Annotated in this window: 50 protein-coding genes, 4 tRNA genes and 1 pseudogene (1 of these 55 only partly in view); 34 read left to right on the forward strand and 21 right to left on the reverse strand. The window is 71.2% G+C overall.

Going from position 1 to position 56,004, the window contains the following annotated elements; translation table 11 throughout:
• Positions 1-91: 91 nt before the first annotated feature.
• Positions 92-2,074, reverse strand: coding sequence for a copper resistance protein CopC (locus ACIQFZ_RS27945; RefSeq protein WP_402692455.1), 1,983 nt, complete (start codon positions 2,072-2,074; stop codon positions 92-94).
• Between the two features lie 168 nt (positions 2,075-2,242).
• Here ACIQFZ_RS27945 and ACIQFZ_RS27950 point away from each other — a divergent pair, with 168 nt between their 5' ends.
• The 4 genes from ACIQFZ_RS27950 (at position 2,243) to ACIQFZ_RS27965 (ending at position 5,003) form a co-directional block, all read left to right on the forward strand.
• On the forward strand, positions 2,243-2,854 hold the full coding sequence (locus ACIQFZ_RS27950) for an HhH-GPD-type base excision DNA repair protein (protein ID WP_365431996.1): 612 nt from the start codon (positions 2,243-2,245) through the stop codon (positions 2,852-2,854).
• 99 nt (positions 2,855-2,953) lie between these two features.
• Positions 2,954-3,631: an HdeD family acid-resistance protein gene (locus ACIQFZ_RS27955; RefSeq protein ID WP_402692428.1), complete on the forward strand. Its 678-nt coding sequence runs from the start codon at positions 2,954-2,956 to the stop codon at positions 3,629-3,631.
• A 223-nt stretch (positions 3,632-3,854) separates the two neighbouring features.
• Positions 3,855-4,151 carry a type II toxin-antitoxin system VapB family antitoxin gene (locus ACIQFZ_RS27960; protein ID WP_004943146.1) on the forward strand — a complete coding sequence of 99 codons (297 nt, stop codon included), beginning with the start codon at positions 3,855-3,857 and terminating at the stop codon, positions 4,149-4,151.
• Positions 4,152-4,376: 225 nt separating this feature from the next.
• Positions 4,377-5,003, forward strand: coding sequence for a LytR C-terminal domain-containing protein (locus ACIQFZ_RS27965; protein WP_365432002.1), 627 nt, complete (start codon positions 4,377-4,379; stop codon positions 5,001-5,003).
• Between the two features lie 73 nt (positions 5,004-5,076).
• Here the strand turns inward: ACIQFZ_RS27965 and upp are convergent, their stop codons facing one another.
• Positions 5,077-5,712, reverse strand: a complete 636-nt coding sequence (gene upp, locus ACIQFZ_RS27970; protein ID WP_365431988.1) for a uracil phosphoribosyltransferase — start codon at positions 5,710-5,712, stop codon at positions 5,077-5,079.
• Between the two features lie 151 nt (positions 5,713-5,863).
• Between upp and ACIQFZ_RS27975 the strand changes: the two genes are divergently transcribed.
• The 8 genes from ACIQFZ_RS27975 (at position 5,864) to ACIQFZ_RS28010 (ending at position 10,687) form a co-directional block, all read left to right on the forward strand.
• The gene (locus tag ACIQFZ_RS27975; protein WP_365431985.1) at positions 5,864-6,100 is read left to right on the forward strand and encodes a hypothetical protein; all 237 of its coding nucleotides are present in this window, start codon (positions 5,864-5,866) and stop codon (positions 6,098-6,100) included.
• Between the two features lie 451 nt (positions 6,101-6,551).
• The gene (locus ACIQFZ_RS27980) at positions 6,552-7,088 is read left to right on the forward strand and encodes a hypothetical protein (RefSeq protein WP_365431999.1); all 537 of its coding nucleotides are present in this window, start codon (positions 6,552-6,554) and stop codon (positions 7,086-7,088) included.
• A gap of 47 nt (positions 7,089-7,135) precedes the next feature.
• Entirely contained in the window at positions 7,136-7,657 is a 522-nt protein-coding gene (gene tadA / locus ACIQFZ_RS27985; RefSeq protein ID WP_402692429.1) for a tRNA adenosine(34) deaminase TadA, read from the forward strand.
• A gap of 69 nt (positions 7,658-7,726) precedes the next feature.
• Positions 7,727-7,811, forward strand: a tRNA-Ser gene (locus ACIQFZ_RS27990).
• Between the two features lie 123 nt (positions 7,812-7,934).
• On the forward strand, positions 7,935-8,111 hold the full coding sequence (locus tag ACIQFZ_RS27995) for a hypothetical protein (protein ID WP_365433057.1): 177 nt from the start codon (positions 7,935-7,937) through the stop codon (positions 8,109-8,111).
• Positions 8,111-8,404, forward strand: coding sequence for a Dabb family protein (locus ACIQFZ_RS28000; protein ID WP_402692430.1), 294 nt, complete (start codon positions 8,111-8,113; stop codon positions 8,402-8,404). Before ACIQFZ_RS27995 ends, ACIQFZ_RS28000 begins: the two co-directional genes overlap by 1 nt.
• A gap of 201 nt (positions 8,405-8,605) precedes the next feature.
• Positions 8,606-9,520, forward strand: coding sequence for an RNA polymerase sigma factor SigF (locus ACIQFZ_RS28005; RefSeq protein WP_402692431.1), 915 nt, complete (start codon positions 8,606-8,608; stop codon positions 9,518-9,520).
• Positions 9,521-9,766: 246 nt separating this feature from the next.
• Positions 9,767-10,687, forward strand: a complete 921-nt coding sequence (locus ACIQFZ_RS28010; protein WP_365433049.1) for an RNA polymerase sigma factor SigF — start codon at positions 9,767-9,769, stop codon at positions 10,685-10,687.
• Between the two features lie 258 nt (positions 10,688-10,945).
• Here ACIQFZ_RS28010 and ACIQFZ_RS28015 read toward each other — a convergent pair whose 3' ends face one another.
• The gene (locus tag ACIQFZ_RS28015; RefSeq protein ID WP_365434238.1) at positions 10,946-11,140 is read right to left on the reverse strand and encodes a hypothetical protein; all 195 of its coding nucleotides are present in this window, start codon (positions 11,138-11,140) and stop codon (positions 10,946-10,948) included.
• A gap of 295 nt (positions 11,141-11,435) precedes the next feature.
• Here ACIQFZ_RS28015 and ACIQFZ_RS28020 point away from each other — a divergent pair, with 295 nt between their 5' ends.
• The 3 genes from ACIQFZ_RS28020 to ACIQFZ_RS28030 all read left to right on the forward strand — a co-directional run bounded on the left by ACIQFZ_RS28020 (position 11,436) and on the right by ACIQFZ_RS28030 (position 15,478).
• On the forward strand, positions 11,436-11,930 hold the full coding sequence (locus ACIQFZ_RS28020; protein ID WP_365434235.1) for a MarR family transcriptional regulator: 495 nt from the start codon (positions 11,436-11,438) through the stop codon (positions 11,928-11,930).
• Between the two features lie 14 nt (positions 11,931-11,944).
• Complete coding sequence (locus ACIQFZ_RS28025) at positions 11,945-14,509, forward strand: MFS transporter (protein WP_402692432.1); 2,565 nt, start codon at positions 11,945-11,947, stop codon at positions 14,507-14,509.
• Positions 14,510-14,656: 147 nt separating this feature from the next.
• Entirely contained in the window at positions 14,657-15,478 is an 822-nt protein-coding gene (locus ACIQFZ_RS28030) for a YceI family protein (protein ID WP_365434229.1), read from the forward strand.
• Positions 15,479-15,667: 189 nt separating this feature from the next.
• On the opposite strand, the pseudogene ACIQFZ_RS28035 reads toward ACIQFZ_RS28030, so the two are convergent.
• Positions 15,668-16,084 (reverse strand): annotated as a pseudogene (locus ACIQFZ_RS28035) (GAF and ANTAR domain-containing protein); the annotation flags it as partial.
• Between ACIQFZ_RS28035 and ACIQFZ_RS28040 the strand changes: the two are divergent.
• Together ACIQFZ_RS28040 and ACIQFZ_RS28045 are read left to right on the forward strand one after the other, a co-directional pair.
• Complete coding sequence (locus ACIQFZ_RS28040) at positions 16,032-16,364, forward strand: STAS domain-containing protein (protein ID WP_402692433.1); 333 nt, start codon at positions 16,032-16,034, stop codon at positions 16,362-16,364. The pseudogene ACIQFZ_RS28035 and the gene ACIQFZ_RS28040 overlap by 53 nt on opposite strands.
• 77 nt (positions 16,365-16,441) lie before the next feature.
• The gene (locus tag ACIQFZ_RS28045; protein WP_365779270.1) at positions 16,442-16,915 is read left to right on the forward strand and encodes a PPOX class F420-dependent oxidoreductase; all 474 of its coding nucleotides are present in this window, start codon (positions 16,442-16,444) and stop codon (positions 16,913-16,915) included.
• Here ACIQFZ_RS28045 and ACIQFZ_RS28050 read toward each other — a convergent pair whose 3' ends face one another.
• The 6 genes from ACIQFZ_RS28050 to ACIQFZ_RS28075 all read right to left on the reverse strand — a co-directional run bounded on the left by ACIQFZ_RS28050 (position 16,916) and on the right by ACIQFZ_RS28075 (position 24,030).
• The gene (locus ACIQFZ_RS28050; RefSeq protein WP_361424633.1) at positions 16,916-17,680 is read right to left on the reverse strand and encodes a TetR/AcrR family transcriptional regulator; all 765 of its coding nucleotides are present in this window, start codon (positions 17,678-17,680) and stop codon (positions 16,916-16,918) included.
• A 313-nt stretch (positions 17,681-17,993) separates the two neighbouring features.
• Positions 17,994-19,484, reverse strand: a complete 1,491-nt coding sequence (locus ACIQFZ_RS28055) for an MFS transporter (RefSeq protein ID WP_402692434.1) — start codon at positions 19,482-19,484, stop codon at positions 17,994-17,996.
• Between the two features lie 162 nt (positions 19,485-19,646).
• Positions 19,647-20,384 (reverse strand): response regulator transcription factor, encoded by a 738-nt coding sequence (locus ACIQFZ_RS28060; protein ID WP_402692435.1) that lies wholly within the window; start codon positions 20,382-20,384, stop codon positions 19,647-19,649.
• Positions 20,385-20,552: 168 nt separating this feature from the next.
• Complete coding sequence (locus tag ACIQFZ_RS28065; RefSeq protein ID WP_402692436.1) at positions 20,553-21,437, reverse strand: DUF2797 domain-containing protein; 885 nt, start codon at positions 21,435-21,437, stop codon at positions 20,553-20,555.
• Between the two features lie 101 nt (positions 21,438-21,538).
• Entirely contained in the window at positions 21,539-21,754 is a 216-nt protein-coding gene (locus ACIQFZ_RS28070; protein WP_365423445.1) for a hypothetical protein, read from the reverse strand.
• A 437-nt stretch (positions 21,755-22,191) separates the two neighbouring features.
• Positions 22,192-24,030, reverse strand: a complete 1,839-nt coding sequence (locus ACIQFZ_RS28075) for a bifunctional metallophosphatase/5'-nucleotidase (protein ID WP_402692437.1) — start codon at positions 24,028-24,030, stop codon at positions 22,192-22,194.
• 234 nt (positions 24,031-24,264) lie between these two features.
• Between ACIQFZ_RS28075 and ACIQFZ_RS28080 the strand changes: the two genes are divergently transcribed.
• The 3 genes from ACIQFZ_RS28080 (at position 24,265) to ACIQFZ_RS28090 (ending at position 27,421) form a co-directional block, all read left to right on the forward strand.
• The gene (locus ACIQFZ_RS28080; RefSeq protein WP_383056710.1) at positions 24,265-24,528 is read left to right on the forward strand and encodes a hypothetical protein; all 264 of its coding nucleotides are present in this window, start codon (positions 24,265-24,267) and stop codon (positions 24,526-24,528) included.
• A 332-nt stretch (positions 24,529-24,860) separates the two neighbouring features.
• The gene (locus ACIQFZ_RS28085; RefSeq protein ID WP_402692438.1) at positions 24,861-27,002 is read left to right on the forward strand and encodes a PQQ-binding-like beta-propeller repeat protein; all 2,142 of its coding nucleotides are present in this window, start codon (positions 24,861-24,863) and stop codon (positions 27,000-27,002) included.
• Between the two features lie 134 nt (positions 27,003-27,136).
• On the forward strand, positions 27,137-27,421 hold the full coding sequence (locus ACIQFZ_RS28090; RefSeq protein WP_402692456.1) for a tyrosine-type recombinase/integrase: 285 nt from the start codon (positions 27,137-27,139) through the stop codon (positions 27,419-27,421).
• On the opposite strand, the gene ACIQFZ_RS28095 is transcribed toward ACIQFZ_RS28090, so the two are convergent.
• Together ACIQFZ_RS28095 and ACIQFZ_RS28100 are read right to left on the reverse strand one after the other, a co-directional pair.
• Positions 27,387-27,459 (reverse strand) — tRNA-Arg (locus tag ACIQFZ_RS28095). The genes ACIQFZ_RS28090 and ACIQFZ_RS28095 overlap by 35 nt on opposite strands.
• A gap of 196 nt (positions 27,460-27,655) precedes the next feature.
• Positions 27,656-27,746 (reverse strand) — tRNA-Ser (locus ACIQFZ_RS28100).
• Positions 27,747-27,928: 182 nt separating this feature from the next.
• Between ACIQFZ_RS28100 and ACIQFZ_RS28105 the strand changes: the two genes are divergently transcribed.
• Positions 27,929-28,462 (forward strand): SSI family serine proteinase inhibitor, encoded by a 534-nt coding sequence (locus ACIQFZ_RS28105; RefSeq protein WP_402692439.1) that lies wholly within the window; start codon positions 27,929-27,931, stop codon positions 28,460-28,462.
• Between the two features lie 304 nt (positions 28,463-28,766).
• Positions 28,767-33,407, forward strand: coding sequence for a PAS domain-containing protein (locus ACIQFZ_RS28110; protein ID WP_402692440.1), 4,641 nt, complete (start codon positions 28,767-28,769; stop codon positions 33,405-33,407).
• A 113-nt stretch (positions 33,408-33,520) separates the two neighbouring features.
• Here the strand turns inward: ACIQFZ_RS28110 and ACIQFZ_RS28115 are convergent, their stop codons facing one another.
• From ACIQFZ_RS28115 to ACIQFZ_RS28125, 3 genes are all read right to left on the reverse strand, one after another.
• Positions 33,521-35,176 carry a long-chain fatty acid--CoA ligase gene (locus ACIQFZ_RS28115; protein WP_365423464.1) on the reverse strand — a complete coding sequence of 552 codons (1,656 nt, stop codon included), beginning with the start codon at positions 35,174-35,176 and terminating at the stop codon, positions 33,521-33,523.
• Positions 35,177-35,294: 118 nt separating this feature from the next.
• Positions 35,295-35,852, reverse strand: a complete 558-nt coding sequence (locus ACIQFZ_RS28120) for a SigE family RNA polymerase sigma factor (protein WP_365774851.1) — start codon at positions 35,850-35,852, stop codon at positions 35,295-35,297.
• 332 nt (positions 35,853-36,184) lie between these two features.
• On the reverse strand, positions 36,185-36,496 hold the full coding sequence (locus tag ACIQFZ_RS28125) for a hypothetical protein (RefSeq protein WP_365423470.1): 312 nt from the start codon (positions 36,494-36,496) through the stop codon (positions 36,185-36,187).
• A gap of 366 nt (positions 36,497-36,862) precedes the next feature.
• Between ACIQFZ_RS28125 and ACIQFZ_RS28130 the strand changes: the two genes are divergently transcribed.
• The 4 genes from ACIQFZ_RS28130 (at position 36,863) to ACIQFZ_RS28145 (ending at position 41,323) form a co-directional block, all read left to right on the forward strand.
• Positions 36,863-37,747 carry a bifunctional DNA primase/polymerase gene (locus ACIQFZ_RS28130; protein ID WP_402692441.1) on the forward strand — a complete coding sequence of 295 codons (885 nt, stop codon included), beginning with the start codon at positions 36,863-36,865 and terminating at the stop codon, positions 37,745-37,747.
• 146 nt (positions 37,748-37,893) lie between these two features.
• A complete protein-coding gene (locus ACIQFZ_RS28135; RefSeq protein ID WP_365423476.1) occupies positions 37,894-38,553 on the forward strand; it encodes an NAD(P)H-dependent oxidoreductase in 660 nt (219 codons plus the stop codon).
• A gap of 922 nt (positions 38,554-39,475) precedes the next feature.
• Positions 39,476-40,408, forward strand: a complete 933-nt coding sequence (locus ACIQFZ_RS28140) for a hypothetical protein (RefSeq protein ID WP_402692442.1) — start codon at positions 39,476-39,478, stop codon at positions 40,406-40,408.
• Positions 40,409-40,678: 270 nt separating this feature from the next.
• Positions 40,679-41,323: a class F sortase gene (locus tag ACIQFZ_RS28145; protein WP_383056728.1), complete on the forward strand. Its 645-nt coding sequence runs from the start codon at positions 40,679-40,681 to the stop codon at positions 41,321-41,323.
• Between the two features lie 659 nt (positions 41,324-41,982).
• Here the strand turns inward: ACIQFZ_RS28145 and ACIQFZ_RS28150 are convergent.
• Positions 41,983-42,642 carry a DUF6461 domain-containing protein gene (locus ACIQFZ_RS28150; RefSeq protein ID WP_365774849.1) on the reverse strand — a complete coding sequence of 220 codons (660 nt, stop codon included), beginning with the start codon at positions 42,640-42,642 and terminating at the stop codon, positions 41,983-41,985.
• Positions 42,643-42,979: 337 nt separating this feature from the next.
• Positions 42,980-43,183, reverse strand: a complete 204-nt coding sequence (locus tag ACIQFZ_RS28155; RefSeq protein WP_365774848.1) for a hypothetical protein — start codon at positions 43,181-43,183, stop codon at positions 42,980-42,982.
• Positions 43,184-43,509: 326 nt separating this feature from the next.
• Here ACIQFZ_RS28155 and ACIQFZ_RS28160 point away from each other — a divergent pair, with 326 nt between their 5' ends.
• The 3 genes from ACIQFZ_RS28160 (at position 43,510) to ACIQFZ_RS28170 (ending at position 46,114) form a co-directional block, all read left to right on the forward strand.
• Complete coding sequence (locus ACIQFZ_RS28160; protein WP_383056729.1) at positions 43,510-43,698, forward strand: helix-turn-helix transcriptional regulator; 189 nt, start codon at positions 43,510-43,512, stop codon at positions 43,696-43,698.
• Positions 43,699-43,758: 60 nt separating this feature from the next.
• Positions 43,759-45,174 (forward strand): tyrosine-type recombinase/integrase, encoded by a 1,416-nt coding sequence (locus ACIQFZ_RS28165; RefSeq protein ID WP_402692443.1) that lies wholly within the window; start codon positions 43,759-43,761, stop codon positions 45,172-45,174.
• 388 nt (positions 45,175-45,562) lie between these two features.
• Positions 45,563-46,114, forward strand: coding sequence for a hypothetical protein (locus tag ACIQFZ_RS28170; RefSeq protein WP_383130185.1), 552 nt, complete (start codon positions 45,563-45,565; stop codon positions 46,112-46,114).
• A gap of 198 nt (positions 46,115-46,312) precedes the next feature.
• Here ACIQFZ_RS28170 and ACIQFZ_RS28175 read toward each other — a convergent pair.
• Positions 46,313-46,399, reverse strand: a tRNA-Ser gene (locus tag ACIQFZ_RS28175).
• A gap of 62 nt (positions 46,400-46,461) precedes the next feature.
• A complete protein-coding gene (locus tag ACIQFZ_RS28180) occupies positions 46,462-47,898 on the reverse strand; it encodes a trypsin-like peptidase domain-containing protein (RefSeq protein ID WP_365429033.1) in 1,437 nt (478 codons plus the stop codon).
• Between the two features lie 252 nt (positions 47,899-48,150).
• Between ACIQFZ_RS28180 and ACIQFZ_RS28185 the strand changes: the two genes are divergently transcribed.
• The 3 genes from ACIQFZ_RS28185 (at position 48,151) to ACIQFZ_RS28195 (ending at position 50,864) form a co-directional block, all read left to right on the forward strand.
• Positions 48,151-48,978, forward strand: coding sequence for a glycerophosphodiester phosphodiesterase (locus ACIQFZ_RS28185; protein ID WP_365429036.1), 828 nt, complete (start codon positions 48,151-48,153; stop codon positions 48,976-48,978).
• A gap of 69 nt (positions 48,979-49,047) precedes the next feature.
• Positions 49,048-49,686, forward strand: coding sequence for an ATP-binding protein (locus ACIQFZ_RS28190; protein ID WP_365774845.1), 639 nt, complete (start codon positions 49,048-49,050; stop codon positions 49,684-49,686).
• Positions 49,687-49,898: 212 nt separating this feature from the next.
• Complete coding sequence (locus ACIQFZ_RS28195; RefSeq protein ID WP_365429041.1) at positions 49,899-50,864, forward strand: DUF5926 family protein; 966 nt, start codon at positions 49,899-49,901, stop codon at positions 50,862-50,864.
• Between the two features lie 256 nt (positions 50,865-51,120).
• Here the strand turns inward: ACIQFZ_RS28195 and ACIQFZ_RS28200 are convergent, their stop codons facing one another.
• Both ACIQFZ_RS28200 and ACIQFZ_RS28205 read right to left on the reverse strand, forming a co-directional pair.
• On the reverse strand, positions 51,121-51,723 hold the full coding sequence (locus ACIQFZ_RS28200) for a hypothetical protein (RefSeq protein WP_376652786.1): 603 nt from the start codon (positions 51,721-51,723) through the stop codon (positions 51,121-51,123).
• A gap of 55 nt (positions 51,724-51,778) precedes the next feature.
• Complete coding sequence (locus ACIQFZ_RS28205) at positions 51,779-52,444, reverse strand: bifunctional DNA primase/polymerase (RefSeq protein ID WP_365429047.1); 666 nt, start codon at positions 52,442-52,444, stop codon at positions 51,779-51,781.
• 503 nt (positions 52,445-52,947) lie between these two features.
• Between ACIQFZ_RS28205 and ACIQFZ_RS28210 the strand changes: the two genes are divergently transcribed.
• Complete coding sequence (locus tag ACIQFZ_RS28210; RefSeq protein ID WP_376652784.1) at positions 52,948-54,483, forward strand: PP2C family protein-serine/threonine phosphatase; 1,536 nt, start codon at positions 52,948-52,950, stop codon at positions 54,481-54,483.
• 76 nt (positions 54,484-54,559) lie between these two features.
• Positions 54,560-56,004: the 5' portion of an aminopeptidase P family protein gene (locus tag ACIQFZ_RS28215; RefSeq protein ID WP_402692444.1), read on the forward strand. The gene runs 37 nt beyond the window's last position; the window shows 1,445 of its 1,482 coding nt (coding positions 1-1,445); the start codon lies at positions 54,560-54,562; its stop codon lies off the right edge, out of view.

The raw sequence follows: 56,004 nt of genomic DNA on the forward strand, positions 1-56,004 counted from the left end.
CGAAGAAGCGCTCGACTGCGCCTGCGGCCTCTACCTCAACGACCCCACCGCCTGGACCACACCACCCTCCACGAACTAACGCGGAGCAGCACTAGCGCGGGATATGGGCCTTCCGTTCGACGCTCACCTGGTCGATTTCCGACACCCGTACCGTCGCCTTCATGGTCCAGGTGCCGGCGATCGGGAGGTTGAGGGAGTCGGTGCCCCAGTAGCCGCCCCTGTTGGTGAGCCCGGCGTCGATGGGTCCGATCTTCTGCGCGGGCAGGGACAGGGACAGGCGCAGTTCGGGGACGATGGTCAGGCCGCCGTCCGGGCCGTAGACGACGGCCTCCACGGCGTTCTGGCCGACGCGGCCCGGTTCCAGGGTGATCTGCACCTTGCCGTGACCGCCGGGGGTGCCGACGTCGAACGGGATGACCGTGACGGAGGCTCCCGGAACCCCGGCCTCAGGCGTGGCCTGGGCCGCCTCGGCGGCCGCGCGGCCCGGCAGGGTGCCGGCCAGCACCGTGGTGAAGACCAGAACCGCGATCCCCACGGCGACCTCGGCCAGGACCGAGCGGCGCAGAGCGCGACGGCAGGCGTCAGGGGCGGGCGAGGGCGCGAGTGCGGATGCGGGTGCGGGTGCGGACGTCTTCGTCCCGGGGTCCTCCGCTCGTGCCTCCCCGTCGGGTACGGCCGATGCCTTCCCGTCGCGTACGTCCGGCCCCGCGTCCGCCGCCACCAGCCGTGCCGTCCAGCGCCGGGAACGGGCCGCCACGGCCAGCAGCAGTGCCACCACCACGAGTTTGACCAGCAGCAACCGGCCGTACGCCGTGTCGGTGAGCGTCGTCCAGGAGCCGAGGCCGCGCCAGGACTGGTAGACCCCGGTGACGACGAGGACGGTGACGGCGCCGAAGGCGATCCGGGAGAAGCGCGCCACCGCCGCGGTCAGCGCGGGACCGTCGGCGGAAGGCGCCACCGCGCTGGTCTCCTCGGCGACCGGGACCGCGACCGTTGTCCCGCCACCGCTGCCTTCGGTGGCGACCGTGACTGCTGCCTTCGCCTTCGGTCCCGGCGCAGATGTGCCGCGCCCCGCCTCCGGCTCGTCGGCCGTGACGTGCTGAAGGGTGGTCAGGAGGGCCGTCAGGCCGCCCAGCCAGACCGCCATCGCCAGCAGATGCAGCACCGACGACGTCATCGCCACCGGAACCTGGATGCCGGCCGAGGCGTGCTCGGACCCCGCCCACGTCAGCGCCAGGGCGAGGGCCAGCGCGGCACCCGCCGCCAAGGTCGCGCGCGAGGGCTTCTCCTCCGGACTGCGCCGGGACAGCCGTACGAGGAGGACGGCCGTCGGCGCGAGCAGGGCCAGGCGGGCCAGCAGCATCAGACCGGGGCGGCCGGTCAGGGTGCGGGAGACGGCCGCGGGGTCGAAGGCCGACACCGGACAGGTGCCGGTCTCGTAGGGCGCCCGAAGCACCAGCAGGGCGAGCGTGGAGGCCAGCAGCGCCCACCAGCCCGCCACCAGCGGCTTGCGCAGCGGGCCCGCGTTCGGCGGGCGGCACAGCAGCGCGAAGGCCGCCGTGCCGATGAGCAGGGCCGCGGCGCCGTAGGCGGTGTAGCGGGCGAGGTCGTAGAGGCCGCGGGTCGTGGGGTTCTCGGACGGGCCGGTGTCGATCGCGGCCATCGTCGGGGACGGCTTTCCCACCGAGAAGGTGAAGGCACCGGAGACGGGGTGGCTGTCGGCCGACACCACCCGCCACGCCACGGTGAACGTGCCTTCGCCGAGCGCCTCCGGGAACGCCACCCGGGCCGTGTCCGGTCGTCCGGGCGCGTGCTGCGGCTCGCCCGTGCGCACCCGCCGCCCTTCGGGGTCGAACAGGCGGAAGGAGTCGTCGAGCAGGCTGACGGACTCGGTGAAGGCCAAAGTGATCGTGCCGGGCGCCGTCTTGAGGACGGTCCCGTCGGCGGGGTCCGCGCCCCGCAGGGCGGCGTGGGCAAAGGCGGGTCCGGCGCCGCCGAGGAGGAGCAGGACCAGTACCGCGCCGAGCAGCGTCAGCTTCCCAAGTCGTCGCCGCCGTCCGCGTCCACGGCGCACAGCGCCGTCCCGGCCTTCGCCCCGCCGTCCGGTCACGTCACTTCTCCGTCTTGGAACTCGCCGGCTTCTGGATGGGTACGGACGAAGACGGCGCTTTGCTCACCGAGGATCCCGTGGGAAGGCCGTCCTCCGGCTGCGTCACGCCGTCCGGCGGGCGACCATCGGGACATGGACGTCACCCTTCACCTCGCCCAGGACCCCGAGGCCGACGCGCTTCTCGGCCGCAGTCCGCTCGCCGCGCTGGTCGGCATGCTGCTGGACCAGCAGATCCCGATGGAGTGGGCGTTCACCGGGCCGGCGACGATCGCCAGGCGCATGGGCATCGACGACCTGGACGCCCACGAGATCGTGGCCTTCGAGCCGGAGACCTTCGCCCGGCTCCTGTCGGACAAGCCGGCCGTGCACCGCTACCCGGCGTCGATGGCCAAGCGGATCCAGCAGCTGTGCCAGTACCTCGTCGAACACTACGACGGCGACCCCGAGGCCATCTGGCGGGACGTCGACAGCGGGCGGGAACTGCTGCGACACCTCGAGGAGCTGCCCGGTTTCGGCAAGCAGAAGGCGCAGATCTTCCTGGCGCTGCTCGGCAAGCAGCTCGGTGTGCGGCCCACGGGGTGGCGGGAGGCGGCGGGAGCGTACGGCGAAGCGGAATCCTTCCGGTCCGTCGCCGACATCACCGGACCCGAGTCGCTGGCCAGGGTGCGGGCGCACAAGCAGGAGCTGAAGGCGGCGGCCAAGGCGGCCAAAGCGGGCAAGGGGACGAAGCCCTCCGGGAAGTGACCGGAGTGGCGGTGCGGCCGAGATGGGCCGTGCGGCGGACGTCAGCCGACTGGCCGTTCCCGGGTGGCGGTACGCGCGCACCCGATCGCAGCATGGACCATGACCGAGCCACCGAGCAGCGGTCCCGAAGGCCCGGGGTTCGACGATCGCCGCGTCGCCGTGCGTGACCCACGGGAGCCGCGGACATCGCCGCCACCGCAGTACGAACCGCCGCTGGAAGGGCCCCTGCACCTTCTGTCCCACGCCGCCTGGCAGGCAGTCCTCGCCACCGGTGCCGCCGCCCTGATCCTCGGCATCCTGGTGCTGCTCTGGCCGGGCGCCTCCCTGCTGGCCGCCGGAATCCTCTTCGGGATCTACCTGCTGGTCAGCGGCGTGCTCCAGCTGGTCTCCGCGTTCGGCACCCACAAGACGACCTCGCTGCGCGTGCTGGCCTTCATCAGCGGCACCCTGTCGATCCTGCTGGGCCTGCTGTGCTTCCGCGGCGCCACGCAATCGATCCTGCTGCTCGCGCTGTGGATCGGCATCGGCTGGCTGATCCGCGGCATCACCCTGACGATCGCCGCCGTCCACGACCGCGGCGCGCCCGCGCGCGGCTGGCAGATCTTCCTCGGCATCCTCACCTTCATCGCCGGCATCGTGCTGATCGACTCCCCGCTCCGGTCGGCCGCGGTGCTCATCGTGCTCGGCGGCTGGTGGCTGGTGGTCGTCGGCATCTTCGAGATCGTCACCGCCTTCCGCATCCGCGGGCACGCCGAACGCGTCCCCCGCACCGTGTGACCCGTTGTCCACAGCCTGTGCACAACGGCCGCACAGCGCCGTACAGCAGGGACTCCCGGACCGCGCAGGCGAGGACTCCCGCACCGTGCGGTCCGGGCACGGTCCCGCTGTCACTGATCTCGAGCCCCCGTTCCCGGTTCGCCCGGTTTTGCTGCGGCATTTCCAGCACCGCACTCCAGCGGCCGGGCTGCGCCCGGAAGGTCTGGGCCGGTAGGCTCTCCGTGTGATCTTCAAGCGCATCGGAAACGGCCGGCCGTACCCCGACCACGGCCGGGAGAGCACCCGGCAGTGGGCGGACGTCGCGCCGCGCCCGGTCCGCCTCGATCAGCTCGTGACCACCAAGCAGCAGCTCGACCTGGAGACCCTCCTCGCGGAGGACTCGACCTTCTACGGCGACCTCTTCGCGCACGTCGTGAAGTGGCAGGGCGACCTGTATCTGGAGGACGGCCTCCACCGCGCGGTGCGGGCGGCGCTCCAGCAGCGCCAGGTGCTGCACGCGCGCGTGCTGGAGCTGGACTGAGCATCCGGGTCGCGGGCCCACGCCCTTGAAGCCGGGGCCCTGAGCCAGGCCCCTTGCCGGAACCCCGAGCCGGGATCGTGAGCCGGGAGTTGAGCCGTCCGGACCCGCCGTTCGGTGACGGTTTGGACCTTTCGGGTTCTGCTGAGCCGCTCCAATGATCATCTAGTAGGAATCACCGCTCATGCGCACTACGCTGCGCCCATGAGCATGCTGACTCCCCCCGGCATGGGCGGGAAGTACCGGATCACGGGGAACAGATACCCGCGGATGCGCAAGCCCCGGCGGCGCGGCAGGCTCGTGTTCCTCGCCGTCGCCTCCGTCGCGGTCCTTGGCGTGATCGGCTGGGGCACGTGGCAGCTCATCGACGTCTTCACCGGCGGCCGCAAGGCTTCGGCGGCCGGCACCGACCGGGACTGCTCGACCAAGGCGTCGCCCGCAGCGAGCCCGTCGGCGACGAACGCGGCCCGGGCGCTGCCGAAGCCGGGCCAGATCACGGTCAACGTCCTGAACGCCACGCCCCGCGGCGGCCTGGCCAAGCAGACCGCGGACGAGCTGAAGAAGCGCGGCTTCCGCATCGGTCAGGTGGGCAACGCGACCGAGGAGTTCGACAAGAAGGTCAAGGGCGCCGGACTGCTCCTCGGACCGGCCTCGTCGCTGAACACCTCGCTGCCCGTCCTCGCCACCCAGCTCGCCGGGGCGGAGAGCCGCGCGGACACCCGCAAGGGCACCGACGTGGACCTGATCATCGGCACCGGCTTCAAGGCGCTGACCCAGCAGGCGGCCGCCGATCAGGCCCTGACCGCCCTGACCGCCCCCCAGTCCGCGGCAACCGCCCCGAAGAAGGGCTGCTGAGGCTCCCCGCAGCCAGATCAGTGGCGGGTGGCCGCGCAGGGCGACTGGAGAGGCGTCAGGCGGCGGGCCGCTACTACTCGGCGGCGCCGTACATCCGGTCGCCCGCGTCTCCGAGGCCCGGGACGATGTAGCCGTGCTCATTGAGGCGCTCGTCGACCGAGGCCGTCACCACGGTCACCGGGGTGCCCGCCAGGTCGCGCTCCATGACGGCGACGCCCTCGGGGGCGGCCAGCAGGACGACCGCGGTCACGTCGTCGGCGCCGCGCTTGATCAGCTCCTGGATCGCCGCGACCAACGTGCCGCCGGTGGCGAGCATCGGGTCCAGGACGTAGACCTGGCGGCCGGAGAGGTCCTCCGGCATGCGCGTGGCGTACGTGGAGGCCTGCAGCGTCTCCTCGTTGCGGATCATGCCGAGGAAGCCCACCTCGGCGGTCGGCAGCAGTCGCACCATGCCGTCCAGCATGCCGAGTCCGGCCCGCAGGATCGGCACCACCAGGGGCCGCGGGTGGGAGAGCTTGACGCCGGTGGTCGCAGCGACCGGCGTGTTGATGTCGACCTGTTCGGTGCGCACGTCGCGGGTCGCCTCGTAGGCGAGCAGGGTGACCAGTTCGTCGGCGAGCCGGCGGAAGGTCGGGGAGTCGGTGCGGCGGTCGCGCAGCGTGGTGAGCTTGTGAGCGACCAGCGGGTGGTCGACGACGTGGAGACGCATGGGCCAACAGTAACCGGGCGCCGATTCGGCCCGCCCGCCCGCTGTCCCGCCGGCGGGCGGCCCGGGCCGCACCCCCGCCGGCGTGCGCTGTTGTGGCATCAAACCCGGCATCCGGGGGAAAGTGGGAGTGACGGACTGGGGTGGTGAGCCGATGCCTGATCAGGAACGGGAACCTGACAAGGACCCGTCGCCGCGCGCGCGGCGGGAGACGGCGGACCTCCGGGAGACGGCCGGCGCGGCGGACGCCGAAGCCGAACGGCGCCGCCGCCGGGCCCGGTTCCTGCGCGATCTCGCCGAGGCCCGGGCCCTGCGCGACCGCGTCCAGCCCCGCCGCGCCAAGACCGCCCGGCTGCGGCACGCCATGCGCATGCGCACGTTCCGCTGGTAGGGCGCCACCGGGACACGGGCGCCACCGGGACACGTAGGACCCCCGCCGCGCGCCGGGTCACGCACTCGGTCCATGGGCGCGGGGCGCGAAAGACTCCCGCCTGACCCCAGCGAGGACCCCAGGGAAGGCACGGGGCCGGACACACAAGAAGACACGCGCGGAAGACACACGGGAGTAGAGCTGCACCCGCACGGCCGTCTCCGACGGTGGGTGTGCGTGGCCGCCGGGGGAAAGCCGCGTACGATCCGCTGGTGGCGGCAACGTGTGCGCTGGTGAGTCCTTTACCGGTGTGCGATCAAAACTGCCGGACACAGGGAGCCGAAGACGTCCCCTGAAGGCCTTGTTTCTGCCACGATTCCGGTGGGTGGGGCTCGGAGCCCAGCTCCCCCACCCAGAACCTCCGCCGGGGGGACCCCCAACCGGCACGCCTATGACCAGTGGGAGAGTCACGGTGTACTTCGCCGCACTGCTCGCGCGCACCGAAGACGGGTGGGAAGCGAGCGACACAGAGCTCGACGATGTGGAGACGCTGGCCGATCTGGCCGACCTGGCCCGGGAAGCCTCGGCCGACGACGACACGGTGCTCGTGCTGATCGAGCAGGAGGACGCGTGGTTCGGCGTGGTGCGCGTGGACGGCGAGGACGACCCTCGTATCTACGTCTCCGACGCCGCCGCCGCTGCCCGTAGTTCGTACGGCGAGATCCTGCTCACCGACGAACTGCTCGGCCGGGAGCCCGGCGACGACGGCCCCGACCTGGACTCCCTCGACCTCGACGGCACGGAGGACGGCGAACCGGCGTCCACCGAGGACGACGAGGAGGAGTCGGCGTCCGCCGAAGCCATCTCGCACAGCCCGCTGGGCGACGGCGAGATCCTCGACGACCTGGGGGTCGGCGCGAAGGAGCTGCGCATCCTGGACCCGGAGGACGCGCTGAACGCCATCGCCGAGGCCCTGGGCGCCTCGGAGGTGCTGGAGACCGTCCGCTGACCGGGCCGGACGCGCCGGACCCGGACGGACCGCCCGGCACGAGCGGGATGCCGAACACGAGCCAGACGCCGACCCCGGCCCGGGTCACGGACCCTGCCGGGGACCCGGACCCGGTGCGCGACCCTTGGCGGGCCGCGATGCGGCTCGCCCTGGACGAGGCCGGGCAGGCCGTCCCGGGCGGGGACGTACCCGTGGGCGCGGTCGTGCTGTCCGCCGACGGCACGACCGTGCTCGGCGTCGGCCACAACGAGCGGGAGGCCACCGGCGACCCGACCGCCCACGCGGAGGTGCTCGCCATCCGGCGGGCGGCCGCCAAGACCGGGCAGTGGCGGCTGCCGGGCTGCACCCTCGTGGTGACGCTGGAGCCGTGCACGATGTGCGCCGGAGCGATCGTGCTGTCCCGGGTGGACCGGGTGGTCTACGGCGCCCGCGACGAGAAGGCCGGCGCCGCCGGCTCCCTGTGGGACGTCGTACGGGACCGGCGGCTCAACCACCGGCCCGAGGTGATCGAGGGCGTGCTCGCCGAGGAGTGCGCCGCGCTGCTGACCGACTTCTTCCGCGGCCGCTGAACCCCGGCCGCCGGGGCGGGACGGAAACGGATTTCGAAGCACGGCCCGGTGTGCTGTAAGGTCTCCCTCGGTAGCGTGTCCGAGCGGCCGAAGGAGCTCGCCTCGAAAGCGAGTGTGGCGCAAGTCACCGAGGGTTCAAATCCCTCCGCTACCGCTTGAGAAGGGCCCCGTCCGTCAGGACGGGGCCCTTTGTGCGATCATCTACAGCGCTCGGCCCGGACGGTACCGACTACAGGCAGCTCAGCGACAGGGACATCACCGACAGGGGGAGGCCGCGATGGCGATGAACGCCAAGAAGATCGCCGTCTATGTGCTCGTGGTCTTCGTGCTCTACGTGATCATCACAGATCCGAAGGGGGCTGCGGGCTACGTCGAGATAGGGTTCGAGGGCATATCCGACGCCGCCAAGGCCATCGGCGACTTCATGACGTGGATCGCCGCCGGAGGGAACTGATGATCCGCCACCTGGTCCTCTTCAAGCTCAATGAAGGCATCGAGCGGGACGACCCGCGCGTCACCGCGGGCACCGAGGCCTTCCGCGCCCTCGGCGGGCAGATCGAGGACCTGCGCTTCTGGGAGTGCGGCTGGAACACCAGCAACCGGCCCATCGCCTACGACTTCGCGATCAACTCGGCGGTCGAGGACGCCGACGCGCTGCGCCGGTACCTGGAGCACCCGGCCCATCAGGCGGGCGTCGCCCAGTGGCGTGAGTTCGCCACGTGGGTGATCGCCGACTACGAGTTCTGACCGCCCGGTACTTCTCAGCCGTACGGCCGTACGGATGCACGCTCGGCCCCGCATCGGAACGGTGCGGGGCTTTTCGACGCCTTATGCCCTATTTCATCCCTCAACACGTGCATATGCGGTGCTTGAACACGATGCACCTGTCTTGTGATGCTATGACCGCTTTTGACGGATGAGTTGATCGATGAAGAGGTGGCGTTGACCGTGTCGGCCAAGACTGCGCCGCCCCAGGATCCCGTCTCGGCCCCGACCACGGCCACCACCACGGCCGCGGCCCCGACCACGGCCGCCCCGGCTCCGACCGCGACCCCCACTCCGGATCCGGATCCGGATCCGGCCCCGGCTCCGGAGAAGCGGCGCGGTGCCGACACCCGGGCCCTCACGCAGGTGCTCTTCGGCCAGTTGAAGGAGCTCGAACCCGGCACGTCCGAGCACTCCCGCGTGCGCGGGGCGCTCATCGAGGCGAACCTGCCGCTCGTGCGTTACGCGGCCGCCCGCTTCCGCTCCCGCAACGAACCGATGGAGGACGTCGTCCAGGTCGGCACCATCGGGCTCATCAACGCCATCGACCGCTTCGACCCGGACCGGGGCGTGCAGTTCCCGACCTTCGCGATGCCGACGGTCGTCGGCGAGATCAAGCGCTACTTCCGCGACAACGTCCGCACGGTCCACGTCCCGCGCCGGCTGCACGAGTTGTGGGTGCAGGTCAACAGCGCGACCGAGGACCTGACGACCGCCTTCGGCCGCTCCCCCACGACCGCCGAGATCGCGGAGCGGCTGCGCATCACCGAGGAAGAAGTCCTGTCCTGCATCGAGGCGGGACGCTCGTACCATGCGACGTCCCTGGAGGCGGCCCAGGAGGGCGACGGGCTGCCCGGGCTGCTGGACCGGCTCGGCTACGAGGACCCGGCCCTGGACGGCGTCGAGCACCGCGACCTGGTCCGCCATCTCCTCGTCCAGCTTCCCGAACGGGAACAGCGGATCCTATTGCTGCGCTATTACAGCAATCTGACCCAGTCGCAGATCAGTGCGGAACTCGGCGTCTCCCAGATGCACGTGTCCCGGCTACTCGCCCGTAGCTTTCAGCGATTGCGATCCGCAAACAGGATCGACGCGTAACCGGGAAGAGCGAATCACCCACCAGGGCAGTTCCCGACATCTTCGGGCTGAAAAGCCGTCAGACCCCTTTTTTCCAGGGCCGATTCGGTTCTGACTTGTCGACAAGTCCCTACAGCGCGTTGCCGACATGTGACATTCTGCGGGAAGCGCGTTTGCCGTTGCTTCGACTCCGGTATTCAGGTGAGGGCTGCGTTCTCCTCGTCAGAGAGCGTGGCCGCGACCGTCCCGCGACCCAGAGGGGGTGGCATGTCCGCAGACCAGGGCAGCTCCAAGGTGCTGACGCTCACGAAGAGCGAGACGCCCTCCCCGGCGCTCGAGCCGCTCGACGCCCTCGACGACGTGGCGGCCCTCGAGGCCGCTCCCGCCCCGGCTGTTCCGGCCGCGTCGGCCTTGCCGGCCTCGGAGACCATCGACACCCGCACCCTGTCCCGCTCCCTGTTCCTGCGGCTCGCCGCCCTCGACGAGGACAGCCCCGAGCGTGCCTACGTCCGGGACACCCTGATCGAGCTCAACCTCCCGCTGGTCCGTTACGCGGCGGCCCGCTTCCGCTCGCGCAACGAGCCGATGGAGGACATCGTCCAGGTCGGCACCATCGGCCTGATCAAGGCGATCGACCGCTTCGACTGCGAGCGGGGCGTGGAGTTCCCGACCTTCGCGATGCCGACGGTCGTGGGCGAGATCAAGCGCTTCTTCCGCGACACCTCGTGGTCGGTGCGGGTGCCCAGGCGCCTTCAGGAGCTGCGTCTGGCGCTCACCAAGGCCAGCGACGAGCTCTCGCAGAAGCTCGACCGCTCCCCGACCGTCACGGAACTGGCCGCCGTGCTGGGCGTGTCGGAGGAGGACGTCGTCGACGGCCTCGCGGTCGGCAACGCCTACACCGCCTCCTCGCTGGACTCCCCGACCCCCGAGGACGACGGCGGCGAGGGCTCCCTGGCCGACCGCCTCGGCTACGAGGACACGGCGCTGGAGGGCGTGGAGTACCGCGAGTCGCTCAAGCCGCTGCTGGCCAAGCTGCCGCCCCGGGAGCGGCGGATCATCATGCTCCGCTTCTTCGCCAACATGACCCAGTCGCAGATCGGCGAGGAGGTCGGCATCTCGCAGATGCACGTCTCCCGGCTGCTGACCAGGACGCTGGCACAGTTGCGGGAGGGGCTCATCAGCGACTGATCCGCACAGTCCGGCGCCTGTCGCTCGACAGGACGTCGGACATCACGGCACCCTGCCGTGGTGACGTCGACTCCTGGCCGCCGAGGCGCCGTTCGGGCGCGTCGGCGGCCGTCGTATGTCTGGGAGCCGTTTCCCGGCCGCACACGGGGGCGGCGGGGCCGGCAGAGAGGGAGCCGACGGGGGGAGAGGGGCGGCAGGCGCCGATGGACGGAGACGGGGAGCCGGAAAGAGTGGTTCGTACTAAAGGGCTGGTTCGCCCTACTTGAGCGCGAGCCAGGCGACGGCCGCGACGACCGCCACCGCGGCGACGACAGCGACGATCAGTCCGACGCGCGGGCCGGAGGAGGCCTGCTGCTGCGTGCTCTGGGGAGGCGCGTCGTCGACGAACGCGCGGAACATCTGGGTACTGCCGGCGGGGTCGTAGTTGCCCTGCGGGCCCTGGGTGTTAGCCATGGCCCGAGACCCTAGCGAAAACGCTGCCGCCGCCCAAGCGGGGGGCCCTGCACCCTATTTGGCATCCCGCTTGCCACCCCGTCCGGCACCTCGCTTCACGGGGAACCCCAGCGGGCGGCCGGCTGTCGGCTGGGTCACATCGTGGCCGCGAGGCGGCGGACAGCACCCCACCTGCAGGTTTACATTCGCCAATACTTGCCTTTGCCATGTTTTTGCGCCGTCGGGGCCCGATTCGTTTGCCTGTGGCAACCAACCATCTCTACGGTTGCCCTGAGCAACGAATTCGGGAGGTGTGATGGCCGAGCAGGCCCAGTACGAAGAGCTCGCTCGTCAGCTCAGCGCCGTCGGAGCCGTGAAACGGGACATGGGGCGGATCCTGCCGCCCGACTGCCCGGCCGGCTCGGCCGCCGTGCTGACCCTGCTCGGCCGCCACGGGGACATGCGCATGAGCAAGCTCGCCGAGCTGCTCTCCGTGGACATGTCGGTGACCAGCCGGCACGTCGCGCACGTCGCCGCACGCGGCTGGATCGAGCGGATCCAGGACCCCGCGGACAAACGTTCGCGCATCCTGCGCCTGACGCCCGCCGGGCTGAACCAGCTCGACGAGCTGACCCGGCGGAGCACCCGCCTGCTCAGCGAGCGGCTGAGCGACTGGACCGACGACGAGGTCGGCCAGCTGATCCGGCTGATGACACGCCTGCGCGCCAGCTTCGGCGACTGCCGTTCCGCTCCGGCCCGGGCCCCCGCACCCGTTGCCCCCAAGACCACCCGTACACCCGCAAGCACGTAAGAAAAAGGAAACCCATGGCAACGACCACACCAGCCGGTGTGCGGGCCCACGCCAAGCACGGAGGAGGCTCCCCCGGCAGCACTCCGATGACCCACCGGCAGATCATGGAGGCGCTCTCCGGGCTGCTGCTCGGCATGTTCGTGGCGATCCTGTCGTCCACGATCGTCTCCAACGCGCTGCCGCACATCATCGGCGACCTCGGCGGCGGCCAGTCCGCCTACACCTGGGTGGTCACGGCCGCCCTGCTGTCGATGACCGCGGCCACTCCCCTGTGGGGCAAGCTCGCCGACCTCTACAGCAAGAAGGCGCTCGTCCAGATAGCGCTCGTCATCTTCGTCCTGGCGTCGGCCTGCGCCGGCCTGTCGCAGAACCCGGCCATGCTGATCGCCTGCCGTGTGGTGCAGGGCATAGGCACCGGCGGTCTGTCCGCCCTCGCCCAGATCGTCATGGCCGCGATGATCTCGCCGCGGGAGCGCGGCCGCTACTCCGGCTACCTCGGCGCCACCTTCGCCGTGGCCACCGTCGGCGGCCCGCTGCTCGGCGGTGTCATCACCGACACCTCCTGGCTGGGCTGGCGCTGGTGCTTCTACGTCGGCGTGCCCTTCGCGGTCATCGCGCTGATCGTCCTGCAGAAGACCCTGCACCTGCCCGTGGTGAAGCGCGAGGTCAAGGTCGACTGGGGCGGCGCGTTCCTGATCTCCGCCGCCGTGTCGCTGCTGCTGATCTGGGTCACCTTCGCCGGTGACAAGTACGCCTGGCTGTCCTGGCAGACGTACGCGATGGTCGGCGGTTCGATCCTCCTCGGTCTGCTGTTCGTGCTCGTCGAGTCCAAGGCGCGCGAGCCGATCATCCCGCTGCGGCTGTTCCGCAACCGCACCATCACGCTGGCGTCGCTCGCCTCCCTGTTCGTCGGTATCGCGATGTTCAGCGGCACCGTGTTCTTCAGCCAGTACTTCCAGCTGGCCCGGGACAAGTCCCCGACGATGTCGGGCGTCATGACCATCCCGATGATCGGCGGTCTGTTCGTCTCCTCCACCGTCTCCGGACAGTTCATCACCCGTACCGGCCGGTGGAAGATGTGGCTGGTCAGCGGTGGTGTGCTGGTGACGGCGGGGCTCGGCCTGCTCGGCACCATCCGCTACGACACGGAGTACTGGAAGACGGCCGTCTTCATGGCGCTGCTGGGCCTCGGCATCGGCATGATGATGCAGAACCTGGTGCTGTGCACGCAGAACCAGGTGTCACCGAGCGACCTCGGCTCGGCCAGCTCCACGGTCACCTTCTTCCGCTCCCTCGGCGGTGCGGTCGGCGTCTCCGCGCTCGGCGCGGTGATGGCCCACCGGATCACCGACTACGTCAAGGACGGCCTGGCCGACCTCAGCCCGAAGTACGCGGCCGCCCTGTCCGCCTCCGGTTCGAGCGACTCCATCCCGGACATGAACGCGCTGCCCAAGCCGCTGCGCACGGTCATGGAGAGCGCCTACGGGCACGGCATCGCCGACATCTTCCTGATCGCCGCCGCGCTGGCGGCGGTGGCCTTCCTGATCTCGCTGTTCATCAAGGAGGTCCCGCTGCGGACCAAGGGCGCTCTGGCGCAGGCCGGCGAGGCCGAGGCCGTGCCGGTCGACCCGGCCGCCGCCCCCGTCGTCGCCGAGGCCCGGTCCGCCGAGGCCGCGGCCGGCTCCGCCGGGGAGCGGGTGCCCAGCTGGGCGATGGCCGCCTCCCCCGCCGAGGGCGCCGGGACCGGTCCCGAGGGCACGCAGCGGCTGGCTGCGGTCGCCACGGTGGCACCTGATGCGCCGGGTGCCGGTGCCGGCGGCGGGATTCCGGTGCACGGCTTCGTCCGGGGCGCCGAGAGCGCGCCGGTGCCGCAGGCCGCGGTCACGCTGATCTCGCTGGCGGGCCGCCAGCTGGGCCGGTCGGTCGCGCAGGCCGACGGCGCCTACACGGTGGACGCGCCGGGCGCGGGCTCGTACGTCCTGATCGCCTCCGCCGACGGCTTCCAGCCGCAGGCGTCCACGGTGGTCGTCTACGGCGAGCCGGTGGCGTACGACATCCTGCTCAGCGGCACCAGCGGGCTGGGCGGTGTGGTCCGGGCCGCAGGGTCCGGGCTGCCGGTGAAGGACGCGATGGTGATCGTCACCGATGTGCGTGGCGACCTGCTGGCCACCGGGACCACCGGGGAGAGCGGCGAGTTCTCCTTCGCCGAGCTGGTGCCGGGCGCGGTGACCGTCGCGGTGAACGCCGCCGGGTACCGGCCGCGGGCGCTGCCGGTCGAGGTGGGCGGCACCGGGGTGACCCGGGTCGAGATCGACCTGGAGGCCGGGGCGCAGCTCCAGGGCGTGGTCCGCGCTCCGCACGGTCCCCTCGCGGACGCCCGGGTGACCCTGGTCGACGCGGCGGGCAACGTGGTCGGCACGTCCACCACCGGCGCGGACGGGGCGTATGCCTTCACCGACCTGAACAGCGGTGACTACACCGTCATCGCGACGGGCTACCCGCCCGTGGCGACCGCCCTTTCGGTCACGGGCCGCGGTGTCGACGACCACGACATCGAGCTCGCCCACCCCGGCGAGTAACCCCCGGGCCAGGGTGCCCATGAGGCCCGGGCAAGGTCCCGGGTCACGGTCCGGCCCGTGGCGGGGCGCGCTCCGAGGGGAGCCGCGCCGTGCCGCGGGCCGGTCGCTTTCCGACCATTTTGCAAGGCTGTGCAGGGAGAAAACGGGATGGGACTGACCGCGAGGATCCGCACCCGGGACGGATGGGCCGTGTCGCACGCGGTCGTCACGATGACCGACATGACGGGCACGCAGGTGCTGCGGGCCGAGGCCGACGCGGAGGGCGCCGTACGGGACACGGCGGCGCTGGCACCGGGTGCGTACACGGTGATCGTCACGGCGGTCGGGTACGCGCCCGCCGCCTCCAGCGCGATCGTCACCGCGAGCGGCCGGGCCGAGGTCGGCACGGTGACACTGGCCCGGCAGGGCGGCAGCGAGCTGCCCCCGCCGGGGCCGTGGACCATCGACCCGGCGCACTCCTCGGTCGCCGCGGTCGCCCAGCACCTGGGGATCTCCAGCGTGCACGGCCGGTTCACGGACTTCGCCGGCACCGTCGAGATCGCCCCCGACGACGTCACCAAGTCCCGTGTGGAGGCGGTCATCCGCGCCGACTCCATCGACACCGGCAACGGCATGCGCGACGGCCACCTGAAGTCCCCGGACTTCCTGGACGTCGAGCGGCACCCGCGGATCACCTACCGTTCCACCGGTGTGACCGCCGCCGGCCCCGACCGCTGGACCGTCCACGGCGAGCTGGGCATGCGCGGCGTGGTCCGCCCGGTCGACCTCGACCTGGCCTACCTCGGCACCGGCGCCGACCCCTGGGGCGGCACCCGTGCCGCCTTCCGCGCGACGACCGAGCTGCGCCGCGAGGACTTCGCCATGAACTACAACCAGGTCCTCCAGGCCGGTATCGCGGCCATCGGCACCACCCTGAGGGTCGAGCTGGACATCCAGGCGGTCCAGGGCACCGTGCTCCCCAGCGCGTAGTCCACCGCGCCCGCGGCCCGCCCTACCGGCCGCCGGACAGGGGCGGCCCGGGTCCGTGACGCGGGAGACCAGGTCCGTGGCCGGATCGGGGACCCCCACCCGCCGCGCAGGACACCGCTCCTTCACGAACAGACGTTGCCTTCCGCGGCACTGGTCGCCCTCCCCGGCCGCCGGTCAACTCCTCGCCGCTCATGTGGCGTTGTTCGCATCGACGATCCGGCGGGCGAGGTCGCGCAGCTTGACGTTCTCCCGCTGCGAGGCGCGCACCAGGCTGTCGAAGGCCTCCGCCGCGTCGATGTTCAGCCGCTCCATGAGGATGCCGGTGGCCTGGCCGATCAGGTCCCTGGTGCGCATCGCCTCGGTGAGCTGCTCGCGCACGGTCACCGAGTCCAGGGCGAGGCTGACGTGCGCGGTGAACAGCCGTCCGACGCGCGTCGCGGCGTCGTCGAAGACGCCCGGCTTGCGGGCGTAGACGGTGAGCACGGTCAGCCGCCGCTTGTCGGCGCGCAGCCGCAGCGCGAGCGCCGAGCGCAGCCCCAGGCCGGCCAGCGACGTGCCGCCGTCCTCGGACTCACTGTCCGCCAGGTGCACGACAGGCGCATGCCAGATCGACCTGTCCAACGCCCCGGCCCTGCGCGCCGGTGTCCTGGCCTTCGCCGCGGCCCGCGCCGGCCGGCTGGACGTGCTGGTCCTGGACCTCACCCGCACCCGCTTCATGGACTCCCAGGGCGCCCGCCTCGTCGAGGACGTACGGCACGGGCTGCCTCCTGGGGTGCTCCTCCGGGTGGTGGCGAGGCCGGACGGGGTCCCGTACCGCGTCCTGGAGGTCACCGGGGTCCGCCGCGACGTGCCCGTGCACGACGACCTGAGCGGTGCCCTCGCCTGAGCGAGCCGGGCACAGGGCACGCGACGGGCTCAGCCGGCGAAGGGCCTTCGGCCCCGGCCGGCGCCTAGGCTGCGGGTATGGCACCCGACATCGCGACCAACACCCGCGTCTCGCTGGATGAGCTGCTGGACTTCGTACGGCCCCGCCACCGCGCCCTGCTGCTGACCCGGCGGGCCGACGGCAGCCCGCAGGCCTCACCTCTGACCTGCGGAGTGGACGACTCCGGGCGGATCGTGGTCTCCACCTACCCGGAGCGGGCCAAGACCCGCAACGCCAAGAAGGACACGCGGGTCAGCGTCGTCGTGCTGAGCGACGAGTGGAACGGACCGTGGGTGCAGATCGACGGCACCGCCGAGGTCCTCGACACACCGGACTCCGTGGAGCCCCTGGTGGAGTACTACCGCAACATCGCGGGCGAGCATCCGGACTGGGACGAGTACCGGGAGGCCATGGTCAGGCAGGGCAAGTCGATCATCCGGATCACTCCGCAGCGCTGGGGGCCGGTGGCGACCGGCGGGTTCCCGGCACGGCTGGCAGCGCGCGACGAGTAGTCAGCCCCGGGCGACCATCGCCTCGATACCGGCGACCAGCAGGTCCAGGGCGAAGGCGAAGTCGCGGTCCAGCATCTCCGCGACCGTGTCGCCGCCGCGCGCCGCCATGAGGGTCGCGGACTCCCGGAGCACCTCGGTGGCGTCCGGGGCCCGGGTGGCCGCGCTCATCGCGTGCCGGAAGTAGTCGTCCGGGGCCATGCCCGCCTCGGCGCAGCGGGCCACGAAGTGGCCCTCGATCGTGCCGTAGCCGTACACGAACTGGAAGACGGCGGAGATCGCCCCGGTCAGCCGCTGCTCTGGCAGCCCGGTACGACGGATGACCCGCTGCACCGTGCCCGAGAAGGCGAGCGAGTTCGGGCCGATGTTGAGGAACGTCCCGGCGAGCGGCGACAGCCAGGGGTGGCGCACCAGCAGCGCCCGGTACTCGGTGGCGAGCCGGCGCAACTGGTCGCGCCAGTCCGTCTCCTCGTCCGGTTCGGGCAGCCGCAGCTCGCCGAAGGCGGCGTCGAGGGCGAGTTCGAGCAGGTCGTCCTTGGTGTCGACGTACCAGTACACGGACATCGCCGTCACGTTCAGCTCGGCGGCGAGCCGGCGCATGGAGAACCTCGCGAGCCCCTCCGCGTCCAGCAGCCGCACCGTGACCTCGGTGATCCGCTCCCGGTCCAGCCCGGACGGCTGCCCTCCGCGCCCGCCGCGGCGCGCCTTGCCCTCCAGCCAGACGCTGGTCCGCGCCGCGCCCTTGGCCCCCTGGGCTGCCTTCACCATGGCGCACCTTCCTCGACTTCCGAACCGCCGGTCGTGCCGGGCGCCCGAAGGCGCGCGGGGCGATGCCCGCAGGCGTTCCGCCGCGGCGCGTGACCGGCCACGACTAACGCGCGGCCGCGCGGCGGCGGTACCGCCCGGGCTAGGCCCTGTCGTCAAATTCCCGCCTGCCCCGCGACGCCTGGCACGCACTCTCGCCACACCGGGCGAAAGCCCAAGTACGTCCAGTACGAGGACTTCCGCCCGGCACGCCGAGAGCACGCCCAGACGCCGCGGAGCCGCCCTTCGGGCGACGACGGGAATGTGACGACAGGACCTAGTGGGCCACCACCATCCCCGAGTCTGCCCGCTCAGCCCTGCGGAGCAACGCGGCGGCCAGCAGGCCGCCGAGCAGCACGGCCACCGCTCCCACCAGCTGACTGGTCTCCAGCCCGGCGGAGAACGCGTCGGTCACCTGCTTCTTCTCGGCGGCCGACCCCGCCGCGGCCAGGGCCACCGGCAGGGACACCGCCGCGAACCGGGAGTTGAGCACCGCCCCCAGGACGGCCACTCCCAGTCCGTTGCCGAACTCCGCAAGCGTGCCGTTGATGCCCGCCCCGACGCCCGCCTTGGCCGGCGGGATCGCGCTCATGATGGCGTGGGCCATGGCCGGGTTGGCGATCGCGCAGCCCCCGCCGATCAGCAGCAGCCCCAGCAGTGTGCCGCCGTACCCGCCGGAGGCGAGCGTGGCGATCGACACCAGTCCGCCGGACATCAGCACCATGCCCAGGCCGATCGCCACCGGGGTGCCCAGCCGCGTCGTCCACCGGGCCGCGAGTCCGGTGAAGTTGAGCGCCACCACCGACAGGGCGAGCGGCGCGGTGCGCAGACCGGCCTCGAGGGGCCCGTAGCCGAGGACGAACTGAAGGTGCTGGGTGAGCAGGAAGAGCGCGCCGCCCATGCCGAAGGTGATCAGCACCGCCCCGGCGACCGCGCCCGTGAAGCGGCGGTCGCGGAAGAAGTGCATGTCGAGCATGGGGTACGGGATCCGGCTCTCGCAGAACGCGAAGAGGGCGAGCACCACCACCGCCACCGTCGCCGTGACCAGCACCCGTGTCGACGTCCAGCCGTGCGCGGGGCCCGAGATGATCGCGTACACGAGCGAGGTCATGCCGATCGTGGACAGCAGCGCGCCGAGCAGGTCGGGCCGGTCCCCTCGGGGGTTCTTGGACTCCGGGACGAGGGCGAGGACCGCGATCAGGCCCAGTACGGCGACCGGCAGGTTGATCAGGAAGATCGCGCCCCACCAGAAGTGGTTCAGCATGAAGCCGCCGATCAGCGGGCCGATCGCGAAGCCGAGGGCGTTGACCGCGCTCCAGATGCCGATGGCCTTGGGGTGCTCGGCCGGGGCGAAGATCTGCATCGCCACGGCGAGCGTGGTGGTCAGCAGCAGCGCGCCGCCGACGCCCATGCCCGCGCGGGCGGCGATCAACTGCCCGGTGGAGTCGGCGAGTGCGGCGGCCAGCGAACCGATGCCGAACAGAACCAGCCCCGCCACCAGCATCTTCTTACGTCCGTACCGGTCGGCGGCGCTGCCCGCGGTCAGCAGCAGCCCGGACTGCACGAGCGAGTACGCGTTGATCATCCACTGGATGTCGGAGGTGGCCGCCCGCAGCTCACGGGTGAGGGACGGGATCGCGACGTTCAGAACCGTGTTGTCCAGCAGCACGGTGAGTTGGGCGAGGCAGATGACGCCGAGGATCAGCCAGCGCTGGGGGTGGCCCTGGGCGGCCTGGGAGGAGGTCTGCTCCTGCGAGGTCGTCGACATGCCATACACCGTATAGGGCCGTCGAAACGGGCTACCGCGGCGCGTGCGGCGACGATCGGGGGTCGGCGACGCCATCGGGCATCAGCGGCACGTGCGGCGCCGATCGGGCGCTGGCGGCGCGCGCGGCGACGGCCGGACGTCAGCAGCGGGGAGAGTGTCGCCTCACGGGGCGGGCTTGATCAGGTAACCGGCCCCGCGCCGGGTGTGGATCATCGGTTCACGACCGGCGTCGATCTTCCGCCGCAGATAGGAGATGTACAGCTCGACGACGTTGGCCTGCCCGCCGAAGTCGTACGACCAGACGCGGTCCAGTATCTGGGCCTTGCTGAGCACGCGGCGGGGGTTGCGCATCAGGAAGCGCAGCAGCTCGAACTCGGTGGCGGTGAGGTGGATGTCCTCCCCTCCCCGCGACACCTCGTGGCTGTCCTCGTCCAGGCAGAGGTCCCCGACCACCAGCACGGAGTCGGAACGCCGGTCGGCGGCACCCGAGCGCCGGATCAGCCCGCGCAGCCGCGCCACGACCTCCTCCACGCCGAACGGCTTGGTGACGCAGTCGTCCCCACCGGCGGTCAGCCCGGCGATACGGTCCTCCGCGGCGTCCTTGGCGGTCAGGAAGAGGACGGGCACCCCGGGCAGTTCGCGGCGCAGCCGGCCCAGGACGGTGAGCCCGTCCATGTCGGGCAGCGTCATGGCCAGGACGACGGCGTCGGGCCGGAACTCGCGCGCGGCCCGGGCGGCGCCGTACCCGTCCCCCGCGCTGCGGATCTGCCAGCCCTCGTAGCGCAGGGCCATGGAGAGCAGATCGGTGATCGACGGCTCGTCGTCCACCACAAGCACCCGGACGGGGCTCCCGTCCGGCCTGAGCAGTTCGGTGTGCCCCAGAGGCGAGGTCGTGGTCATGGGGGCCACCCTTCAGGGAGCCTCTGAGAGCAGACTTTCACGCGTCTGTGATTTCCCTGAGAAACCCACAGGAGGTTCTCAGGAAACGCCTGGGAGGCACGGTGGGCTCAGCCGCGGCGGCCCGGAACTTCCCCGACGGCCGGGGACCTCCCCGACGGCCGGCCCGCTTCAGAACAGCCCGTCCTGCAGCCCGTCCTGTACGCCCGCCCGGTTCCGCAACTCTCTTACCGGCACGGTGAATCCCACGCTTTGGGCAGGCCGCAGCCCCCAGCCGGCCATCAACCGCGTGTCCAGCACGACGACCCCGCCACCGGTCGCCAGGTGCAGATCAGGCCCGGCGGCCGCGACCAGCTCACCGCTCACCACTCCGCCCGCGACCAGCTCGATCACCTCGCCCACGGCGGCCCGCAGACCGGCCAGCCCGAAGATCCCGGCGTGATCGACGGGCCGGAACGGCTCCCGCTGCAGCGTCTCGGGCCAGCCGCCGAGCGCGCTCGCCCGCGCGTGCATCTCCTCGATCTCGGCGGCCCGCTCTTCCTCCGTCACGGGAAGCGCGGACCGTACGGCGCGCTTCTCGGCGTACGGAATCCGGTCCGGGACCCCGAGTGCGGCGCGCAGCAACTCCTCGGTGCGGCGCGCCGCCATGAGCGGTCCCGCGCCCAGCCAGCTGAAGCAGACGGCCCCCTGCTCAAGCAGCCGCGCGGAACCCCGCCCCACGGCCGTGATCCCGGCCTTGACCATGCCGGGCCCGAACCACGCCAGATATACGTGGTAGGGCCGCGGGTCGTCGGCGATCGTGTCCGCGGCCACGGAGTGCGCCCGCTCCAACCGTGCGCACTCCTCGCACCGCGCCCCCGCGCTCCGCCCCGGCACCGTCGTCCGGACCGGACACGCGTGCCCCCGCGCTCCCACACATGTCCGCACTCCCCCTTCCGCGACCTCGAAGGCCACCCGTTTCCCCCACGACAGCGCGCTCGACCGCCCGCCGTCCCACACCAGCACGGGACCGTCCGCCGTCCACCGCAGCCCCGAGCACTTCCACACCCGCGTCATCCCTTGCGAGAGTACGGGCCCCCACCGACAACTCCTCCGGGGACGAGCGCACTCGGCCGCCCGGTCAGGTCCGGGCGCGGGGTTCCACGGCCGGGAAACGATCAGTCACGGACGTCGGCGACCCCGGCCCCGCGCTGCCCACGCCGCCTGACCAGATCCCGCACCAGGTCCCAGGCGATCGCAACACCGATCACCAGCCACCCCACACGCATCCACGGCGCACTGCTGCTACTGGCGGCTCCCCACACAGCCACGACGAGCTGCACCACCGTCCAGCCGTTGCTGTCGAGAAAAGACCGCTCCCGCCCCTCCGACACCGCCTGCTCCCCCCCTACGCCCAGCCGACGGGCGTACCCCTGAGACGGCCTGCGAACGCCAACCGTTGCCCCCGCATCATCCAACAGCCCCTGAAACGCAAGAGGCCCCGGATCACTCCGGGACCTCTTGTCTGTGTGCATTGGGCCGCTCGGCATGAGGCGCGCGTACACAGGCGCCGCGAGCTCCTGCTGAGCCGGCCGCACGACGGTTGCAGGCCCGCGGCGCCCAGGCCGAAAGGGCCTGGAAGCCTGCTGAAGATGTTGCGGCTCTGCCTGGGTTGGGAGGCGTCACGGACTCCGTGAGCCGGGACCTCCGGAGGACCTCCGAGGTCAAGCGGCAACGATGCCGCAGCTTTCCAAGCCGACATCACTCATCGGCACCAGCGGGCGGGGTGCTTGGGCACCCCGCCCGCTGCGGTCATCGGTTCCGTCAGACGTCAGAGAACGTCTTCGCCCGAGCCGATGATCTTGATCCGGTCCTGCGCCGGCGGAGCCAGCGGGGCACTCGCCGAAGAGTGCGCGGCCAGGTAGGCGGTGAAGACGTCCAGGTCGGACGGGCCCACCAGCTTGTTGGTGCCACCGGTGAAGGCCGGGAAGCCGTCACCGCCGCCCGCCAGGAACTCGTTCATGGCGACCCGGTAGGTCTTGGCCGGGTCGAGCGGCTGACCGTTCAGCTTGACCGAGTCGACGACGATGCGGTCAGCACCGGTCTTGGTCAGGTCCAGGGTGTAGGTGAAGCCATTGGAGACCTGGAGGATCTTCGGCGCGACCTCGTTGGACCCACTGACCTGCTGCTTCAGTACGTTGACGATCTGCGCACCGGTCAGGTCGAGCACGTTCATCATGTTGGTGAACGGCTGCACGGCGAAGGCCTCGGCGTAGGTCACCACACCGTCGCCCTCCGAGCCGGACGCCTTGTAGGCGAGGTCGGTGCGGATGCCGCCGGGGTTCATGAAGGCGATCTCGGCGCCGCCCTTGTCGGCCGGGGCCAGAGCCTCCAGTTGCGCGTCGGCGATCACGTTGCCCAGCGGCTTCTCGAAGGCGCTGCTGCCGGCACCGTTGATGTCGGCGGAGACGTGACCGACGGTGCGGCCCGCGACGGGCGCGGCCAGCTTCTGGTAGGACGTGAGCAGGTCGGTCATGTCCTGCGCCTTGGCCACGGTCCGGCGGACGACGTGGTTGGCGGCGGTCATCTGGCTGCGGACGACGTCGCCCGTCTCCATGTCGATCGGCAGGTTGATCTCGGTGTAGAGACGGCCGAAGGAGGCGGCGCTGGTCACCAGCCGGGGCTGGCCGGCCGGGTCCATGACCGTGCAGTTGTAGGCGTTGTGGGTGTGACCGGTGAGGACCGCGTCGACCTCGGGGTCCACCTTCTTGGCGATGTCCACGATCGGGCCGGTGAGCCCGGCGCCGGGGGTGGGCGTGTTGCAGTCGTAGTCGTAGGTGGCGCCCGACGGGAAACCGCCCTCGTGAACGAGGGCGACGATGGTGCGGACACCCTGCTTCTTGAGCTCGGCGGTGTACTTGTTGATCGTCTGGACCTCGTCGCCGAACTTCATGCCCTTGACGCCCGAGGCGCTGACGATGTTCGGGGTGTCATGCAGGGTGACACCGATGAAGCCGACCTTGATGCCGTGCACGTTCTTGACCGTGTACGGGGGCAGGATCGTCTTGCCGGTCTTCTCGTCGGTGACGTTGGCGGCCAGGATCGGGAAGTCCGCACCCTTGAACTTCTGACCCTGGTTGAAGCAGCCGTCGACCGGGTGGCAGCCGCCGTTCGCCTGCCGCAGCAGCTCGGCGCGCCCATGGTCGAACTCGTGGTTGCCGACGACGCTGACCTCGACGCCGACCTTGTTCAGAGCCTCGATGGTGGGCTCGTCGTGGAAGAGGCTGGACAGCAGCGGGCTGGCGCCCACGTTGTCGCCGTCCGACACGGTGATCGTGTTCTTGTGGCCCTTGCGGGCCTCGCGCAGGGCAGTGGCGAGGTATTCGACGCCGCCGGCCGGGGTGGAGACGATCGCACCGTTGGCGTCCTTCTCCTTGACGGTTCCGGAGGAGCCCGCCGGTGGCTCCAGGTTGCCGTGGAAGTCGTTGATCGCCAGCAGCTGCAGCTGCTCAATGCGGGCCTTCGCTTCCTTATCTTGCTTCTCAGCCGGGTTAGCGAAAGCCACGACCGGGAGAGCCAGCGCTGCCAGGCCCGCCGTGGCGGACCAGGCGAGCCGGGTACGGCGCCCGCGGTTGCCGCGGTGGTTGCCGGTTTTGTTGGTCTCGGGCAAGGGAGGTCCCCATTCAGCATGCACAGAGGGGTGAGCAGAACGGGGGCAGCCTAGAGTCAACGCGCGTAGCTATCGGCGCCCTGGAGATGACAGCGCGGTATCCAATGCATGTATCTCTGGTGCCGTTACGCAGTAGACCGCATCGGTGCAGTGGTTGGCGTCGACGACTTCGCGAGGTCGGCAGCGTCGTGTGCGGTGCTGGGGTGGGTGGACGGCCGGGCGCGCGGAGTCCTCGTGAGCCTGGGTGAACACCCGACCGTCCTGAGCCTGCTTGGCGCTCTCCGCGATGGCAACTGCGTGTGCCTCGTGCTCTTCGATGACCTCACGCTGCTTGGCCGTCCATCGCCTCAACTCGACCACGGCAGCACTAGCCACCTTGTCGGCACCATCGACCTGTCGTTCGAGGTTCGGAAACCGATCCATGGCGGCGATGTCGAGCATCAAGGCAACGGTCACGTCCAGATACCGGGCCTCATCGGCTCGCAGCAACTTGACTAGGTGGCCGGACACTTCCGGCAAAGCCCTGAGCTGATCCCAAGGCCCCTTTCGCCGAACGTTCCCCGGGCGGCGGAGGCCGACAACAAGAAACCGGACCACCCCTCAGCCTGGACAGCATTCCGGGTGATCCAGTCGTGGAGCGATCATGCGCGCCTGTGTGCCGTCGTTGCCGTCGGCGCTGCCGTCAACGCCGAACGGTGGCGCCCCCGCCACGACGACTTTCGGACCCGCCCGCCTCAGCTCCAACTGCACCGGCCTGGCTCCGTTTCCGGAGCGGCAGGCCCTACTCTGATCCCCGTGAGGCAGGCAGGCGCTGGGAAGGATGATCGGCGATGAGGCCCCTGAGCACCGGGGACCCGGAGTCCGTAGGCGGATACGCCCTTCTCGGTCGGCTCGGGGCGGGCGGCATGGGAGTCGTCTATCTGGGAGTCTCCGCCTCGGGACGGCAGGTCGCGGTCAAGCTCGTGCACGGGCCGTATGCCCAGGAGGAGGAGTTCCGGACGCGCTTCCGGCAGGAGATCGCGGCAGCGCGCAGGGTGAGCGGTGCCTTCACCGCGCCTGTCGTGGATGCCGACCCGGACGCCGACCGGCCGTGGATGGCGACACTCTACGTGCCGGGGCTCAACCTCACCGAAGTCGTGGAGAAGGACGGCCCGCTGAGCCAGCGGGAACTGCGCGCGCTGGGGCTGGGGCTCACCGAGGCGCTGCGCGACATCCACCGGGTGGGCCTGGTGCACCGGGACCTCAAACCGGGCAACGTCCTGATGACCGAGGACGGGCCGCGCGTCATCGACTTCGGCATATCGCGCGCTTCTGACAGCCAGAACCTCACCACGACCGGGCGGATGATCGGCACTCCGCCCTTCATGTCGCCAGAACAACTGGCCTCTCCCCGAGACGTCACCCCGGCCTCGGACGTGTTCTCGCTGGGGTCACTGCTGGTGTTCGCGGCCGTCGGCACGGGACCGTTCGACGCCGACAGCCCGTACATAACCGGTTATCAGGTGGTGCACGGGACCCCGGACCTCGGCGGGGTGCCCGAAGCACTTCTGGGCATTGTCGAGCGCTGCCTGGACAAGGACCCGGCCGCACGGCCGGAACTGACGGACATACACCGCATGCTCCAGGCGCTGCCGGAATCCGACGCCACCGGGTCCCCTGAGACCGGGCAGTCCGCGCAACCCCGGCGCCGCCCCACTTCTCGGAGCGCGGCCATCACCTCCGCGGACGCCGCGACCGGCACGGGCAAGCGCCGACGAGCACGGATGCTGCTCACCGGCCTCGGCGCGGCGCTGGCCGTCACGGGGCTGGGTATCGGGGTGGGTGTCTTCGTGTCCGATCCGGACACCACCACCACCTCCGACGCCACCGCCACCGCCCGTGCCGCGTCACTGCCCGACGGCTGGCGGCCGTGGCAGACGAAGCTGCGGTACGACGTGAAGGGTGTCCCTCTCGACTACAACAGCCCCGGATGCGTGGCGGAGGGAAGCGCCCTGTTCTGTGGCGGTACGGGATTCACGGCCGCCAGAATCGACGCGGCCTCCGGCCGCACCCTGTGGCGGACCGGCACCCGCCCTCAGGGGGCGCAGCCGATCGGCGTTCGCGACGGGCTGGTCTACCTGTACGAGGAACCGAACGACGAGACCAGGCGGGTGGTGGCCCTCGACGCCGGTACCGGGCACCGGCGGTGGCAACGCGACATCAACCGGGCCGAAAAGGCGGTCCTGTACGACGGCGGACTGCTGACCATGTCTCCCGACTCCTCGTGGTTCGTGGCCTACGGACCTTCCGGCAAGGAACTGTGGCGGACGCCCTCGCTGGACGAATACTGCACTCCGTCGGTGCTGGGAGGCGTCCCCTACGCCCTGTGCTCGGAGGGCACCGAGTCCGGCCAGGCCCCGGTCGAGCTGATGAAGCTCGGACCCGGCAGCCTGACCGAAACCGCCACACTGCCCAAGAAGGCGGAAGCGCTCGGCGCCGTCGGCGGGCAACCACTGTTCCTCGCCCCCCAGACCGCGAAGGACGTGTACGAAGCCGGGTACGAACGGCCGTACAACGCGCTGCTGCGGGTGGCCTCCCAAACCGGGCAGGTCAGACGGGTACCGCTGGCACATCCGCTGACCGGTGCGGCCACCCTTGCGAACGGCGTCGTCTACTTCGTCCGGTCCGACGGGTCGGTCACCGCGGTGTCGGCGGACAGCGGCACACAACTCTGGCAGAAGGTGACGGACGTGGAGAGTCTGTCCGCGCCCGCGGTGTCAGCGACGCACAAGCGGGTCTATTTCTCCAACCGCTTCGGCCGTCTGCTGGCACTGGACAGTCGCACCGGAGCAGAGGTTTGGCGCACCTCCGCACTGGACGACCCCGGGGACAAAGCGCAGGGCTACCCGCCGCGAGTGCTGCTCGTCAAGGACGCGATCGTGGCGATGGCCGGCGACACGGCCTTCTCCCGGAGCCTGGACGGGCCCACCTGACCGGCCGAGGCAAGCGCCGCGCACCGTGCGGATCAGGCGTGAGCAGGACGGACCCGGAGCACGACGGCCCGCTGCGGAGAACGTCGGCTTCAGGGACGCTTGTCCGGCGCCTCGCCCGGTAGCCACTGCAGGGCCTGTGCGCCCGCGCGGAAGTCCGTAAGATCCGCTTCCATGACCTGCGCCACACGTGCGCGTCCTTGCTTCACGAACAGGGCGCCGACGCCCGCATGATCATGGAAGTGCTAGGCCACAGCTCGATCCGCGTGACCGGTAGCCGTCTGATCAACCCCGCGCCCGTCCTCCGATGCGGTTGCTGTCAGACACTGTCGTCAACGCCAAAACCAGAGGCCCTGTGGATCACTCCACAGGGCCTCTGGTGTGCTGTGCACTCGGCAGGATTCGAACCTGCAACCTTCTGATCCGTAGTCAGATGCTCTATCCGTTAAGCTACGAGTGCTTGTTCTGTTTTTGTCTTCGCTTTGGACCCTTCTGGGCCGCTCGCGGCGACAGGAAGAACATTACATGACTGCCGCCGTCATGTGAAATCCGTTCCCCCCACCCCTTGTGACCTGCGGAAACAAGGTCTGGAGCGGGACAGAGCCGACAACGCCGAAGCCCCGGTCTGAAGGGACCGGGGCTTCGGTGATCATGCGCGGAGGCGGAGGGATTTGAACCCTCGATGGGCTTTAAGGCCCAAACCGCATTAGCAGTGCGGCGCCATAGACCGGACTAGGCGACGCCTCCAGCACAACCGCTCACGCGAGCGCGCGAGTGGTGCGTGCAGATGATGACACAGCCGAGTGGGGTGTCACCAATCGCCCCCTACGGTACTAGGCAGGTGGGGCCCAGGGCAAAGCCCTTCTGGTGGCGTCGGGCGGGTGGCGGCCGGGGCGCAACGTCCGGGGGCGCGAGGCGTTAGTCCAGGCATGACGCAGATCGGATCTCTCCCAGCCCGCCGTTCCGCGGTGTCGCGGGCGCTGGCACTCGGCGCCTCCGCCGTGTTCGCCGGGCTCGCCTCGGTCTCGGCCGTGCCCGCCGCCTCTGCCGCCGCGCCGCCGCCCGTCCGGATCGAGGACCGGGCCGGCGACCACCTCACCGTCACCGTGCGGCACGCGGGCGCGGGCAGGGACGGGACGTACAGGCTGTACTGCCACCCGGCCAGGGGCAGTCACCCCGACGCCCGCCGCGCCTGCGACGTGCTCGACCGGAACACGCGCTGGGGGCGGGAGCCCTTCGCGCCCGTGCCCAACGGCAGCGTGTGCGCCATGCAGTACGGCGGTCCTGCCACCGCCCGCATCACCGGAACGTGGGCCGGGCGCCGCGTCGACGCGGCCTACGACCGCGGCGACGGCTGCCGGATCGACCGCTGGAACCGGCTCGTGCCGCTGTTGCCCGGCCTCGGCGCCCCGAGGCCGGCCGCGGTGTCCCGTAGCGGCGCGTGGGCGGGAACGGGCGCGTAGGCAGGGGCGGGCGCGCCGGCGCGTACCCGTGTGTAGGTGGGGACGGGGAGCACCGGCACGTACCGGTGCGTAGGCACGTACCGAAGGTGTGGTGGACCGGGAGTCCGTAAAGGTCTCGCGGAGGTCGTGCGAAGTGAAATCGTCCGGTCACAGGTTCGACGTCAACTCCGCGTGCGACCTCCCTCTCATCCGGCGTCGCGGGAGCAACCTCTGCGCATAGACTCCCTCGCGTGACACGCTGCGGGCCGGTTGGCAAGATGGCCTCCGCGGTCGGCAAGGTGCGGTGACAGGGAGGAAGCGTCTCGTGAGCAGCAGGCCATCCCGAGGCGCTGCTCGCCTCGCTGCCATACTCGACGCGCTGCCCGACGCCCTGGTGCTGGTCAACGCCAACGGCACCGTCGTCAACGCCAACACCATCGCGCTGGAGGCCTTCGAGACGCCGGGCACCGCCCTCGTCGGACGGGGCCTGCTCGATCTGCTGCCGCAGTTCGACTCCAAGCTGATTCCCGGCTCCATGCGCCGCCCCGACCACATCGACCCGCGCGGGCGGACCAAGCCCACCCGGATGACGGCGCGGCGGACCGACGGGTCCGAGTTCCCGGTCGAGGTCACGAGCGCGAATCTGGAGAACAGCCAGCAGGCCTACGACGGCCACGGCTACAGCGGCGACGAACTGCTGATGCTCGTCGTCCGCGATCTGTCCGGCACCGTCGACACCGAGGCCGAACTGGCCCGTTCGCAGCGGCAGACCGAGATGATCCTGCGGGCCGCCGCCGAGGGCGTCGTGGGCACCGACACCGACGGACGAATCGTGCTCGTCAACCCCGCGGCCGCCCAGATACTGGGCTACCGGGCCGGTGAACTCGGCGGCCGCGAGCTGCACACCCTCGTCCTGCACTCGCGCCCCGACGGCTCCCCTTTCCCGTACGGGGAGTCCCCGCTCGCCGACACCCTGCGCTCCGGGCGCAAGCACCGGGTGCGCGGGCAGGTGCTGTGGTCCAAGGCCGGCGACAAGGTTCCCGTCGATCTGACCACCGCGCCGGTACGCGACGGCGACCAGCTCGTCGGCGCCGTCATGACCTTCACCGACCGGCGCCCCTACGACACGCTCGCCGACGAGAAGGCCGCCGAGGAGCAGCGCCACGAGGAGCAGCTCGAACAGCTCGCCGAGGAGCACGCCTCCGAGCTCACCGCCCTGCGCCAGCAGCACGTCACCGAGACCGAGGAATTCACCGAGCGCCACGCGGAGCAACTCGCGGCGAACGAGGAGCGCTACGCCGCCCTCGGCGAGCGGGAGAAGGACCGCTACGAGGCGCTGGCCGGCCGGCACGAGCAGTTGCTGACCCTCCTCGGCGGCTCCCTGCGCGGGCCCCTGGACGAACTGCGCCGCGAGCTGGCCGCTCTCGCCGCCGACGACGCCGGACAGCTGTGGCCCGAGGCCAACCAGGTGCTGCACCACCTGTCGGCCGGGTACTCCCGGATCACGACGCTGATCGACAACGTCCTCGGCTACCAGCGCCTCGACACCGGCAGCGAGGAGATCACCCGGACGAAGGTGATGCTGGACGCGGTCGTCGCCGCCGGTGTCGACGGCGCCATCGAGCTGATCGGCCCCGGGCGGGTGCAGTTCGCCGTGCACGCGCCGCCCATCGAGGCCGAGGTCGATCCGCGGCGTCTGGCCACCGCGCTCGCCCACCTCGTCGCGGACGTCGCAGGCGTCGACGCGACCGGGAACTCGCCCGTCTCGGCGGGCGGTTACATGGACAACACCGTCGTGGTCGCGGCGGCGCAGCGCGGTGAAGTCGTCCGGATCGAGGTGCGCGGGCCGTACGCCGGGGGAGACCCGGTGCACGAGCCGATCGTGCGCGGGATCGTCCGGGCGCACGGCGGTGTGCTCCAGACCCACGAGGTGCCGGGCATGAGCGGCAGCGCGTACGTCCTGGAGGTGCCGCTCGGCGGCGGTGCCGGCGTCGTCGCGGCCCCGGCCCAGTTTCATGCCCTGGAGCCGGCCGCGGTTCCCGAAGAACCTGTCCCGGCTGAGCCCGCCGTGCCCGAGCAGCCTCCGGGCGGCGGACGGCGGCGGGCCCGGCGGTCCTCGACGGACGCGTTCCTCGAGAGTGACAGCGAGGGGGAGACCGCCGGTGCCCCGGTGGCTCCGACCGGTCGGCGCAGGCGGCGGGCGGCCGAGTCGTCCCAGGAGACCGGGCAGGTTCCGGCCCAGGACACGGACGGCTCCGGCGGTACGGGACGGCGGCGCGGACGGCCCGCCGACGCGGCGGGCGTGTCCGAGGGTGCCGTGGTCATGGCGGCGGAGCACGGCGCGGGAACGGCGGCCTCGGGTACGGGACTCGGCGGTACGGTGCCGCCGCAGGGCGTACCCGCGCCCACCGGGCGGCGCGCCCGGCGCGAGGTCGGCCCGCCCGAGGCACTGCCGGCGGCGCTGCCCCCGGCTGCCGACGCGCAGCCGGAGGCCCCGCAGACCGAGGCGGTGCAGACCGAGGCGGTGGGCGGCGAGAACCCTGCGGCGCCCGGCCCGCAGCCGACCGGGCGCCGTCGGCGTGCCCTGGCGGCGGCGACCGAGCGTGCAGCCGCGCAGGAGGCGGCTCCCCGTCCGGTCTTCGCCCTGCCGCCCGCGGAGGCGGACCGGCCCGCCGAAGGCCCGGAGACCGCGCAGGCGCTCCGGGTGCCGGCGCAGGGCGCCCCTGCCGTCGTCCCCCTGGGCGACGAAGGGCAGCACGAGGCCGTACCCCACGACCAGGCCGACGACCACACGCCGCCGCAGCCGCATCCCACGAGCGCGCCGACGGGACGCCGGCGGCGGGCAGTGGCCCAGCCGCAGGACACCGCGGCCGCGGGCGCGACGCCCGCGCAGGGGGCACCGGGGGTTCCGGGGGCACCGGGTGTTCCGGGTGCGCATGCCGGGGCCGTGCCCGTGTCCTTGCCCGGCGCGCCCGCGCAGGGCACAGCCGGACCGGGCGTTCCGGTGCAGGCCGAGCCGGGTGGCGCCCAGGCGCTCCCGCAGCCTGTTCCTCAGGTGACTCCGGGTCAGCCCGTCGTCCCGCAGGGTGTGCCCGGTCAACCCGTCGCACCCCAAGGCGTGCCGGGACACCCCACCCCGCAGCAGATGACTCCCGGTCAGCCCGTCCTGCCGCAGGGCCTGCCCGGTCACCCCGCCGTGCCCCAGGCGGCTCCCGGACAGCCGGGTGCGGGGCCGCAGGCTCCCGGGCAGCAGCCCGTTCCGGGGCAGGCGCTGCCCGCGCAGCATCCGTCCGGGCAGGCGGCCCTGCCGGCACAGGTGCCGTCGCCGGAGCACGGGGCCGCGGGTTCGGCGCCCGCTCCCGCGCACGGCATCGCCGGCCAGCCGCTCCCCCAGCAGCCCGCCGCACTCGCTCCCGCGCAGAACCCCGCCGTCCCGGCCCCGGCTCCTGCCCAGCCCTCCGCCGGGCCGCTCCCCACGCAGCCCGTTCCCGCGCAGGGCATCCCGGTCCCAGGCGCCCCGGCTCAGGCAGTCCCCGGCGCGGTTGGCGGCCCCGTACCGCCGAACGCCACCGGCGCCCTCATGCCCCCGGCCCAGGCCCTTCCCCAGCCGCCCGCACCCGGTGCACCCGGTACCCCGGGTACACCGCCCCACGGCACCCCGGCCGCCGCCGGCCCCGCCCTCCCGCCCGAGCAGGCGACGGGTCAGGCCGCCGTACAGGCCCAGCCCACCGCGCAGCAGTCCGGCGCCGCCACCGCGGCACCGCGCGCGGCCCAGCCGTTGCCCGCCGAGGCCGCCGCGCCCGTCGACCCCAACTCGACGCAGGGGCGGGCGATCAGCGTGCGCACGCTGGGGCAGGGCGTGCCGTTCAGCCGACAGGCGGCACAGGCTCAGGCACCGCAGCCGCCGTCGGCCACGCCGCCCCCGCAGGCCGGCGGTTCCGGCCGCCGCCGCAAACTGGGCACTCCGCCCGATCCGGCCGCCGCCGCGCGCCCGCAGACGCAGACCCCGCCGCAGGCTCAGCGGCCGGACCAGACGGCCCGCCCGCACCCGCCGGCCGAGCAGCCCTCCGCGCAGCCCTCCCGGGGCGGACCCGCCATGGCCGTCGGCACCGAGGGCGGCGGACGGTCGTACGCCATCGGGGCTCCGGACGAGAACGCCGCCGAGGGTCCCGAGCCGCTGGACGGTCCCGGCGGTGCCGTGGAGATCGCGGACACCCCGCGGCCGCAGCCGATGGACGACGAACTGCCGCCGGAGCCGCTGGACAACCCACGCCGACTGCTGGTCTGGCCGGCCCCCGACATCACCACCCAGCAGGCGCTGAGCGACCGCGGCTACCGGCCGGTCATCGTGAACTCGCGCGAGGAGGTGGACGCGCAGATCGCGGCCTTCCCCGCCGCGCTGTTCGTCGACCCGCTGACCGGGCCGATCACGCGCACGGCGTTGCAGTCGCTGCGGCAGGCGGCGGTCGCCGCCGAGGTGCCGGTGCTGGTCACGGCCGGACTCGGGCAGGCGACGCGCGAGGCGGCCTACGGCGCCGATCCGGCCGTACTGCTGAAGGCGCTCGCGCCGCGCGACAGCGAGCAGCATCCACCGCGTGTGCTGCTGATCGAGGAGCACGCGGAGATCGCGCTGGCGCTGACGGCGACGCTGGAGCGGCGCGGGATGCAGGTGGCGCGGGCCGCGAGCGACAACGACGCGGTGACGCTCGCCGGGCAGTTCCGGCCGAACCTGGTCGTGATGGACCTGATGCAGATGCACCGGCGCCGCGCCGGGATCCTGGACTGGCTGCGCGCGAACGGGCAGCTCAACCGCACGCCGCTGGTCGTCTACACGGCCGCCGTCGACCAGGCCGACCTGCCGCGGCTGGCCTCGGGCGAGACGGTGCTGTTCCTCGCGGAGCGGTCCACCAGCGCCGAGACGCAGAGCCGGATCGTCGACCTGCTGGCCCGCATCGGTACCAACTGACCGACTGGCCCACGTCCCTACGACGCCGGGGCGCCGGGCGGGGATGCGTGGTGCTCCCTGCCCGGCGCCCCGGCGTCGTACGCGTACGCGTGCGTGTGCCGTCCGGTCCGCGGTCAGATCCGGGTGATGTCCAGCTCTCCGGCGGCGTACTGCCTGCGCAGCACCTTCTTGTCGAACTTGCCGACGCTGGTCTTCGGAACGGCCTCGATGATCGTCCAGCGTTCCGGGAGCTGCCACTTGGCGATCCCGCGCTCCTCCTGGAGGAAGACGCGCAGGACCTCGAAGCCGGCGGTGGTGCCTTCCTTGAGGACGACGGTGGCCAGCGGGCGTTCGCCCCACTTGTCGTCGGGGACGGCGACGACGGCGGCCTCGGCGACGTCCGGGTGGGACATCAGGGCGTTCTCCAGCTCCACTGAGGAGATCCACTCGCCGCCCGACTTGATGACGTCCTTGGCCCGGTCGGTGAGGGTGAGGAAGCCGTCGGGGCTGATGGTGCCGACGTCGCCGGTCTTCAGCCAGCCGTCCTCGCTGAACTTGTCGGCCGGGCGCAGCGGTTCGGCTCCGGGGCCGTTGTAGTAGGCGCCGGCGATCCACGGTCCGCGGACCTCCAGCTCGCCCGCGGACTCGCCGTCCCACGGGAGGCGTTCGCCGCCGGGTCCGGTCAGGCGGGCCTCGACGCCGGCCGGGAAGCGGCCCTGGGTGAGGCGGTAGCCGAACTCCTCGTCGGTGCCGACCGCGTGGGCCGGCGGGCGGGCGACCGTGCCGAGCGGGGAGGTCTCGGTCATGCCCCAGGCGTGGCAGACCCGCATGCCCAGCCGGTCGAAGGCCTCCATGAGGGAGGGCGGGCAGGCCGAGCCGCCGATGGTGACCTGGGTGAGGGCGGAGACGTCGCGGGGCCGGGCGGTCAGCTCGGCGAGCAGCCCCTGCCAGATGGTGGGCACGGCGGCCGCGTGGGTCGGCTTCTCCCGCTCGATCATCTCGGCGAGGGGGGCCGGCTGCAGGAAGCGGTCCGGCATCAGCAGGTTGACGCCGGACAGGAAGGTGGCGTGCGGCAGGCCCCAGGCGTTGACGTGGAACTGCGGGACGACCACGAGCGTGGTGTCCTGGTCGGTCAGGCCCATGGACTCGCTCATGTTGACCTGCATCGAGTGCAGGTAGACCGAACGGTGGCTGTAGACCACGCCCTTGGGGTCGCCCGTGGTGCCGGAGGTGTAGCACATGGCGGCGGCCTGGCGTTCGTCCAGCTCGGGCCAGTCGTAGGTGACCGGCTTGGCCGCGATCAGGTCCTCGTACTCGTGCACTTGGGCGTGGGAGCCGTCGAGCGGGGTGCGGTCGCCGGGGCCCGAGACGACGACGTGCTCGACCGTCTTGAGGTGCGGCAGCAGCGGGCCGAGCAGCGGGATCAGGGAGCCGTTGACGATGATGACGCGGTCGGCGGCGTGGTTGACGATCCAGGCCAACTGCTCGGCGGGAAGGCGAAGGTTGAGGGTGTGCAGCACCGCGCCCATGCACGGGATCGCGAAGTACGCCTCGACGTGCTCGGCGTTGTTCCACATGAGGGTCGCCACACGGTCGTCGGCCGCGACGCCGAGGTCGTCGCGCAGGGCGTGCGCCAGTTGGGCCGCGCGCTCGCCGATCCCGGCGAAGGAGCGGCGGTGCGGGTCACCGTCACCGGTCCAGCTGATCACCTGCGACGCCCCGTGGATCGTCGACCCGTGGGCCAGGATCCTCGAGATCAGCAGTGGTACGTCCTGCATGGTGCTCAGCACGGCGTCCTCCCGGGGCGGCGTCGCCTACGCGGTGGTAAGGGCTGCGCTGATTCTGCTCACATACCACGTGGTATGTCACTAGGCCCGGATGATCGATCACACAACGTTCCCCCAACGGTCAGCGCACGCGCACCAGCTCCGGGTCCTCCCGCAGCTTGCCGAGCGCCCGCGACACCGCCGACTTCACCGTCCCCACGGACACTCCGAGCACCTCGGCCGTCTGAACCTCGGAGAGGTCCTCGTAATACCTCAGGACGACCATTGCCCGCTGCCGCGCGGGCAGCTTCATGATCGCCCGCCACATGGCGTCGCGCAGCGCCTGCTGCTCCGCCGGGTCGGTCGCGCCGGGCGCCGGCTCCGGCTCGGGCAGTTCGTCACAGGCGAACTCGTCGACCTTCCGCTTGCGCCACTGCGAGGTGCGGGTGTTCAGGAGCGCGCGGCGCACATAGCCGTCGAGGGCCCGGTGGTCCTCGATCCGCTCCCACGCCACGTACGTCTTGGTGAGCGCGGTCTGCAACAGGTCCTCCGCGTCGCTCGGGTTCGCGGTCAGCGACCGGGCGGTGCGCAGCAGCAGCGGCTGCCGGGCCCGCACGTACGACGCGAAGGACGGGTACGCCGGAGTCCCGGTCGCCGGTATGGCGGCTTTCGACACGCTGGTGCAGACGGGTGTGGTCATGGCTCCACGCTAGGAGCGGCACCCGCTCCCGCGGATCGCCCGCAGGTCCCGCAGCCGAGTCCGCCTCAGGTTGTAGGGGTGGGGTCGACCGCACCTCCTGAAGGTGGAGGAACGGGGCATGTGTACTGCGGGTTCACCCCTGGGGGACGTCCTGGACGGCGTCCCGGGCGACCGGCCCCCCGGGGCGCGGCGCCTGAGGCGGTCGCACGGAACACGTCTGCGCGGCGGCGCCGAAGCACCGCCGCGCAGAGGTGTGTTACGTCCCCACGAGCACACCCACCAGGGAGTTCAGGGCCGGCGGGTCCCCAGAGTGCGCGCCGGCCCGCCCCGACTCACCACAGACGGGTGAAGTGGATGACGACGTTCTTGTTGCCCTGCTGGATGGCCGTGAACGCGGAACGGCTGACCTGTGCGGTGTTGCTCTGGTTCGAGGCGCCCGAGCCGACCGCCTGCTGCTGCGTGGTGGACGAGTTGCCGCTGTTGTCGCGGCCGACCCCGCTGCCGACGACGCCCGCGACGCCCGCGTTCGATCCGTCGCCCGCGATGGCTCCCGTGCCCGCGGCGGCGACGCCGGTGAAGAGCGCCGCGGCGAGGGGGATGGCCGCCGCGGCGGCGAGAACACGGGCGGTACGGGTACTTGCCATGTTGCTCCTCCAGTACGAGGTACACACCGGCTGCCTTGCCGGGGAGTACGTGAAGTACGGCTTTCACCTGGGCAGTTGGCCGACCGCCCGGGCCTTCTCACGACGTCGCGAGATCAGAGTTGCCCACCGGAACCCGGCGAACCACCCCGGAACGCCCGATTCGCACGCAAGCGTGAGGACATGTCGATAAACCCCTTTCACCACCTTTCCTGCCCCCGTAGGCTTCGACGAGGGCGGCTCGGGCCACCGCCCCCCAAGCGCCGCAAGGGCTGAGGCGTTCGTCCCGAAGCCGCCCCAAAACCCCGCCCCACGGCGTGCCACGCCCGCCCCCTTTCCTTTTTCGAACGTGCGTACGAACATAGAAGCATGGCCACCATCGACCGGCAGGCCACGACGCTGGCCCTCGCCCACGCCCTGTCAGCCGCCGAACGCGGACTGGCCGTCATCCCCCTGTCCCGGACGAAACTCCCGGCCCTGCGCTCCCCCCACCGCGACGGCCCCGACCCGGTGGGCCCGCCCGGTCCGCCCTGCCACGGCGAGTGCGGCCGCTTCGGCCACGGGGTGTACGACGCCTCCACCGACCCGGCCCGCATCCGGGAACTGTTCGCCGCCGCACCCTGGGCCACCGGCTACGGCATCGCCTGCGGACTGCCCCCGCACCATCTGATCGGCGTCGATCTGGACACCAAGAACGGCACGAACGCCTCGGCGGCCCTGCGTGAGCTCGCCCTGCGCCACCTGTTCACCATCCCCGCCACGGTGGTCGTCCTGACCCCCAGCGGCGGCCGCCACCTGTGGCTGAGCGGGCCGCCCGACGTCGTCGTCCCCAACTCGGCCGGACGCCTGGCCCCCGGCATCGACATCCGCGGCGCCGGCGGCTACCTGGTCGGCCCCGGCTCCCGCACCGGACACGGCGTCTACGCCACCGCCCCCGGCACCGCGCACCTCGCGCCGGCCTCCTGCCCGCGCGCCCTCCTGCGCCTTCTGCTCCCCCCGCCCCGCACCGCCCGCCACCCCGTACCGCCCTCGGCGGGCCGGCACGGCGAGGGCCTGGTGCAGTTCGTCCTGGGCGCCCACGAGGGCCAGCGCAACACCCGCCTGTTCTGGGCCGCCTGCCGCGCCTACGAGGACGGCATCGGCCCCGCCCTCGTCACCCCGCTGGTCGACGCGGCCCTGCGCATCGGCCTGACCGAACGCGAGGCCCGCGCGGCCATAGCCTCCGCGGCCCGCCTGACGGGCCACCGGCCCTGAGCCCCCGACGAGAACGGCCCCGAGCGGGCGCCGGATCACCGGCCGGCCGGCTCCGGCTGCCGGTCGCACGGCGGCGGTCTCGGAACCACACTGGTCAGTGGGGCGCCCCCGCTGGAGGCGCGTCCCCACGACGGAAGGACGGATCCATGCCCTCGGACACGCCTCCCGGCCCGCTCCGGTTCCTGGTCTTCGGCGCGGCACTGCGGACCGGTTCGGCCAACGCACGCCTCGCCTCCCTCGTGGCCCGGCTCATCTCCGACACCGGGGCGACCGTCGACCGCGCCGGCATGCACGACTTCGACATGCCCTTGTACGACGGCGACATGGAGGCGACCGAAGGGCTGCCGCAGGGCGCCCTCGCCCTGCGCGACCGACTCGAGCAGAGCGACGCCTTCGTCATCTCCTCGCCGGAGTACAACGCCTCGGTGCCGGGAGTGTTGAAGAACGCGATCGACTGGGTCTCCCGTGTCCGACCGCAGCCGTTCAAGAGCAAGCACGCGATGCTCGTCTCCGCCTCGCCGTCCCTGATCGGCGGCAACCGCGGGCTGTGGGCCCTGAGGGTCCCCCTGGAACACCTGGGCACCCGCGTCTACCCGGACATGTTCAGCCTGGCCGACAGCTACCAGGCCTTCGCCGAGGACGGGACGCTGGCCGACACAGGGCTGCAGCAACGTCTCACCGAGACCGTGTCGGGTTTCCTGAGCCTGGTCGAAGCGGACGTGCGCTACGTCTGCCTGGAACGCCGGTGGTACGAGTTCCTGGGAGACCGCACCGAGGCGGCCATCACCCAGCGGGCCGAGTCGTGATGCTGCGAAACGGGTGAGTCCAGGGGAGACAAGGTCACGCGGAAGGGGTGCCGCTCCAAAGAGCGGCACCCCTTCTGACCTGCAAGCTTCTGACCTGCTGCGGTGGGTGTGGGATTTGAACCCACGGTGACATCGCTGCCACGACGGTTTTCAAGAGCGTTGTGATCTAGCCATGCGAACCCGCTCCGACCTGGGCTTTCCCGTCCAAGAGTCCTTTTTCTCGCGCATTGGCCCACACATGGCCCACAGCACCTGAGATGGGAGGCAACGAGCGCCTGTCTCTCAGGCCGTGTCGCGTTCTGTTCAACAGCACGGATGTCTGTAAGCACGTGTTCACGTGCTTACAAACACCTGCACCAGAAGGCCCCGACCGGAACCGCGGCCGGGGGCTCTGCGCGCGTCAGAACGCGCCGCCTGCTCGGCGCAATACGGGCCCCCAGAGATGCTGCGGCTGCTACTCGCGGAAAGGCGGCCGGCCTACCCACCTCATCGCCGGCCACCATCCGCTCCAACACCACAGCCACATGCATCAGCAGCCACCCAACCGTGTCATTCCACCTACGCTGCAAGCCATCCCCCTCGCGTCGAGTGACACCCCGCTGAATGTCCACCGTCAGGGAGTGCAGGCGGAGCCACAAGGGCGCAAACGGCGCCGACGCCCCGCCCGTGCACGACGAGCGGGGCGTGTGAGGCACCCCCGCGGCGGTGTAGGAGTGGGAGAACGGCGCATTACACTCAGGGCCCCCTGGGGGCTGCGGGTGTGATCGCTCGGTGTGTGGGGTTGTGGTCTTTCCCGGGAGGGGTGCGGCGGACTGGATTATTTGATCCGCCATAACGGTGAGTTACCGGTGTTGCGTGGACGTTGAGGGCTTGGTTGTTCCGACTATGACGACAAGTGGGTCGATCATAAGAACGGAGCATCATGAAAATCCGTGCCTCTGGTCTGCTTCTGGCGGGCCTGACCTCTTGTGCCCTCACGGTGGGCGCTCACGGCTCGGCATTCGGTGCGGGTCTGTCCCGGTCCGAGCAGGCTCCCGCGCTCGCCAACGCTCTCGCTGGTGTGGACGACGAGGACGCGTCCGATGGTGATCAGCAGCATGAAGATGACGTGTCGCAGCAGTCCGACGATTGGCAGGCGCCCTCGGGCAGCGATGACGAGGCGGAGCGGACGGCGGCGGGCCCGGAGTCCGCGTCGCGGGCGGAGGCCGAGGCGGAGCCCGAGCAGGACGTGAAGGTCCACAACGACAGCTCGACCAAGGCCGAGTCCAGCCCCGAGGCGGAGGCCGAGGCGGAGCCCGAGCCGGAGCCCGAGCAGGACGTGAAGGTCCACAACGACAGCTCGGCCAAGGCTGAGTCCAGCCCCGAGATCGTGGTGAAGCCCGAGATCGTGGTCAAGCCCGAGATCGTGGTCAAGCCTAGGCAGGACACGAAGGTGCAGCTGTGGCTGACGAATAAGCAGAAGCAGGAGCAGGAGCAGGAGCAGGAGTCGACGAACAAGAACGTGTCGGCGAACAAGATCAAGCTGATCAATAAGCAGCATCACTCGGACCGACGGGAAGAACAGCAGGAGCACTGGGATGGAGGGGAGCAGGACCACTGGGGTGGAGGGGAGCACGACCACGGAGGTAAAGGGGAGGAACAGCACCAGTGGGGTGGGGGGCACAAGCCGCACCACGGGGGTGGGGAGGAACCGCATCACGGTCGGAAGCCGCACGGTGGCGTCCATGCCGGTAGCGGTGGCCTCGCTCAGCCTTCGTCGGCCGGTATGGCTGGCGGCACGGCTCTGGTTCTGGGCGGACTCGGTATCAGCGGTTATGCGCTGCAACGCCGTCGTGGACGCCGTGACGCGGTCTGACCTGCCTGCCGCGTGAAGCAGACCGCCTGTGGCCACCGCCCACTGGCGGTGGCCACAAGATGTCTGACCCTTCGTCGGTGGTGGCCGCGAGGCGGTTTACCGCAGCGGCGGCAGTTCCCGGCAGTCAGCAACAGAAGGTGTATAGGTATGAAAGAGCAGCCTGCGCCCCCGGCTGGGGACAGCGCCCAGAGTGCAGCGTGCCATGGTGGTATCCGCGGGTGGCGCTGGATTCTCTGTTTTGGTCTGGCCGTTCTCCTCCTCGGTGTACTGATGATCCAGCGGGAGTTGGCCACGGCCTACAACGCTCCCGTCTCTGCCGGCCCTCCGCCGCTCGGGGCCAGGTCCGGTTCTGCTTCCGCTGCCCCCCGCCGGCCGGGGCTGGCTTATTCGCCGCCGGACCGGCTGCGGATCCCGCAGATCCAGGTGGACGCGCCATTCACGCAGCTGGGCCTGGACGATTCGGGTGCGGTCAGTACCCCGCCCGCCAGCACCCCGAATCTGGTGGGCTGGTACCGGGGCAGTGTGGCACCGGGTCAGGACGGTACGTCCGTGGTCGTGGGCCATCTCGACACCCGGACCGGACCGGCGGTCTTCCAGCGGCTCAGCACGCTCAGGCCCGGTGCCCTGATCAATGTCACCCGGGCGGACGGCAGCACCGCGGTCTTCAGGGTCAGTGCGGTGCGGACCTACGCCAAGGACCGTTTCCCGGACCAGGAGGTGTACGGCGACACCCCTGGCCCGCAGCTGCGGCTGATCACCTGCGGTGGCAGCTACGACCGCGATCGCAGGGAATACGACTACAACGTCGTCGCCTTCGCCCACCTCGCGTCCCGGCCCGGCCCTGCGCCGTCCACGGCGGCGGGCCGCGGAGAAGGCCGTCCGATCTCTCACGAAGGGCCTGCGGGCCGGTCGTGACCGGCCGACGCAGCCGGCTGACTGTGACGTCCTTCAGCGGCCCCTCGCTACGCGGCCGGGCTCGACGCGGGCGCGGAAGTCCGCATGACGTCCTCGGAGTGGCTGCACTGCCTCACCACCCTCTACAGCGGCGAGGAGTGCCGTCCCCTGCCCAAGGGCTGGCCCACTGGCCGCGCGCCGCCGCGAAGCACCGGGCGAGCATCGCCGAATCGCTGGCCGCCGTGACCCCCGTGCTTGTCACCAGCAAGCGGGGAGCGCCCCGCCCTGCAGTAATGCGCGCCGCCCTCTACCAGTGGGCCTTTCGGGCGGTGCGTGGGGTGGACGGGGCGTGGGTGCCGCGCCAACGTGCTGAGGAGCCCCCCGCGGAAATCCGCGCCGCGCTGGACTGGGTCTCCGCCCGATCGATCAAGGTCAATTGGCATGGTCCGGGGGCTTCTGCGTCTAGGCCGGCGGAGAGACTTTGGGCCGGCTTTGAGATCTGGCCTCATCCTTGCCAGGTCGATCATGGGGAGTCGTTGGCTTCGACCAACCGGCTTTGGGTCTTGACTGATCGTTCGTTGAGGTTCGCCGCCTACCGTCGCTGTTCGCGCCTGTTGGTGTCAGCCGCTGATGTCAGGCAGCAGCTGTCCTCTTGACAGATCAGCCCATCACAACCGCGCTCATGGGAGCCATGCCGCCTCCGATCGGCCGAAGAGCTCGGAGGGTGAGGTGAGCCGCACAGTGCGAAGCGCCATGTCCATCCACCCGGGATCGACGGCCACGCCCATAGTGCGCTCCATGAGCGCGAAGGACTCGGCGCACAGGGTCTCCATGTGGAAGGCGACCCCTTCTGCCCAGGCGGGGACTTCCGGTTCCGGGTCCATCCACTCCGCGTCCTCCAGCTCGAAGGGGTCGAACATGCCCTCTACGCGGCCATCAAGGGCGTGCATGACCTGGTACCGGGCGTTCACACTGCGGTAGACGCTGAAGAACTCGCCTCCGCCAGCGGACGCTCGTCGGGCGATCTCCGGGATGCTGCCGTGGTAGCCCCATTCGATGGCGATGACGCATCGGTCGACGGTGACCACTTGAAGCAGCTCGTAGTCCTCCACATAGAGCTGAGCCGCCAGCTCGTCGGCGGTCTCGGCGGAGGTCATCAGCCGCGACGCCCCGGGATCGCCACCGAATGCCCGAATCACCTCGCTCTCCGTTTTTCCTGTAATCACGGAAAAGGTGTACGCATCGGGCTCATCCGCATCGGCCCACGCGTATCGGGCGACGAGGTCTTCCCACCTCGCAGCGTCGCTGCGCTTCGGGCCCCGAGGCACGTCAGCAGTCATGGTGCCGCACCCTACAGAGCGGTCGGCGTAGCGACTTTGGCCGGGAGTTTCAATGACCGAGTCAAGGGCGCATGCGGCACTCGATCAGTTCTTCTGGCAGTGATGCGGCCAACCCGTCACCTGGCCCCCTTTATCGTGTCACCCTCTTCTACCTGCCCTGACACCGGTGCCCGTCGGTGTTGCCTGTCAACGTTGGTCATCACCGGACGGCCCAGAGACGGCCCCGGGTCGACGAGGGGCACCTAGGGCGTGTGGGTCGGCACAGTCCCTGCGACTCTCCCGGCTACGCTCGCGCGGGAGCGCCCCGCGGCGCGTGGCTGCGGGGCGCCCTGTGGGGTTAGTCGATCAGCGCGCCGTCGTATGCACCGCCCTTGCAGCCGAAGCCCTCTACCGTTCCGCCGCCCTCCCTGCACTGGTCAGAGGTGACAACCTTCGAACCGGGGCTGGGTGTGGCGGCGGTGGCGGTGGCGGCGCCTGTGAGGCCGAGCCCGGCGAGGGCTGCCGTGGCGATGACGGCGGCGAGGATTCGTCGAATGCGCATTCGGTTCCCCTTTCACGGATTGCCTCGGTTAGGGCACTAGCCAGCTTGATCCTCGCCCACGTGGGTGGCACGTCATGTTGCGCCATTCGGGTGACGATGCTGGCGGCGGGGTCGGTAACGCGACCCGTCGGACAGGCCCTGGATGTATTGACCTGAAGCGTTGCTCACGCGGTCGGTTCGCGGCCCACCCGACACACAGCGTGGGACGCGATGGGCCGCACAAACCCCGAGCAAACCCGCAGGTCACAGGCTTGGGTCGCGATGGGCCGCGACCCACAGCATTGTGACGCCAACCACACCCCGAGAGTCGACAGAGGAGTCGCACCATGGCTCGCCCCCAGATGCTCAAACTCCCCGAAGTTCTTGACGAAATCGGCATGAGCCGCGCCGCTTTCTACCGCATGCGCGCCCGTGGCCTAGCCCCCCGCCTTCGCAAGCTCCCCAACGGTCAAGTCCGCGTCAGCCGCGCCGACCTGGACACGTGGTGGGAGCGCTGCGAGCAGCACGCCGCATAGATCAGTCCGCTTCACCGGGGCCCGCGCTGAGCGCGGGCCCCTCGTTCTGACTGGAGAGACATGCTCACGTACGACGTCGACATCTGGTCGATCCGCAAGCGCACGGGCCGCCCGAAGCCGTGGGAACTGCGTTGGCGGGTCGGCGAGCGGCCCCACTCGCGCAGTTTCAAGCTCAAGCCGCAAGCGGACGGTCGTCGGGCGGAGCTGATGGCCGCCCTGCGAGACCAACAACAGTTCGACGAGGAAACGGGCCTGCCCGCACGTGAGTTGTTGGCTCTCACCTCCCCTTCCTGGTACGAGCACGTCACGGGGTACGTACTGATGAAGTGGCCACGCGCCGCCGCTAAGCACCGCGCGAGCATCGCGGAATCCCTCGCTGTCGTAACGCCCGTGCTGGTCACCAGCAAGCGGGGAGCACCCCGCCCCGCGATACTGCGCACTGCCCTCTATCAGTGGGCGTTCCGAGCTGTTCGGAGTCCGGAAGGGGCATGGGTACCGCGACACGTCGCCGAGGAACCCCCCGCCGAGATCCGCGCCGCACTGGAGTGGGTCTCCGCCCGCTCCATCAAGGTCAAGGACTTGGAGGACCCCGCCCTTCTACGTCCGGCCCTGGAAGCTCTCTCACTCCGTCTGGACGGAGGAAAGGCCGCCGAGAACACAGCCAGACGTAAGCGCATGGTGCTGAGCAACGTGCTGCGCTACACGGTCGAGGAGAAAGGGCTCCTCGCGTCCAATCCGCTTCCCCGCGTGGACTGGACGCCGCCCGAGAACGATGACGAAATCGACTTCCGGTACGTGCCGGACCCGAGACTGGCGCGGTCCTTGCTCGGAGCTGTCCGCGATTCTGGGCCGCGCGGCCAGCACCTGCACGCGTTCTTCGGATGCCTCTACTACGCAGCCATGCGCCCTGGTGAGATCGTCGCGCTCACTGAAGCGGACTGCACCCTGCCACCCAACTCACCTGAGTCCGTGAAGGAGTGGGGCGAACTGCTGCTCGGGGAGAGCCGTCCCGAGGTGGGCGGCGGGTGGACGGACGACGGCACGTCGTACGAGAAGCGCGGCTTGAAGAGGCGCAAGCGCGGTGCGACGCGGACCGTGCCCATCCCGCCGGTTCTCGTGCATCTGCTCCGTGAACACATCACGCGATACGGCAGGGCTGATGACGGCCGATTGTTCCGTGCTGCGCGGGGTGGGCGCGTCCCCTCCACCGAGTATTGCGACGTCTGGGAGGGAGCGCGGAAGGCGGTGCTGTCGCCTCGTGAGGTGAAATCGGAACTCGCCGCTGTGCCGTACTCACTCCGCCACGCCGGCGTCTCCCTCTGGATCAAATCAGGGGTGGACCCCGCAGAGGTTGCCGCTCGCGCCGGCCACAGCATCGCAGTTCTGTACCGCTTCTACGCAAAGATCCTGAATGGTGGCGAGAAGCACTCCAACGACCTGATCTCACGCGCGCTTGATGAAGGGGAGCAGCCCTGAAGGTGTGCTTCCCCGCAGCGCGTCGCACACGTCGATCCAGACGGGCACGAGGCGCTGCGGGGGGCGCGCCACCGACCATGGTGAGGGTGGACAGAGCCGGCTGGCCGCGACCGGCTGTCGCAGCGTGCTTCGGGTGCTGTTCACGAACATGTCACGGACGGTGAGGGCAACTCCTTGGGGGCGTTCCGTGTCGAAGTGGCACAGGTCGTTTCCTGCCAAGGAGCCACTCATGCGCCGTTACACCGCTGTTGCCGCCTTGATCGCGTGTTCCGCGCTGCTGCCAGTCACGGGATGCGCACGCAACGCCGACCAGACCGTTGTCACCGCCCCAATCAGATCCGCGCCCAGGGCGGTACCGGATGAGAAGAACTGCCCTACCGCCGACGATTTGCAGGACGATCCCGAGCCCACCAGTGTGGACGCCACCCCCACCAACGACTCGGCCGCCGAGGAGCTGTCCAACGACCCGATCGACGACGCGCTGTGGAACGACCCGGTCGCCGAGGCGCTGTCCGAGGCCGTGGGTGCTCAGGGACGCGACGCCTTCGCGGACGTCTACGGCTCGCACATGACCGACTACCCTCCGGGCCGGGTGGCGCTGTGCGTGACCGACCTGGCCCGCGGGCGGCAGCTCGCGGCGGCGGCCAAGCAGGCGGACCCGGGCATCGACCTCTCCCGCCTGGACCTGTACCGCTGCAGCTATGCAGAACGCACTCTGGTCGCCGCGCTCGACAAGATCAACACGGCGGACGACCAGGGGCGGCTGCTGGGGTTCCCGCTGTACTCCTCCTGGCTACCCCCGGACGCCTCAGGCGTCGTCGTGAACACGACCGCGCAGGGCGCCGCCTCGCAGGCCCTGCGCGACCGGCTGGCAGCGCTCACGGGCGGCATCCCGGTGACCGTCGTCCATGACACCTCGGCGATACCGATACCGGCCTGAGCACCGGCGCCTGATGCGCTTGTGCCCTGCTATGCGACATCCCGCGGGTTCGTCGGTCTGAGTTCTGGCCCACAGATGGCCCATACGTACTGGTCAAAGCTGGGATACGGCCGAGTCGGGGTGAGACAAGGTGCACGCAGAAGGGGTGCCGCCCCGGAGGGTGGCACCCCTTCTAACCTGCAAGCTTCTGACCTGCTGCGGTGGGTGTGGGATTTGAACCCACGGTGACATCGCTGCCACGACGGTTTTCAAGACCGTTCCCTTAGGCCGCTCGGGCAACCCACCCCGCGCCGCTCGTGCGCGGCGGCGCGGGGACAAGACTAACGGGTTGGCAGGCGCGCGTGGGATCAGCTGTCGCCGACGCGGGAGCCGAGCGTGAGGTCCGCCGTGCGCTCCTTGCCGTCGCGCTTGTAGGTGACGGTGACCTTGTCGCCGGGCTTGTGGGTCCAGATCTCGCCGATGAGGGTGGGGCCGGAGTCGATGACCCGGTCGTCGAGCTTGATGATGACGTCACCGGGCTTGAGGCCGGCCTCGGCGGCGGGGCCGCCCGCTTCGACCGGGGCCGATCCGCTGACGCCCTGGTCGGTGATCTTGGCGCCGTTGGTCGTGTCCCCCAGGGAGACCGACGCGCCGATCTTGGCGTAGACGGGCTTGCCGGTCTTGATCAGCTGCTGGGCGACGTACTTGGCCTGGTTGATCGGGATGGCGAAGCCGAGGCCGATCGAGCCGGACTGGCCCGCGCCGCCGAGGCCGCCGCTGCCCGAGGACTGGATGGCGGAGTTGATGCCGATGACCGCGCCGCGCGCGTCGAGGAGCGGGCCGCCGGAGTTGCCCGGGTTGATGGAGGCGTCCGTCTGCAGGGCGCTCATGTAGGAGGCCTTGCTGTCGGAGCCGCCGTCACTGGAGGCGACGGGACGGTTCTTCGCACTGATGATGCCGGTCGTCACCGTGTTCGACAGGCCGAAGGGTGCGCCGATGGCGATCGTCTCGTCGCCGACGGCCACCTTGTCGGAGTCGCCGAGGGCGAGCGGCTTGAGGTCCGAGGGGGCGTTCTTGAGCCGGATGACCGCGACGTCGTAGCCCTGGGCGTGGCCGACGACCTCGGCGTCGTACTTCCTGCCGTCGGGGAAGGTGGCGCTGAGCTTGCCGCCGTCGACGGCTTCGGCCACCACGTGGTTGTTGGTGAGGATGTGTCCCTGGGTGTCGAAGACGAAGCCGGTGCCGGTGCCGCCCCGGCCGCCGGTTCCCTCGGCCTCGATGGTGACCGTGCTCGGCAGGGCTTTGGCGGCCACGCCCGCGACCGAGTTCGGGTCCCGCTTGATCTGCGAGGCGCCGTTGTCGGAGGCGGAGACCGTGGTGGAGCTGCTGTCGTCGTTCCTGGCCAGTGTGTAGCCGAGTCCGCCGCCCAGTCCGCCGGCGACGAGCGCGGCCACCAGGACCGCGGCGACCAGGCCGCCGCGCCGGCCGCCGGACTTGGGCGCGGGCTGGTGCTGCTGGTACGCGGCGCCCCAGCCGGAGCCTCCCGCGCCGCCGTCCCCGTAGGCGGGCGCGGCGGGGGACGGGGGCGGCCAGGAGCCGTCGACGGGCGAGCCGTGACCCTGCGGTGCGGGCGCGCCGGCCCCGTCGTGGGCTCCCGGGAGGTGCGGAGGCGCGTCCGGGGGCGGAGGTGCGGACGGGCCGCCCTGGGGGGCGGCCGGGTGCGGGGAAGCAGCGGGAGTATCCACCGGCACGGGAGGTGCGGACGGCGCCGGGGGTACCGTGTTGCCCTCGTTCTCGGTGCTCACAGCTCTTCTCCTTGGTCCACGGCTGTTGTTGGTCGCACTCGGTCAGCCATGCCCGCCGGTGACCCGGCGCGCTCCAGCTGTGCATGTGCAGGTGTGTACGTAGTCAGCTTTTCCCACGGGCCGTCAGAGCACCATAAGCCGTTGCTGTGGGTCCGGGTACATTCTTTATATAGGTCATCTCACATGAAACAGACACATTATCGACGGCTCCCCACCGTCTCGCCCATTCCGCCGCGGTGGCACCATGACGCGGTGACCCACGCACGACAGCACCACATCCAAGTCGTCGCCCACCGTGGAGCCTCCGAGGCCGCCCCGGAGCACACGCTGGCCGCCTACCGAAAGGCCATCGAGGACGGCGCGGACGCCCTCGAGTGCGATGTACGCCTGACCGCGGACGGCCATCTCGTCTGCGTGCACGACCGGCGCGTCAACCGTACGTCCAACGGCCGGGGAGCGGTGTCCGCCCTGGAACTCGCCGACCTCGCCGCGCTGGACTTCGGGTCCTGGCGCACGCGCGCGTCCTGGCGCGGCCGGGTCGAGGAGCCGGACTGGGAGGTGCGGCCCGAGGACCCCGAGGACACGTCCGTCCTCACCCTGGAGCGGCTGCTCGAACTCGTCGCCGACGCCGGACGGCCGGTGGAGCTGGCCATCGAGACCAAGCACCCGACGCGGTGGGCCGGGCAGGTCGAGGAGCGGCTGCTGACGCTCCTGAAGCGGTTCGGACTGGACGCCCCGGCCTCGGCCGCGAGGTCGCCGGTACGTGTGATGAGTTTCTCAGCGCGCTCCCTGCACCGGGTGCGGGCGGCCTCGCCGGCCCTGCCGACGGTCTACCTGCTGCAGTTCGTCTCACCGCGGCTGCGGGACGGGCGGCTGCCGGCGGGCGTCGGGATCGCGGGGCCCTCGATCCGGATCGTGCGCAACCAGCCGGCGTACGTGGAGCGGCTCAAGCAGGCGGGACACCAGGTGCACGTGTGGACGGTGAACGACCCCGAGGACGTCGACCTCTGCGTGGACCTGGGGGTGGACGCCATCATCACCAACCGCCCGCGCGCGGTCCTGCACCGGCTCGGCCGCTGACCGGCCGCCGGTCCAGCCGCGATGACAGGGAGTGCTCCGGCGCGTTCGCTGAGTGATCGGATGTTCCAAATGCGTCGCCGGACGCGATTCGGCCGGTTTCCGGTACAGGCCGGTGGGGCATCCACACCGTGGCGTGGGGCGAAGGAGGTCTCGGGGGTGGCGTTGGTGGTGGCACAGGAGGTGCCCACGTCGTCGAGCATGGCCGTACCCCATGGCCCTGCGGGCGTGGGGGAAGCAAGGCACCGGATGCGTGATCAGTTGCGCAGCGGTGGCGTGGCGGAATCGGTCATCGACGACGCCGTATTGGTCCTTTCCGAACTCTTGAGCAATGCCTGCAAGCACGGCCGGCCGCTGCGCGGCGCCCTGGCCGGCGACGGCGACGTCCGGGCCGCATGGCGCGTGGACGCCGGCGGCAGCCTGATCGTCGAGGTGACCGACGGCGGCGGCCCGACCCGCCCGTCCCCGGCCACTCCCTCGGTCACCGCGCACGGTGGCCGCGGGCTCAACATCATCACCGCCCTCTGCGACGACTGGGGGGTACGGGACGGCGTCGGCGGCGAGGTCACCGTATGGGTGGTCGTCCACGACGACGTGCACGACCCGGACGCCGGTCACCGTCGCGACGACTTCGCCTCCCGGATCACCGCACCGCCCGTGTCGGCGCTGCCCGATCTGGGCTTCACGGACGTCTTCGGCGACCTGGACTGAACACGCACGCGTGCGCCGCGCCCGGGCGATGCCCAGGTCGGGCCGCGGGCGCGGGCGCGCAGGCCGGCCGGTCGTCCCCGTCCCCCGGCGTTCCCCTCTGTTCCGTGGTGTTCCCCGCCATTCCCCCGCCGCGTCCACAGGGTCCCGTCGATGACGGCGTGAACGGCTAGGCTCGCGCCGTACGAGACGAGCCGTAACCGGGAGACACCCAGATGGCCAAGAAGCGACCCCAGACGAAGGCCAAGCGCCCGCAGCTCACGGATGGAGAGATCCCGGTCGTCGGTGCGCGCGAGCCCTGCCCGTGCGGCAGCGGCCGGCGGTACAAGGCCTGCCACGGCCGAGCCGCCGCGCACGCGGTGACCGAGCTGGTGCAGCGGCCCTTCGAGGGACTGCCCGGCGAGTGCGACTGGGTGGCGCTGCGCGAGCTGGTCCCCGCCGCCACGGCCGGGCTGGCGCTCCGCGACGGCCTGCCCGACGGCGTCCCGGCGGTCACGCTCGCCACGGTCCTGCCGATGGCCTGGCCCGCACTGCGCCGCGACGACGGCTCGGTGCTGCTCGGCCTCCAGAACGACACGGCGTCCGGCGACATCAGCCGCGACCTCGCCGACACCCTGCTGTGCGCCCTGGAGGCCAAGCCCGGCACCCCGGTGCAGGGCCGCCGCGCCCCGGCCGACGGCCCGCGGCTGCAGGACCTGCTCGACCTCGAAGCCCCCTTCGAGCCGGTGGTGCACGAGGGCTTCGAGTTCTGGGTGCCGGACGCGGAGAACGCGACGCCGGAGGTCACCGCCTCCCTGGAGCGGGCCAACGCGGCGGCGATTCCGACCGTGCGCCTGGAGAGCGTCGAGGCGGCGTACTGGTGCCGGACGCCGGAAAAGAACCACCTGCGCTGGGTCATGCCGCACGCGGAGGAGCAGCTTCTGGACGCTCTCGCGCGGCTGCACGCGGCGGGCCGGTCGAACCTCGGTGAAGGCACCCGTCTCGTGGGCTCCTTCCGGGCGCACGGCCTCATCGTGCCCGTGTGGGACCTGCCGAGCGAGATGGGCGCCCAGGACGTGGAGAAGCCGGCCGCCGAGTTCGCCGAGCAACTGGCCGCCGCGCTGGCCACGCAGACGCCGCTGACCGGGGACGAGCGCCGGGCCCGCGGCGGTCTGACCAACCGCCAGGTCACGCTGAGCTGAGCGACGACCGGGCGGCCGGCCCTCCGGTCGGCCGCCCCGCTCGGGCAGATCGGGTGACCCCGGTCACAACCGGCGGACGGCTCAGGCGAGTCGGTGACCGGAAAGGCAGTCCACCCGGTGACTGGAAAGCCGGGATCGAATTTGCGAACTGCCGATCTCTTGTTACCGTTCCAGTAGCCCGGTTGCTGGTGCATCCCCCGTCGCCAGCAACCGGGCGCTTACGTGTCCGCCGCCGCTCACCCAGCGCAGCCGGACGTCAACCGCCCGTCGTCATGGGCGAGTTGCTCCCGGATCGCAGCAGCAGCGCAGCGCGTCCGCCGCGCTCTGCGAACTCCGCGACCGCGCTGTACTCCGCCGCCGTCCCCCGGCTGCGCTCCCGCGGCGTCTCACAGGTCTCCGGCTCCCCGCCCCCGGCCTGCGCGCAGTGCGTCCGCACGGTGCGCTCGCCCGGACCCATCAGGGCCAGGTCGACGTCCAGAGGCCGTCCCATCGCGTTGCGGTAGTAGGTGCGCGCCCAGGTGTCCTGGCCCTGGATCAGCACACAGGTCTGCGCCTCGACCCCGTCGGGCGAGGTGATCTCGGGGCCGCAGCGCGCGGCGGTCGCGAGCCCCAGGCCGAGCACCAGCGGGGAACGGGCGGGCGCGGCGGAGGGCATCTTGTCGTCGCCGGACGGCAGGGAACGCACCGCGGACCGGGCGCCCGTACCGCTCCGGTCGCCCACCTGGCCCGCGGACGCCCCGGCCAGCGGCAGTACAACGGCGCAGCCGACGACGCCCAGGAGGGCGAGCAGGCGGACGCGCTGGGGATCGGGGCCGCCGCGCGGCACTCGGCTTCCGGGTCCGGCGGTACGACGCAGCATGCGGGGACGATAACGGCCCCGGGCGGGCGCTTCGCCCGCCGCGGCCGCGACACCCCTAGAACTCGGGGGCGCTCACACCCGTACGGGTGAGGGCCTCCACCACCGCGTCGACCACGGCCTCCACATCGGGCACCCAGGGCGAGGCGGAACCGGGCAGCGGGGCACGCTCCCAGCGGATCGGGCCGGCCCCGGTCTCGGAGGGAGGCAGGGCGAGGTAGCCGCCCTCGCCGTGAAAGCGGAGGGAGCCGGGGACGAAGTCCTTGGCGTAGAGCAGTTCGCCCAACTGCTCCATGGAGTACGGCTTGACGAGGATCGCCCAGCGCGTGGGCGAGGCCACGACCGGGCCGAGTCGCATGCCGACGCGGTCGAGCGCCGTGAGGGCGCGGGCGGCCGGGAGGGCCGGCAGGCTCACCGCGCAGGGGGCCTTGCCCCCGGTGGCCAGGATGATCGGCGCGGTGGGCCGGTTGGTCCACCACCAGCGCACCATGCGGGCGTCGGCGGTGGCCGCGAGGAGGCCGGGTTCGAAGGGGTGCGCGCCGGGCACCGTGCACTCCGGGTCGGGGCAGCCGCAGCGGCCGCTGCGCCGCGGATCCGGTGCCACGCCCGGTAGCACGGGCCACTGCCACCGGGTCGCGAAAGTCAGGGCCGCGCTGATCGGCTCAGGCCCCCCGTCACTGTGCTGGGACGGGAGCCTGCGTCGCCTTCCGGGGATCTCGCGCATGAGCGCTCGTTCCTTTCCGTTGCACCGCTGGCAACACCGTGGACCACTCACAACTTGTGTCGATCACTGCACTGTGCGTACCTGTTGGCGCATCACACCCCTGCCTTCAGGCACGGGGAACCCCTATGGGCCGAGCATCGGCTGCTTCCACGGCAGCCCCGTCCATACTGCGTCTACCAGAAGCATGGGCGTGGCGCGGGGTGGCGGAGCGTGGCGTTATGCCGTCTTGTGTTCTGCTCTCCGCCTCCATCGCGCAAGGATGGGGCACGGTCGTCGGTGGCTAAGACGCCCGGGTCCGTCACCAGGTTCCGGGTAGCACCCAACCACCCCTGGCCTTCTCCGAGTACGTACCCATCACGACCGCTGTGACGCTCTGTCGAGCAAGCCCAGTCGACCGCAACAGGCCGTCACCCGAGGCAGTTTCAAGCCAACTTCCCCTTTTCGCAAGAGGCGGGGAAGAAGACCCCGAGAAGCCCTCTGACACCAGGAAACCCGGCAGGACAATGCTGGACATCCCCTCACGAGTGCGTGTACATGTGGAGACACTGCTGGCGGCGCAGAATGACATGGGGGTTTGCGATGCTTTTGAGCAATACGCACCGGTCGGAAAGCCGGACGCCATGAACGCCCCCCACCCTCCGAAAGTGGCTGGAATCGATTCAACGGTTCCGGCACCCGCACACACTGTCGCGCCCTCGCCCGCCGTCCCGGACCCCTCCCCGAGTGGTCCGTCCGGCGCGCACGCGCCCCGCCCACCGGGCGCCCTCCTCCAGGACCGGCTCGCCGGCTGGGTCTCCGACCTCACCACCCTGAACGAGCTCACCGAACGGCTGGCCCGTACGAGCGGACTCGACGCCGCCCTGAAGGAACTGCTGCGCGCCGGCGCCGCCCTCGTCGGCGCCCCGCGCGGTCTCGCCGTCCTCGAACCGGACGACGGACTCGGCCCCGACACCACCATCGGCCTCGGCCTCGCACGGGCCGATCTCGGCCACATCGAGACCGTGCCGCGCAGCGCCATGCCCTACGGGACGCTCCTCGACACCGCGGCCGGGCTGCCGGGCGGCGACGGCGAGGTCGTGCGCCCCGACCTGTTCGCCGAGGACGGCCTCGATCCGCGCCACCGCGAGGTGGCCGACCGTCTCGGCTACGCCGCCAGCTACGCGCTGCCCCTGTCCACCGAGACCGCGGGCCGCCTCGGCGCCGCCGTGTGGTTCTACGACGAGCCCGCCGAACCGGCCGAGCGGCAGCGCCACCTCGCCGGCCTCTACCTCCGCTTCGCCACCGAGCACCTGGCGCGCCTGCTCGACACCGAGCGCACGCGCGCGTGCATGGCGACGGTCTACGAGGAGCTGCTGCCCTCCCGGCTGCCTCGCGTCCCCGGTGTCCGGCTCGCCTCCCGGCACCGCACCGGGCCGCGCGGCGGCGGCGACTGGTACGACGCACTGCCGCTGCCCGACGCCGCGCTCGGCCTCGCGGTCGGCTCGGTCACCGGCGCCGGGCCCGGCGCGATCGCCGCGATGGGCCGGCTGCGGGCGTCCCTGCGGGCGTACGCGGTGATGGAGGGCGAGGATCCCGTCGCCGTCCTGTCCGACCTCGAACTGCTTCTGCGGCTGACCGAGCCCGCCCGCTCCGCCACGGCCCTGTTCGCCTACTGCGAACCCGCCCTGCGCCGCATCACCCTGGCGGGCGCCGGGCACTGCCCCCCGCTGCTGCTCGGCGAACGGCGCACGGAGTTCGTGGAGACGTCCGTGTCCGCGCCGCTGGGCATGCTCTCCTGCTGGGAGGCGCCGAGCGTGGAGTTCCAGGTGGCCGCGGGCGAGACTTTGCTGCTCTACACCGACGGGCTGCTGCACCGCACCGGCGATCCCGTGGACCGCGCCTTCGCCCGGCTGCACACGGCCGCGGCGAGCGTCCCGCGGACACTGCGACACGACCCGGGAGCCGTCGCCGACCACGTCATGCACACGGTCCTGCCGAACGGTCTCGACGTGACCGACGGCGCGGAGGACGTGGCGCTGCTGGCGGCGTGCTTCGAGTAGGCCGCCCGGTGACCCGGTAACAGGTGCTTCCGCCTCTGGCCCCCTTCCGCACGACCGTACGATGGGGGATGGCCCAATGGCTGTATCGAGGAGGAAGACCGTGGCGCAGGAGCTGCCGGAGACCCCGGAGACCGCCGAAGAAGAACCGATCAAGCAGCGGAAGAACGGCCTGTACCCGGGCGTGTCCGACGAGCTCGCCGAGAACATGAAGTCCGGCTGGGCCGACACCGAGCTGCACGGCCTGGAACCGGTCGAGCAGGCGGAGCACACCGCGCGCCGCCGCGCCGCACTGTCCGCACGCTTCCCCGGCGAGCGCCTGGTCATCCCCGCGGGCAACCTGAAGACCCGCTCGAACGACACCGAGTACCCCTTCCGCTCCTCGGTCGAGTACGCCTACCTCACCGGCAACCAGACCGAGGACGGCGTCCTGGTCCTGGAGCCCACCGCGGACGGGCACCGGGGAACGCTCTACCTCCTGCCGCGCTCCGACCGTGAGAATGGCGAGTTCTGGCTCTCCGGCCAGGGCGAGCTGTGGGTCGGCCGCCGCCACTCCCTGGGCGAGGCCGAGACCCTGTACGGCATCGCGACCTCCGACGTGCGTGAACTGGCGGACAAGCTGCGCGAGGCCACCGGCCCGGTCCGCGTCGTGCGCGGCTACGACGCCGGCCTCGAGGCCGCCCTGACCGACAAGGTCACCGCCGAGCGCGACGAGGAGCTGCGGGTCTTCCTCTCCGAGGCCCGCGTGGTCAAGGACGACTTCGAGATCGGCGAGCTGCAGAAGGCCGTCGACTCCACCGTGCGCGGCTTCGAGGACGTGGTGAAGGTCCTCGACAAGGCCGAGGCGACCAGCGAGCGCTACATCGAGGGAACGTTCTTCCTCCGCGCGCGCGTCGAGGGCAACGACGTCGGCTACGGCTCCATCTGCGCGTCCGGCCCGCACGCCTGCACCCTGCACTGGGTGCGCAACGACGGCCCGGTCCGCTCCGGCGACCTGCTCCTGCTGGACGCGGGCGTGGAGACGCACACCCTCTACACCGCCGACGTCACGCGCACGCTGCCCGTCAACGGCACGTACAACGAGATCCAGAAGAAGATCTACGACGCGGTGTACGAGTCCCAGGAGGCCGGCATCGCGGCGGTCAAGCCCGGTGCCAAGTACCGCGACTTCCACGACGCCGCCCAGCGCGTGCTCACGGAGAAGCTCGTCGAGTGGGGCCTGGTCGAGGGCCCGGTCGAGCGGGTCCTGGAGCTGGGTCTGCAGCGCCGCTGGACGCTGCACGGCACCGGCCACATGCTCGGCATGGACGTCCACGACTGCGCCGCCGCGCGGACCGAGACGTACGTCGACGGCACGCTGGAGCCGGGCATGGTCCTCACCGTCGAGCCGGGCCTGTACTTCCAGGCCGACGATCTGACCGTCCCGGAGGAGTACCGCGGCATCGGCGTCCGCATCGAGGACGACATCCTGGTCACCGAGGACGGCAACCGCAACCTCTCGGCCGGCCTTCCGCGCCGCTCCGA

This window comes from Streptomyces sp. NPDC093064, from assembly GCF_044754605.1.
GTDB lineage: Bacteria > Actinomycetota > Actinomycetes > Streptomycetales > Streptomycetaceae > Streptomyces.

Coding starts and splice junctions, on each gene's coding strand:
- ACIQFZ_RS28015 (WP_365434238.1), bottom strand. CDS start 11,140: ATGGCTAACACCCAGGGCCCGCAGGGCAACTACGACCCCGCCGGCAGT.
- ACIQFZ_RS28145 (WP_383056728.1), top strand. CDS start 40,679: ATGATCCAGCGGGAGTTGGCCACGGCCTACAACGCTCCCGTCTCTGCC.
- ACIQFZ_RS28165 (WP_402692443.1), top strand. CDS start 43,759: ATGCTCACGTACGACGTCGACATCTGGTCGATCCGCAAGCGCACGGGC.
- ACIQFZ_RS28085 (WP_402692438.1), top strand. CDS start 24,861: ATGAGGCCCCTGAGCACCGGGGACCCGGAGTCCGTAGGCGGATACGCC.
- ACIQFZ_RS27975 (WP_365431985.1), top strand. CDS start 5,864: ATGCCTGATCAGGAACGGGAACCTGACAAGGACCCGTCGCCGCGCGCG.
- tadA (WP_402692429.1), top strand. CDS start 7,136: ATGCCGAACACGAGCCAGACGCCGACCCCGGCCCGGGTCACGGACCCT.
- ACIQFZ_RS28155 (WP_365774848.1), bottom strand. CDS start 43,183: ATGCGCATTCGACGAATCCTCGCCGCCGTCATCGCCACGGCAGCCCTC.
- ACIQFZ_RS28000 (WP_402692430.1), top strand. CDS start 8,111: ATGATCCGCCACCTGGTCCTCTTCAAGCTCAATGAAGGCATCGAGCGG.
- ACIQFZ_RS28055 (WP_402692434.1), bottom strand. CDS start 19,484: ATGTCGACGACCTCGCAGGAGCAGACCTCCTCCCAGGCCGCCCAGGGC.
- ACIQFZ_RS28060 (WP_402692435.1), bottom strand. CDS start 20,384: ATGACCACGACCTCGCCTCTGGGGCACACCGAACTGCTCAGGCCGGAC.
- ACIQFZ_RS28210 (WP_376652784.1), top strand. CDS start 52,948: ATGCTGGACATCCCCTCACGAGTGCGTGTACATGTGGAGACACTGCTG.
- ACIQFZ_RS28025 (WP_402692432.1), top strand. CDS start 11,945: ATGGCAACGACCACACCAGCCGGTGTGCGGGCCCACGCCAAGCACGGA.
- ACIQFZ_RS28030 (WP_365434229.1), top strand. CDS start 14,657: ATGGGACTGACCGCGAGGATCCGCACCCGGGACGGATGGGCCGTGTCG.
- ACIQFZ_RS27955 (WP_402692428.1), top strand. CDS start 2,954: ATGACCGAGCCACCGAGCAGCGGTCCCGAAGGCCCGGGGTTCGACGAT.
- ACIQFZ_RS28195 (WP_365429041.1), top strand. CDS start 49,899: ATGGCCAAGAAGCGACCCCAGACGAAGGCCAAGCGCCCGCAGCTCACG.
- ACIQFZ_RS28105 (WP_402692439.1), top strand. CDS start 27,929: ATGACGCAGATCGGATCTCTCCCAGCCCGCCGTTCCGCGGTGTCGCGG.
- ACIQFZ_RS28045 (WP_365779270.1), top strand. CDS start 16,442: ATGGCACCCGACATCGCGACCAACACCCGCGTCTCGCTGGATGAGCTG.
- ACIQFZ_RS28150 (WP_365774849.1), bottom strand. CDS start 42,642: ATGACTGCTGACGTGCCTCGGGGCCCGAAGCGCAGCGACGCTGCGAGG.
- ACIQFZ_RS28160 (WP_383056729.1), top strand. CDS start 43,510: ATGGCTCGCCCCCAGATGCTCAAACTCCCCGAAGTTCTTGACGAAATC.
- ACIQFZ_RS28010 (WP_365433049.1), top strand. CDS start 9,767: ATGTCCGCAGACCAGGGCAGCTCCAAGGTGCTGACGCTCACGAAGAGC.
- upp (WP_365431988.1), bottom strand. CDS start 5,712: ATGCGTCTCCACGTCGTCGACCACCCGCTGGTCGCTCACAAGCTCACC.
- ACIQFZ_RS27965 (WP_365432002.1), top strand. CDS start 4,377: ATGGGCGGGAAGTACCGGATCACGGGGAACAGATACCCGCGGATGCGC.
- ACIQFZ_RS27995 (WP_365433057.1), top strand. CDS start 7,935: ATGGCGATGAACGCCAAGAAGATCGCCGTCTATGTGCTCGTGGTCTTC.
- ACIQFZ_RS28125 (WP_365423470.1), bottom strand. CDS start 36,496: ATGGCAAGTACCCGTACCGCCCGTGTTCTCGCCGCCGCGGCGGCCATC.
- ACIQFZ_RS28135 (WP_365423476.1), top strand. CDS start 37,894: ATGCCCTCGGACACGCCTCCCGGCCCGCTCCGGTTCCTGGTCTTCGGC.
- ACIQFZ_RS27950 (WP_365431996.1), top strand. CDS start 2,243: ATGGACGTCACCCTTCACCTCGCCCAGGACCCCGAGGCCGACGCGCTT.
- ACIQFZ_RS28200 (WP_376652786.1), bottom strand. CDS start 51,723: ATGCTGCGTCGTACCGCCGGACCCGGAAGCCGAGTGCCGCGCGGCGGC.
- ACIQFZ_RS28190 (WP_365774845.1), top strand. CDS start 49,048: ATGCGTCGCCGGACGCGATTCGGCCGGTTTCCGGTACAGGCCGGTGGG.
- ACIQFZ_RS28205 (WP_365429047.1), bottom strand. CDS start 52,444: ATGCGCGAGATCCCCGGAAGGCGACGCAGGCTCCCGTCCCAGCACAGT.
- ACIQFZ_RS28130 (WP_402692441.1), top strand. CDS start 36,863: ATGGCCACCATCGACCGGCAGGCCACGACGCTGGCCCTCGCCCACGCC.
- ACIQFZ_RS28120 (WP_365774851.1), bottom strand. CDS start 35,852: ATGACCACACCCGTCTGCACCAGCGTGTCGAAAGCCGCCATACCGGCG.
- ACIQFZ_RS28020 (WP_365434235.1), top strand. CDS start 11,436: ATGGCCGAGCAGGCCCAGTACGAAGAGCTCGCTCGTCAGCTCAGCGCC.
- ACIQFZ_RS28050 (WP_361424633.1), bottom strand. CDS start 17,680: ATGGTGAAGGCAGCCCAGGGGGCCAAGGGCGCGGCGCGGACCAGCGTC.
- ACIQFZ_RS28140 (WP_402692442.1), top strand. CDS start 39,476: ATGAAAATCCGTGCCTCTGGTCTGCTTCTGGCGGGCCTGACCTCTTGT.
- ACIQFZ_RS28065 (WP_402692436.1), bottom strand. CDS start 21,437: ATGACGCGGGTGTGGAAGTGCTCGGGGCTGCGGTGGACGGCGGACGGT.